The organism is Paracidovorax cattleyae (genome assembly GCF_900104515.1).
Taxonomy (GTDB): domain Bacteria; phylum Pseudomonadota; class Gammaproteobacteria; order Burkholderiales; family Burkholderiaceae_C; genus Paracidovorax; species Paracidovorax cattleyae.
Window position 1 is genome coordinate 1 of the sequence record NZ_FNJL01000024.1, and the last position, 42,105, is coordinate 42,105.

Consider the following 42,105-nt stretch of genomic DNA (forward strand, 5'->3'; position numbering starts at 1 on the left):
ATGGCCGCCGCGATGGCCTCGCCCACCTGCGTGGTGCTGGCGGTGCCGCCCAGGTCCGGCGTCTTCGGCCCGCTTTTGATCACCTGCTCGATCGCCGACACGATCGCATCGTGCGCCTGCCGCCCCGCGCCCTGGCCCTGCGTCAGGAAGTCCAGCATCAGCGCCCCGGACCAGACCATCGCGATCGGGTTGGCGATGTTCTTGCCATGGATGTCCGGTGCCGAGCCGTGCACCGGCTCGAACAGGCTGGGGAACGTGCGCTCCGGGTTCAGGTTGGCCGACGGCGCCAGCCCGATCGTGCCGGTGGTCGCCGGCCCCAGGTCCGACAGAATGTCGCCGAACAGGTTCGTCGCCGCCACCACATCGAAGCGTCCCGGCTGCAGCACGAAGCGCGCCGTCAGGATGTCGATGTGCTGCTTGTCCAGCGTGATGCCCGGATAGCCCTTGGCCACGTCGTCGGCCCGCTGGTCCCACCACGGCATGCTGATGGCGATGCCGTTGCTCTTGGTGGCCAGCGTCACGTGCTTCTTCGGGCGGCTCTGCGCGAGGTCGAACGCGAACCTCAGCAGCCGCTCGGCGCCCTTGCGCGAATAGACCGACTCCTGGATCACGATCTCGCGGTCCGTGCCTTCGTACATGATGCCGCCCAGCGAGGTGTATTCGCCCTCGGTGTTCTCGCGCACCACGTAGTAGTCGATGTCGCCGGGCTTGCGGCCCGCCAGTGGGCAGGGCACGCCCTCGAACAGGCGCACGGGCCGCAGGTTGATGTACTGGTCGAATTCGCGGCGGAACTTCAGCAGCGAGCCCCACAGCGAGACATGGTCCGGCACGGTGGCCGGCCAGCCCACGGCGCCGAAGAAGAGCGCATCCATGCCCTTGAGCTGTTCCTTCCAGTCGTCGGGCATCATCTGGCCGTGCGCGAGGTAGTAGTCGCAGCTGGCCCACTCGAAGGTGTGCAGCTCCAGCGCGAAGCCGAAGCGCCCGGCCGCCGCCTGGATCGCCCGCAGCCCCTCGGGCATGACCTCCTTGCCGATGCCGTCGCCGGGCAGCACCGCGATCTTGAACGTTTGGGTAGGGCTGGACATGTGCGAGGTCTCCTGGAATGGCTGTGAAAATTGGAACGGAAGGCGGGGCGACGAAGGGGCCGGTCCGCCAGCATGCCGCCGATTTTTAGGCAAACCGCAGCGCAATACAATCCGATGTCTGTGGTTCCATTGTTCACACATCGTGCATAAAACGCCCGCCACCGACGACCTGCGCGTCTTCACCGCCGTGGTCCGCAAGGCCAGCTTCGCCGAGGCGGCCACCGAACTGGGCGCTTCGCCGGCCTACGTCAGCAAGCGCATCCGCCTGCTCGAGGAGGAACTGGCCGTGAAACTGCTGCACCGCACGACGCGCCGCGTGGCGGTGACGGAGGAGGGCGAGCGCGTCTTCCACTGGGCGCAGCGCATCCTGGACGATTGGGACCAGCTGCTGCAGGAGGTGGCCGTGACGCGGCGCGAGCCGCGCGGCCTGCTCAGGCTGAGCTGCAGTTTCGGCTTCGGGCGGCGCATCGTGGCGCCCGCGGTGTCGCGACTGGTGGAGCGCCATCCGGGCCTGCAGGTGCGGCTGGAAGTGTTCGACCGGCTGGTGGACGTGGCGGGCGAAGGGTTCGACCTGGATGTCCGCGTGGGCGACGAGATCGCGCCGCACCTGATCGCCCGCCGGCTGGCGGGCAACCACCGCGTGCTGTGCGCGGCGCCGGCCTATCTGGCGCGCAAGGGCATTCCCCGGGCGGTGGACGATCTGGCCAGCCACGATTGCCTGGTGATCAAGGAGCGCGACCACCCCTTCGGCGTCTGGCGGCTGCGCAGCGGCGCAGTGGACTGCACGGTGAAGGTGCGCGGGCCGCTGTCGGCCAACCACGGCGAGATGGCCGTGCAATGGGCGGTGGATGGGCGCGGCATCGTGCTGCGGTCTCTCTGGGACGTCGGTCCCGAACTGGCTGCGGGCCGGCTGGTGCGCGTGCTGCCCGAATGGCAGCAGGAGGCCAACGTCTGGGCCGTGTACCCCACGCGGCTGGAGCGCTCGGCCAAGGTGCGCGTGTGCGTGGAGTTCCTGCAGGCCCATTTCTCGCGCGAGACGTGGGGCAGCGGGGCCGCATGAACCGTTCCGTGCGCTCCGCCCGGCTCCTGCAGCTGCTCGACGAACTGCGACGCTGCCGCCGCCCCGTCTCCGGCACCCGACTGGCCGAGCGCCTGGGGGTGAGCCTGCGCACCCTGTACCGCGACATCGGGGTGCTGCGGGCGCAGGGGGCCGACGTGGCGGGCGATGCGGGCGTCGGCTACCAGCTGCGTCCCGGCTTCCTGCTGCCGCCGATGATGTTTCCGCCCGAGGAACTGGAGGCGCTGCTGCTGGGCGCGCGCTGGGTGGCGGCGCACGCCGATCCGGTGCTGGCCCGCGCCGCGGCGCAGGGCATGGAGCGGATCACCAGTATCCTGCCCGCCCTGCTGCGCCTCGAAGTGGAGACCAGCGGGCTGTTCGCGCCCCAGTGGTCGGGCCCGCCGCCCGAGCCGTGGCTGGGGGCCCTGCGCAATGCGATCCGGGTGGGCCACACGGTGCGCATGCGCTACACGGATGCGGACGGCGCCGTGACCGAGCGGGTGGTGTGGCCCTTCGCCATGGCATTCCTCGACCAGATGCGGCTGCTCGCGGGCTGGTGCGAGCTGCGCCAGGACTTCCGCCATTTCCGGGCCGACCGGGTGCTGGCGCTGGAGGATACCGGCGTGCGCTACCCGGCACAGCGCCACGACCTCCTGCGGCGGTGGCGCAAGGAGCGCCTGCCGGCCGGCAATGACGTGCGGGACCTGACCTGACTGCTGACAGGATCTGACAGCGGCGGCGCGCAGACTGCGGGCTCTTTCCACCCTGGAGCGTTCGATGAGCACTGAATCCCTGACCTTCTACACCCATCCCATGTCCCGCGGCCGGGTCAGCCGCTGGATGCTGGAGGAAACCGGCCTGCCGTACGAGGAGGTCATCCTGGACTACGGCAGCACGATGAAGTCGCCGGATTACCTCGCCATCAACCCCATGGGCAAGGTGCCGGCCCTGCGCCATGGCGGCGTGACGATCACGGAAGGAGCCGCCATCTGCACGCACCTGGCGGACCTGGTGCCGGAGAGTTCGCTGCTCCCCCCGCCCGGCTCGCCCCAGCGCGGCCTGTGCTACCGCTGGCTGTTCTTCGCCGCCGGACCGCTGGAGTCCTTCCTCACGGCGCGCAAGTACGGCGCCCTGGCCCCGACCTCCGAGGCGGGCTACGGCAACGAGGCCGACCTGCTGCGCACCCTGGAGCAGGCGGTGGCCGGCAAGGCGTACCTGGTGGGCGACGGCTTCACCGTGGCCGACCTGTACCTGGCCTCGGTGATGGGCTTCTACATGCGCTTCGGGATGCTGGAGCGCCGGGCCGCGTTCGAGGACTATGTGCGGCCACACCAACAGCGTCCCGCAGCGCTGCGCGCCGCCGCCCGTGACGAAGCCCTGATGGCCGCCCATCCGCATCCCGCGGCGGCAGCGGCTGCGGCAGCCGCGACGGCCAGAACGACGGCAACGGCAGCCCCATGAAAAACTGCCAGCGCTCCATGGCGGAGCGCTGGCAGCGAGGGGTGCGTTGTATGGCGGTGCTCCCCGGCAGGGCAGGGAGCCGTCAGCCGGCCAGGGCCGCCTTCACGGCGGCCGACACCTGGCCCATGTCGGCCTTGCCGGCCAGGCGGGTCTTCACCACGCCCATGACCTTGCCCATGTCGCCGGGGCCCGCGGCACCCAGCTCGGCCACGATGGCCTGCACGGCCGCCGTCACTTCATCGGCCGACATGCGCTCGGGCAGGTAGGCCTGCAGCACGGCCATCTCCGACTTCTCCTTGTCCGCCAGGTCCTGGCGGCCCGCGCCCTCGAAAGCGGCGATCGAGTCCTTGCGCTGCTTGATGAGCTTGTCCACGATCGCGACGATGGCTGCGTCGTCCAGCGTGACGCGCTCGTCCACTTCCTTCTGCTTCATCGCGGCCTGCAGCAGGCGGATGGTGCCCAGGCGCTCGGAGTCCTTGGCGCGCATGGCGGTCTTCATGTCTTCGGTGATCTGTTCCTTGAGTCCCATGGCAGATTTCCTTGTATTGATTGGATGGATCAGGCAGAGCTGGAGGGTTTGCACAAAGCCCCTCCGGCGAGGCGCAACGCCGCAGACAGTAGTGTCGCTACGGCAAGGCGTTGCAACGACGCTGGAGGGGCTTTTTGCAGACCCGTAAAACGACAAAACCCGCGCTTGGCGTCCCTAGCGCGGGTTTCTCGGCGGCGAGGCCGGCCGTATGAATCGTCGATACGGCGACCGACAAGCCGATCAGTACAGCTTCTTGGGCAGCTGCATGCTGCGAACGCGCTTGTAGTGGCGCTTCACGGCGGCAGCCTTCTTGCGCTTGCGCTCGGCCGTCGGCTTTTCGTAGAACTCACGGGCGCGCAGGTCGGTCAGCAGGCCCAGCTTTTCGATGGTGCGCTTGAAGCGGCGCAGTGCCACGTCGAAGGGTTCGTTCTCTTTTACACGGATGGTGGTCATTCAGTGATGTTTCCAAAATGGGTGCTGCCAGCGGGTTGCGGGGAAGATCGGGCCCTGCAGCCATTCGCAGCGGTTTTCCCCGTCTCTAACTAGTATTGGCCGACGGGGTTTTGCCAGCAAAGCCGGGGATTGTAGCGTTTTCTGGCAAACGCGTGTCATGCCGCTGTCCCGGCGCGTGCAATGGCCGTCTCCTGGTGCCCCGGCAAGCCCGGCCGCAGCCCGCCATGGTGCGGAAATTGCTAATAGTTGTAACAGCCTGGATTCGCCAGGCTTTTCCGGGGACGGGCGGGCGGGACGGTGCCTGCCTTTCCCCGCTGCAATTTCATGTCGATCATGCACCGCATCACGGGCCGGCTGGGCCGCTGGCTGGGCCGTCTCAGCGTGGGCCGCAAGCTCATGCTCATCTACCTGCTGGACCTCACGGCAGTCATCTACGTCTCGGGAATCCTGATCCACGAGAAATTCCTCGCCATCGATTTCGCCCGCAAGGAGATCGTCGGCACGGCCTACGCGGCGGTGGTGCGCGACGGCCTGATGGGTTCTTTCCTGCCCGGCGATCCGGTGGCGCGCGTCCTCCTGCAGGACCGCCTGCGGGACGTGCGCGGGGAGCACGACGCCGCCCTGCGCACCGGCGACATGGCCGAGCGTTTCGCGCAGTCGCTGCAGGCCGCTGGCGGCACGGCCGCGGCGGACGCCGGCTCCGGGCCCGCGCGCCCGCAGGAGCGGGGCGCGCTGCTGCGGCAGGGGCGCGAACTCCTGACCACCGTGGCCAATCAGTCGAACCTGATCCTGGACCCGGACCTGGACAGCTACTACGTCATGTCGCTCACCATGCTGCGCTACCCCGAGCTGCTGCAGGTAGTGCACGACACGCTGGGATTTCTCTCCGCAAGGCCCGCGCCGCGCCAGCAGCAGGCCGTCCCGGGAACGCACCGCGCCGCGGAGCTGCTGACGCTGGTGGGCCGGCTCGATGCCGTGCTGGTGGGCATCGATTCGGATTTCGACCAGGCTTTCATCGCCGGCCAGCCGGCGCTGCGCGAACGTCTGGGCGCGACGCGCGAGGGCCTGCAGGCATCGGGGCAGGCCCTGCAGGCGCTGCTGCAGCGTGTGGCCCAGGGCGAAGTGGGGCCCGTCACTGCGGCGCAGGAACTGTATGACCGCCAGCAGTCGCTGCTGGCTTCGCTGGGGAGCGCCTGGGTGGCTGGCACGGAGGCCATGGACGACCTGCTGCATGCGCGGGTGCACGACCTGTTCGCGCGCATGTGGCTGCACCTGGGCACGGCCGTGCTGCTGCTGGGCTGCATCCTGAGCATGGTCACCCTCGTGGCCCGGCAGATCGCCAAGCCGCTGCAGCAGCTCGCGCGGGTGGCGGACGAGGTGCGGCGCACCGGCGACCACACGCTGCGTGCGCGCTGGAACAGCGGCGACGAGATCGGCCGGCTGGTGACCGCGTTCAACGACATGCTCGCGCAGCTGGACCGCGAGCGGCTGCTGCAGCAGGAACTGGCCGCCAGCGCGCGCGCCGCGGAAGCCCAGCGCGAACTGGTGGAGGCGCTCCCCATCCCGATGGTGGTGACATCGGTGCCCGAGCACGAGGTGCTGCATTCCAATGCGCCCGCGGGCCACTGGCTGGATGGCGTCACCCACGATCCCTGGCGCGCCGGGCTGGAGCCGGGCGTGCGGGCGCGGTTTTTCCAGCGCCTGGCGGACTATGGCGTGGTGGATGAGTTCGAGGTGCGCTGGAAGGGCGGCAAGGAACCCGCATGGGCGGTGCTGTCCGCGCGGCGGCTGCGCTTCCAGGGCCGCGACGCGATGCTGACCGCGTTCGCGCCGATCAATGTGCTCAAGGTGATGGAGCAGCGGCTGGAGCTGTGGGCGAAGGTGTTCGAGGCCTCGTCCGAGGGCATCATCATCATGAACGCCGCGCAGCGCATCGTGAGCGTGAACCAGGCGTTCTGCCGCAGCACGCACTACGACTTCTACGAGGTGATCGGCGAGCAGCTGGGCATGCTGCTCGATGCGCCCGGCGAATCCGCACCGGGCGAGTCCATCGCGCGCGCACTGGCGGACAAGGAGTCCTGGCAGGGCGAGGTGCGCTTCCGCCGGCGTTCGGGCGAGAGCTACCCGGCCTGGCTCATGGTGTCGGCCGTGCGCGAAGGCGGCAAGGGCGGAGCAGTGACCAACCACATCGGCATCGCGATCGACATCACCGACCGCAAGCGCAACGAGGAACGCATCCGCTTCCTGGCGCACCACGACGTGCTGACCGAACTTCCCAACCGCTCGCTGTGCGTGCAGCGCCTCCAGGCAGGACTGGAGCAGGCCGCCCGGACCGGCGAGCAACTGGCGGTGCTGTTCATCGACCTGGACCGCTTCAAGGCGATCAACGATACGCTGGGCCACCACATCGGCGACGGCCTGCTGCGCTCGGTGGCGGCCCGGCTGGTGCAGTCCGTGCGCGACGGCGATACGGTCAGCCGCCTGGGCGGCGACGAGTTCGTGATCGTCATGCGCCAGGTGGACGGCGCTCAGCAGGTGCTGCGCGTGGTGGAGGAGCGCCTCATCCCGCTCATCCGGCAGAGCCATCCGGTGGAGGTGCACGAACTGAGCGTGTCGTGCAGCGTGGGCATCGCGGTCTATCCCGAGGACGGCGCGGACCTGGACGAGCTGATGCGCCGGGCCGACGCGGCCATGTACGAGGCCAAGACCGCAGGGCGCGACATGGCGCGCCTGTATTCGCTGGAGACGGACCGCCGCGTGCAGGCCCGGCAGGCCATGGAGCAGTCGCTGCGGCGGGCTCTGGAGCGCCGGGAGTTCGCGCTGCACTACCAGCCGCGCATGTCCGCCCGCACCGGCATGCCCACGGGCGTGGAGGCGCTGCTGCGCTGGCGGCATCCCTCCCTCGGGGAAGTGCTGCCGGGCGAGTTCATCCCCATCGCGGAAGAGGCCGGCCTCATCCGCGCCATCGGGGCCTGGGTGCTGGACCAGGCCTGCGCTCAGTGGGCGGCCTGGCGGGCGTCGGAAGCGGGCGGCGGCCTCGCTGGCCTGCCGGTGTCGGTGAACCTGTCGGCCGCGCAACTGGCCGATCCGCTGCTGGTGCCGGACATTGCCGCGCTGCTGGCGCGCCACGCCATGCCCGCGCGCTGCCTGGAGCTGGAGATCACCGAATCGCAGCTGATGGACAACGCCGGCGTGGCGCAGGGGCAGCTCGCGGCGCTCAAGCAGCTGGGCGTGCAATTGTCCATCGACGATTTCGGGACGGGATATTCGAGCCTGGCCTACCTCAAGCGCTTCGCGATCGACAAGCTGAAGGTGGACAAATCCTTCATCCGCGACATGCTGGCGAGCCCGGCCGACATGGCGATCACGCGCGCCATCATCGGCCTGGGCCGCACGCTCGGGCTGCAGGTGGTGGCCGAGGGCGTGGAGGATCTGGCCACCCTGCGCATGCTGGAGTCGCTGCACTGCGACGAGGTGCAGGGCTACCTGTTCAGCCGGGCGCTGCCACCCGAGGCACTGCAGCGGTGGGTCGCAGACGCGGCGGCGCGGCCACCGCGCCTCCCGCGGTCCGAGGCCGCGGTGGAGGGTTGACGTTCAGGGGCTGCCGGGCGAGAGGCCGCCGGTGCCGTCCGGTGCCTCGGCGCGGTCGTGCAGGCCGTAGTCCCGCAGCACGCGGGCCACGCGCAGCCGGTAGTCCTCGAAGACCCCGCCGCGACCGGCCGCCTGCGCGCCCCGGTGGGCCCCATGGCCGCGCCAGCGCGCAACTGCGGCTTCGTCGTGCCAGAAGGACAGCGATAGCAGCTTGCCGGGCGTGGACAGGCTCTCGAAGCGCTCCAGCCCCAGGAAGCCGTCCATGTCCTGCAGCGCCACGTGCAGGGCCGCGGCGCGCGAGAGGTATTCCTCGCGGCCTGCGGCGGAAGGCAGGGCCTCGAAGATCACGGCGATCATGGTGCGGCCCCTTCGGCCGGCGGGACTTCGCAGCCGGCGTCCACGGGCCGGGCCGGTTTTCCGAAAGTGCCCGGCACCGCCATGGCGAAGCTGCGCTCCTCGCGCAGGATGAAGCGCTGGCGCTGCGCCCGTTCGAAGTTGGCGCGGCCTTCGGGGTCGGCGCGCAGTCGCGCGCGGTAGGCCTCGTAGGCTGCAAGACTGTCGAAGGCGATCAGGCCCCAGGCCTCGAAGTTGCTGCCCTCGTGCGGCAGGAAATAGCCCACGAGGTGGCCGCCGCAGCGCGGAATGATGCGGCCCCAGTGCTCGGCGTAGTCGCGGAAGGCGTCGATCTGGAAGGGATCGATCTCGTAGCGGATGAAGCAGGTGATGGACATGGTGTGCGTTCTTCGTGGTGGTGTACCGGTTGCGTGGTCGGTGGGGCGCTGCGCGTGCGGGACACACGCCGTTCGCCCTGTCGCCCATTGGATGGCCCGCGAAGGCCGGCATGCTTCGCCCGGGAGCGAAGCGTGCCGGCCGCTGCTGGGGCACACTGCGGCGTGTGAACACCAACCAGATCGCCCGCGTGGCCGGGCTCATCGGCGAACCCGCCCGCGCGGCCATGCTGCTGGCCCTCATGGACGGCCGGGCGCTCACCGCGCGCGAACTCGCGGGCGCTGCGCGGATTTCCCCGGCCACCGCCAGCCGGCATCTGGCGCTGCTGGTGGATGCCGGCCTGCTGGTCGTGCGCAGCCAGGGACGCCACCGCTACCACGCACTGGCCGGCGCAGAGGTGGCGCAGCTGCTCGAGGGGCTGATGCAGTTCGCCGTGCGTCCCGCGGCCGTGCCGCCGACCGCCGTGGCGGCGGGGCCGCGCGATGCGGCGCTGCGCATGGCGCGCACCTGCTACGACCATCTGGCAGGCCGCCTGGGCGTGGCGGTCGCGGACCATCTGCTGGAGGAGGGTGCCGTCGTGTTCGACAGCGAAGAGGGTGGCCGCGCCACGGACCGGGCGGCCGCCGTGCTGGCGCGCCTGGGCATCGAGGCCGCGGCGGCGCTGGACGGCGGGGGCTCGCGCCGGCCCGTGTGCCGTCCCTGCCTGGACTGGAGCGAGCGCCGTCCCCACCTGGCCGGCCGGATTGGTGCCCTGGTCTGCGCCTATTGCCTGGACAGCGGCTGGCTGGCGCGCAGCTCCGGCTCCCGCGCGCTGGCCGTCACGCCGCGCGGCGCCGTGGCGCTGCGGGATGCACTGGGCATGGCCCGCTGGGCCGGGGTGGTGGGATCTGCGGAAAGGGGCTGAGGGGCGGCAGGCCGCCGGGATCGCCTGGGTGGCCGGCTATCGCCCGGTGCAGCCCTGTGCCGCCGGCAGTGCCTGCGCACAGGCATGCGCGCTCGCCCAGGCCCACTGGAAGTTGTAGCCGCCCAGCCAGCCGGTGATGTCCACCACCTCGCCGATGAAGTACAGGCCGGGCTGCGCGGTCGCCTCCATGGTCTGCTGCGACAGCGCGCGCGTGTCGATGCCGCCCAGCGTCACCTCGGCCTTCTTGTAGCCTTCGGTGCCGGTGGGCGTCAGTTCCCAGCGCGCCAACTGGTTGGCCAGCCGGGCCAGCGCCTTGTCGGAGGCCTCGGTGATCGGGCGCTGCCAGTCGGGGCTCTGCTGCGCCCAGGCATCGGCCAGGCGCCCGGGCACCAGCGTGGCGAGCTCGTTGGCGATCAGCTTCTTCGACCGCGCCTTGCCCTGCGCCAGCGCACCGGGCAGGTCGGTGCCGGGCGCCAGGTCGATGGCCAGCGGCGTGCCGGGCTGCCAGTAGCTGGAGATCTGCAGCACGGCCGGCCCCGAGAGGCCGCGGTGCGTGAACAGCAGGTCTTCCAGGAAGGCCGTGCGCTGCTTCTTCGAGCCCGTGGCGATCTCGACGGGCAGTGCCAGCCCGGCCAGCTGCGCGTACGGCGCCCAGGCGTCGCCGTCGAAGGTGAGCGGCACGAGGCCCGGGCGGCGCTCCACCAGCGGAATGCCGAACTGCTGCGCCAGGCGGTAGCCGAAGTCGGTCGCGCCGATCTTGGGGATGGAGAGCCCGCCCGTGGCCACCACCAGGCTGCGGGCCTGCACCGGGCCGCGGTCGGTATCGACGTGGTAGGTGGCAGCATCGGCTCCATCGTCGCCTGCCGGCTGGAAGCGCACTTTCTTCACGGTGCCGGGCTGCCAGCGCTCGACCTGGCCGGCCTCGCATTCGGCCAGCAGCATCCGGATCAGGTCTTCGGCCGACCGGTCGGCGAAGAGCTGGCCCTTGTGCTTCTCGTGGTAGGCGATGCCGTGGCGTTCGACCAGCGCGACGAAGTCCGCAGGGGTATAGCGCGACAGCGCCGAGCGCGCGAACTGCGGGTTCTGCCCCACGAAGTGCCGGTGGGGGGCACGCACGTCCAGGTCGCGGTTGGTGAAGTTGCAGCGCCCCCCGCCGGAGATCCGGATCTTCTCGGCCACCTTGTCGGCATGGTCGATCAGCAGCACCTTCAGGCCGCGCTGCCCGGCCTGCGCGGCGCAGAAAAGGCCGGCGGCGCCGGCACCGATGATGACGGCGTCGAACCGCGGAGGCGGATGCATCAGCCTTTCCAGGTGAACGGGAACTTCAGCTGCCTGATGAACCCGTTGGGCACGTAGTCGCCCAGTACGCCGTATTGCTCGGGCCAGAGGCGGTCGCTGCGCACCGCGGTGCCGAAGAGGTAGTCGATGAAGGCGAAGTGCGCGGCGTAGTTGCGGTCCAGCGCTTCCTGGTCCTGACTGTGGTGCCAGTGGTGGAAGTTGGGCGTGACCAGCACGTAGCGCAGCGGGCCCAGGCGCACGCTCACATTGGCATGGTTGAACACCGCCTGGAATCCGACGATGACGATGTAGGCGTCGATCACCTCCTTCGAGAAACCCAGCACGTAGATGGGAGCCAGCACCAGCGTGCGGGTGATGAGCAGCTCCAGGATGTGCTGGCGCGAGCCCGCCATCCAGTCCATGCTCTTGACGCTGTGGTGCACGGCGTGCAGGCGCCAGAGCACGGGCACCTCGTGGTAGGCGCGGTGGGTCCAGTACTGCACGAGGTCGGCCACCAGGATGATGAGGAAGAGCGCCACCCAGAAGTCGAGGCCTTGCACCCAGCCCCGGATGCCGTCGCTGGCGGCCCATCCGAACAGCTTGTGCACCAGCAGGTTGGTTGCCAGCAGCACGAAGCCCACCACCATGTGGTTCACGATGAAGTGGTGGAAGTCGCACTGCCACTCGGGGCGGAAGATGGGCTGGTCGCGCCGCAGCGCAAAGAGCTTCTCGATGAAGATGAAGATCAACGCGCTGCCCAGCAGGTCGAGGATGAACCAGTCGAGACCGATGTAGGGCGTGTTGTCCGCGAAATCGTGCACCGGCACCTTGTGGCCGCCGAGCAGCGCGGCCGAGGTCATGAGCAGGAAGGCCGCGGACGAGAGCCAGCGCGAACGGTTGAACACGATGTTGACGAGCGAGAGCCCTCCGGCCACCACCAGCGAGGCGAACAGCACCATGCGCAGCACATCGACGTTGTAGGCCTTGCGCAGCTGGGGCGTAGTGAGGTATTCAGGGAAATGGAAGGCGAGCACGCCCAGGAAGCTCAGGATGCCGAGCGAGAGCGCGATGACGCCGGAGATGTGGCCGCGGCCCGGACGCAATTCGCCATGGCTGGCGGTGAAATCGTTGAGTTTGTCGAGCATGGGACTGCCGCTGTGGGCTGTGGGCGAGGCGCGAGTGTAGCCAACCCGCGCCCCGACCGGCAGCCCCACCGGGGTGGGGTGCCCGCGCGCCCGCGGCTCAGCCCGCGGCTGCGCGCGGGCGCAGCACGGCCGCGAGGCCGGCGATGCCCACGGCGCCCGCGATCCCGGTGTCCGGCGTGGCGGCCGGCAGCGACCGGCATTCCACCTGGATGCCGCGTTCTTCGGCATGCGCGAGGAAGTCCTGCAGCGTCTCGCGGATGTCCCGGTCCAGGAAGCGGCAGTCGCAGCCGTCGATCACCAGCGTCTGCCCTTCGTGGACCCGCGACAGGTAGCCGCGCAGGCTGGCGCGGCTGAAGAAGGAGATGTCCTTGTTGAGCCGCAGCAGGTGCATGTCGCCGTCCGACACCATCGACAGCGCGCCGCGCGTGTTGGACTCGATGACGAACAGCATGCTGCTCGCCAGGCCGATGAGGATGCCCATGAGCAGGTCGGTGGCGAGGATGGCGCCGACGGTGACCGCGAACGGGATGAACACGCCCCAGCCCTCGCGCCAGACGGCCGCCACCAGCGAGGGCTTGGCGAGCTTGTAGCCGGTGTGCAGCAGCACGGCGGCCAGCGCCGCGAGCGGAATCCACTCCAGGAACTCGGCCAGGAACAGCAGGCTGGCGAGCAGCAGGAGGCCGTGCAGGATGGCCGACAGCCGGGTGCGCGCCCCGGCCTGCACGTTGGCCGAGCTGCGCACGATCACCGCGGTGATCGGCAGGCCGCCGAGCAGGCCCGCGACGATGTTGCCGATGCCCTGGGCGCGCAGCTCCCGGTTGGGCGATGCCACGCGCTTCATGGGATCGAGCCGGTCGGTGGCTTCCAGGCTCAGCAGCGTCTCCAGGCTGGCGACGAAGGCCAGGGTCAGCGCCACGGTATAGACCTGCGGGTTCGCGAGCGCCGACCAGTCGGGCGTGGTGAACTGGGCCCAGAGCCCGGCGAGGCTGTTGACGTCCGGCAGTGCCACGCGCTGCGCCTCGGTCAGTGCGGCCGAGGGCCGGGCGGCGAGCGCGGCGGCATGGCACCCCACGCCCCAGACCACCGCGACCAGCGGCCCGGGCAACCGCCCGAGCACCGGCAGCCGCTTGACGAAGGCGGTGTCCCAGGCGAAAAGGATGGCCAGGGCACCGGCCGCGATCACCGTGGCGCCCACGCTGACGGCACCGAAGAGATGGCGCGCGGTATCGAGCGTGTCCGCCGCCGAGGGCACGGCGCGCATCGCGTGCTCGGTGGACTGGAAGCCAAAGGCCACGGGCAACTGCTTGATGATCAGCAGCAGGCCGATGGCTGCAAGCATGCCCTTGATGACGGCGGCGGGAAAACAGGCACCGATCTTGCCGGCGTGCAGCCGGCCCAGCACCCACTGCAGCATGCCGGCCAGAACCACGGCGGTGAGGAAGGCCGGGTAGCTGCCCAGGCTGGCGATGGAGCCCACGACGATCACCACCAGCCCGGCGGCGGGTCCGCTGACGCTCAGGTGGGAGCCCGAGAGCGCGCCCACGACGAGGCCGCCCAAGATGCCGGACACCAGCCCGGCCATGAGGGGGACCCCGCTCGCGAGCGCGATGCCCAGGCACAGCGGCAGCGCCACGAGGAAGACGACGATGCTCGCGGGTGCATCCTGCCGCACGTGGGCGAACAGGCCGTGCGGGGCGTGCGCCGCGTGGGAGGCGGAAGGCGTTGAGGCGGCAGCGTGGGCCGCCCTGGGGTGGGGCGTGGACATGGCGTGTCTCCTGGCTGTGTCAGGCCGCTTCGGCCCAGTGGCGGCTTTCGGCGTCGAGGGCGATCACCTGGCGCAGGCGCCCGTCGCGCAGCGCATAGACCCAGCCCAGCAGGGCGAGCGGCTGGCTCCGTTCCCAGGCCTGGCGCACCGGTGCGGTGGCGGACAGCACATGCACCTGCTCGGCCACGTTGAGCGCGACGAAGCGGTCCACGCGCGAGCTGAGGTCCTGCTCGGCGTCCGGCAGGCTCTCGCCCGCTTCGATCTCCTGCACGCGGCGGCGGTAGAGCGAGCGCAGCGGGCGGATGTGGCGGCCCAGGTAGTCGCCTTCGCCGGGTTCGCCTACCCGTTCGCGCGACTGCAGGAGCGCGGCCCGCACGCCGCCGCAGCCTTCGTGGCCGCAGACGATGATGGCCGGCACGCGCAGCACGTCGATGGCGTACTGGAGGGCGCTCATGATGTTGGTATCGTCCGGCCGCACGAGGTTGGCGACGCTGCGGTGGACGAACAGTTCACCCGGCAGGGCATTGGTGATGCGCTCGGCGGGCACGCGGCTGTCGGCGCATCCGATCCAGAGGGCCCGGGGCTGCTGTCCGCTCACGAGGTTCTCGAAGAAGGCGGGATCGCGGGAAGTCATCTCGTCGGCCCAGGCGCGGTTCTGGAGCAGCAGGCGGGTGGTGAGGTCCATGGGTTTCCTCCTTTCGGTGGGCGGTTTTCGGGAATATTGCAATGCAGCATTCAAGACTACCGGCAGACGGAATTCCTGTGTACGGAATTTCGGTTGCTTACATGGATGTTTCTTTGCATGCGCCGCATAACAGCTGGTTGCAGTTCACCCGCGGCCCCTCCACTGGACATTGGCGCGGCCAACCCCAGGGGGCTCAGGGGTTTTCAGAGGCCTCGGTCCCGCGGGCCGAGCCCGGTCAGGCGGTCGCCGTACCCCTAGAATCGCCGCCATGACCATGCCCCACAGCCCCGCCCACCAGCTCAGCATGACGGTGCTCATGTCGCCCGACATGGCCAACTTCTCCGGCAACGTGCACGGGGGGGCGGTCCTCAAGCTGCTGGACCAGGTCGCCTACTCCTGCGCCGCCCGGTATTCGGGCAGCTACGTGGTGACGCTGAGCGTGGACCAGGTGACCTTCCTGCAGCCCATCCACGTGGGCGAACTGGTCACCTTCCTGGCAAGCGTGAACTACACCGGCACCTCGTCGATGGAGGTCGGCATCAAGGTGGTCGCCGAGGAGATACGCACCCAGGTCGTGCGGCACGTGAACAGCTGCTTCTTCACGATGGTTGCGGTGGACGAGGCCCGCAAGCCGACCCAGGTGCCGCCGCTGTCGCCCTCCACGGCGGACGAGCGGCGGCGCTGGGAGGCGGCGCTGCTGCGCAAGAGCCTGCGCAAGGAGCAGGCGCAGCGCTTCGCGCAGATCCAGCGCGAGGCGGCGCTGGCGCACGGCTGACAGCCACCGGTCCGCCGCAGGCGCCGTGGCCGCAGCGTCAGGCGCAGGCGGCCGTCAGCGTGCCGCGCAGAAGCCGAATTCCGCCATGCTCCCGGGCGCGAGCGTGCGGTTCCACGAGACGCCGGAGGCCTGCAGCGTGCTGCCCGACTGTGTCCAGACCGCATTCCAGAGGTTGTTGACCGTGCCCTGCACGCCGATGGACACCGTCCAGTCACCTGCGGCGGCGCCGCTGTTGGTCACCTGCACGCGCTGGCAGTAGCCTGAGCCCCAGTCGTTGTCGGTGATCTGCTGCACGCCGAAGCTCGCCCCCGGATTCGGATTCGGATTCGGATTCGGATTCGGATTCGGGTTCGGGTTCGGATTCGGGTTCGGATTCGGATTGGGGTTGGGATTGGCCCCGCCCGTGCCCCAGAGCCGGTTCAGGAGTTGCACCTTGTCCGTGCGCACCGTGTTCCAGTCGTCGTCCAGGATGCCGCCGGTGTCGCCGCTGTTGGGGTTCCAGGACCAGTAGAAGCCGCTGCGGATGCCCTTGCCGACGAGGTAGTCCACCAGCGCGTTCTGCCACTGTACGTCGCGCGGGTCGCCGCGGCCGTACTTGCCGCCGAATTCGCCCGGCAGCACGGCGTGGCCGGCCTGCACGAAGCGGCCGAAGTGCTGCTCCCAGATGGCGGGCATGTTGGCGGGGAAGTCCGCTGCGTTGAAATACGACTGCATGGCCACGTCCGGCCCGTAGGTGTGCGGCGCCAGCAGCAGGCGGTCGGCGGGGATGTCCAGCGGCGTGCAGGCCAGCGGCTCCAGGTTGCCTCCCCAGAAGTGGCCGCTGCTGGTGGAGCATGACGGGTTCTCGCCGATGCCTTCCACCGCGACGATCCAGCGCGGCGCGGCCTGCACGACCGCGGCTGCGGCGCGCTCGGCGGCTCGGTTCCAGTCGGTGGCGGCGTTGCCGGTGCCCCAGGTGGCGGCGCCATGGGGCTCGTTCTTCAGGTCGATGCCGATCACACCGGGCACACCCTTGTAGCGGTTGGCGGCGAAGACCAGGTCTGCGATCCACTGCTGCTCGCTGTAGGCCTGGGTGTACCAGAGCTCGCTGATCGCCTGGCAGTCCGGCGTGTGGTGATCCAGCAGCACGAACATGCCGCGGTCGCTGATTTCCTGCACGACCTTGTCGAGGATCTGCTGCGAGTTCAGTCCCTGCAGGTCGGGGTTGCGGCTGTAGTCGATGCTGCCGGGGCCGGTGCCGCGCAGGCTTTGCGGGCAGAAGGGCAGGCGCACGGCGTTGACGCCCTGCTGCTGCATCTGGCCGATCATGTCCTTCCAGTTGCGCGCCCAGAGGCCGTGCACAACGTGCTCTCCGGTCTCGAAGCCGAACCAGTTCACGCCGCGCAGCTGCACGGCCTGGCCGGCGTCGTCCACCACCTGCCCGTTGCTGATGGCGTAGCTCCACGCCGTGCTGCTGCAGGCGAGCAGACTGGCGGCCAGTGCAAAGGCCCTCCCCACGGATCCAAGATGTGCCATGGTTTCTCTCCCTCCCGGTCTTGCCGGATCAATTCGAGTGTGATGGCCGGGCAAAGCGCACGGCCGGGCCGGATCATAGGAGAAGGGAATGCGGCGGGAGTGTTTCCATTCCGCGCCGTTGTAAGGACGTGTATGGCGCCCGGCGAACTGTCAACGCAGACGCGGCCTCCGGTGCCTGCTTCGGGCACCGGGCAGGACGTCGCCCCCGTGCGCGTCACCAGCCATAGCGTGCCGTCAGGTACACGCTGCGGCGCTCGCCGTAGTAGCAGCCCGCGGATGCCAGGCACGACGCCACGTAGCGCTTGTTGCCCAGGTTGGCGATGTTGAGCGCCAGCCGCACGCCTTTGAGCGAGGGTTGCAGGCGCCCCAGGTCCCAGGGTGCGGCCCGTGGTTGCGGTGAGGGTGCGGGTGGCCGTCTCGGCGCGGTCGTAGCGGCCGGTCAGCACGGTGTGCGCCAGCGGACCGGCGCGGAAGTCCATCTGCGCCTGCGTATCCACGGTCAGCAGGTCGGCCTGTTCCGGGAATGTCCAGGCGTAGCGCGAAAGCGCCGCGGGGTTGCAGGTGCTCAGGCAGAAGGCCTGGATGCGGCGGGTCTCCGCCGTCACCTTGCCGTAGCGCAGGTTCTGCCGCAGCACGACGCTGTCGTTGACGGGGTGCTCCGCCTCGTAGCCGATGTAAGCGCTGGCGGTTCTGGTAGCGGTCGAAGCCCGGCTCGCCGACGAAGGCACTGGTCGGCAGCGCGGCGTAGCGGCTGGTGTCCAGCGTGCCGGCGGCAGTGCCGGCGCACCTCCGCCGCCGGGTGAATCCAGCGACTGCCAGTGGCCCAGTACGGTGATCTGCGTGGCATCACTGGGGCGGAACGTGAGCGACGGCGCGATGAAGGTTTTTTTCTCCGAGACGTGGTCGTACGAGATGTCGGCCTCGCGGCGCAGCCCCACGAGGCGGTAGCTCGGCACCCCGTCGGCGTCCAGCGCGCCGCCGAAGTCGAATGCAGCCTGCCTGCGATCGTGGCTGCCCACCTGCACCTCGACCTCGCGCACCGGCGCGACCGTGGGCCGCTTGCTGACCATGTTGACCAGTCCGCCCGGCGTGGCCTGTCCGTAGAGTACCGACGACGGGCCTTGACCACCTTGGTGCGCTCCAGCCCCCAGGGCTCGATGCGCGGCTGGGAATAGCCGCGCGCGCCGAACGGCAGGTGCAGGTTGTCGAGGTAGCGCGCCGGCGGCGTGAAGCCGCGCAGCGTGGGCCAGTCGTAGCGCAGGTCGGTGTTGCCTTATTGGGCCACGATGCCCGGCGTGTAGCGCAGGCTCTCGACCAGCGTGGTGGCGCCCTGCGCGTCCGTCTGGCCGCGCGCGACGGCCGAGACCGACTGCGGGGTCTCCAGCAGCGGCGTGTCGGTCTTGGCGCCCCCGGTGGCGCTGCGCGCGACGAAGCCGGTGCCCGGTCCCTTGCCCGATTCCCCGGCCGCGCCGCCTGCAGGCCCGTGCCCGACAGCGCGGCGGTGAGGCCTTCCTCCACGCCGGCCACCTCCGGCGTGCAACCCAGGTGCCCTCGGCGGTAGCGCGCCAGCTCGGCGATGAAGTCGCCCAGCCGCATGCCGTCCGCCACCAGCATGCCGCGCTGCCAGTCCGCCGCGTAGCCGGCGGCGCTGGCCGGTGGCTCGACATGGTCGCGCAGCAGCCGCGCCTGCTGGCCGGCAGCAAGTACCGGCCCGTCTCCGCCATCCCCGGGGCGCAATTGCACGGCGCCCTCGAAAACGGTGACGCGCACGGCTCCATCGTGCCCGTAGCGCACGGCGAAGCGGGTCCCCAGCGCCGTGATGCGGCCATGGGCCACGTCCACCACGAGCGGCCGCAGCGGCGAGGCCGGGTCGTGGCGCGAGGCGATGGGCAGTTCTTCCCGGTGCAGCACGATGCGCCGCAGGACCGTGGAGTAGTTCAGGTCCGCGGCGCTCGCGGTATTCAGCACGAGTTCGCTGCCGTCGGCCAGCGCCCAGGAGCGCTGCTCGCCGGTATCGGTGCGCAAGGCCGCGGTCCATTCGTGCCATGGCATCTGCCGCGATGCCATCCAGGCGGCCACGCCCGTCACCGGCACGGCCACCAGCGTGCGCAGCACGGTGCGCCGGCGGCGCGAGACGGCCGGCCGGTGCTCCAGCACCTGGCGCGCCATCGGATGCACCGCCCCGACCTGGCTCCAGGCAGCGCGTTGCCGCGGTCCGGTCTCCAGCCAGCGCTGCCAGTTGCACCGATCGGCTTCGCTCACGCGATCGCTATGCAGCACGGCGAACCAGTCGGCCGCCTGCTGCAGATCCTCGAACGCGGGCTGGTCGGCAAGCACCTCGCTCATCGCTGCGCCAGCAGAAGGCATTGCAGCATCGCCTGGGCCATGTATTTCTTGACCATGCGCTCCGACACGCCCAGATGCCGTCCGATCTGCGCATAGGTCAGCCCGTCGAGCTGCGACAGCAGGAACGCGCTGCGTGCCCGGGGATTGAGCCGGTCCGGCATGGCGTCGATCTGGCACAGGGTCTCCAGCACCAGCGCCCGCTCTTCCGGCGACGGCGCCAGCGGCCCGGGTTGCGTGGTCAGCACGTCGAGCCAGGCGCGTTCGATATCGAGCCTTCGCCACTGGTTGACCACCACCCCGTGCGCGAGGGTGCGCAGAGAGGCCTGCGGCTCGCGCAGCGCCATGACGTCTCGCGACGCCATGAGCCGCAGAAGGTGTCATGGGCCAGGTCGGCCGGCTGCGATGCGTTGCCCAACCGGCGCTGGAACCAGCCCAGCAGCCAGCCATGGTGAGAGCGGTAGATCGTTTCGACGGCCGTGGCGGCGGACGGTTGCAGGGCGGCAGGCATGTGCGCGGCAGCGATAGCGGCGATAGTCAAAGATGGGAATTGTTCTCAATCCAGGCCTTTGCATGGATCGATGAGTCGGCAGGGGCACGGTCCCCTGCTGCCTGCCGCCGTCTCAGGATCGCTGCCCGCGCCCGGCGAGCGAGACGGCCTGCAGCGACAGCCGGTCGATTTCGGCGGTGATGCCGGAGAGCACGTTGGCCACGACGGCGAATTCGCGCCCATGCGCGGCGGCGCGGGCGGCCATGACCTGGGCGTTGAAGCTCACCACCTTGGCTTCGCGCGCGACGGTCTGGATGGAGGCGACGATGCCCGACAGCTCGCTCATCATCGCGTCGGACTGCCGCCGCTGGACCTGGTCGAAGACGGTGGTGGCGGCATTCAGCGCTTCGAGCACGCCGTCCGTGGCCGCCACCAGCGGCGCCAGGGCGCTGGCTGCGCGGGCGCTGCCCTGTTCGGCAAGGTCCAGCGCGGCGCGGGCCTGGCGCGCGAATCCATCGATGGTGGCGCCGACGCCGCGCGGCCCGTGGTAGATGGCCTTCACTTCGCGGGCGGATTCAGCGTCCAGCTGGCGCGGCGTCTGCAGGAGGCGGGCCTGGGCCGATTCGAAGGTCTGCAGGGTCTGCCGTGCCGCCCGGGCCTGGGCAGCCTCGCCCTGCACGGCCAGCACGGTCTGCAGGACGATGCGCTGCGATAGCATGCGCTGGCGCGCGGCAAGGTTCACCAGGGAGATGTCCGCCTCGCCGCCGCCGGCCCTGCCGGGCCCGCGGGCCGCCCCGGGCCTGGAGGGCTGGAGCGTCTGCGCTGCGGGGATCGGGAGGGCGGCCATGGGAACCTCATCGGATGCTGCGATGGAAAACTCTCGTGCCGGCCGCGGGCGTCTTCAGCCGGCGTGCCGCAGCGGCGGCGCCGCCGCCAGGGGCTGGCCCAGGCCGTCCCCAGACGCGGCCACCCCGGCGGCCACGTCGCCCACCACGATGACCGAAGGGCTGCCGAGCTGTTCGCGCTCGATGGTGGCGTGCAGCTCGCCCAGCGTGGTGAGCGCGTGGCGCTGGCAGGGCAGGCTCACGTGCTGGATGATGACCACGGGTGTGCAGGCCGGCAGGCCGGTGAGCAGCTCCTCCTGGATGTGCGCGGCGCTGCTCACCCCCATGTAGATCACCAGCGTCAGGCGGGCGGCGCGGGCCGTGGCGGCGAGCTGGCGCCAGTCGATGCCGCTGTCTCCGGGCTTGGCGTGGCCGGTGACGAAGACCACGCCGTGGGCGTGCTCGCGGTGCGTGAGCGGCGTGCCGAGCAGGGTCATGCCCGCGAGCCCGGCGGTGATGCCGTTGACCACGGTGACCTCGATGCCGGCCGCGCGCAGGTGCTCGACCTCTTCGCCGCCGCGCCCGAAGATGAACGGATCGCCGCCCTTGAGCCGCACCACGTTCTCGCCTTCGTTCACGGCCATGACCATGAGCTTCTCGATGAAGGCCTGCGGCGTGCTCTTGCAGCCGCCGCGCTTGCCGACATGCACCACCCGCGCGCCGGGCGCGGCGAGCGCGACGATCTCGTCGCTGACGAGGTCGTCCACCAGCAGCACCGTGGCCGCCTGGATGGCCTTGAGGGCCTTCAGGGTGAGCAGTTCGGGGTCGCCCGGTCCCGCGCCGACGAGGGTGCAGGTGCCGCGCGGCGCGGCGCCATAGGGGCGGGCCGGTGCGGTGGGGCCGGTCTGCGAGGGAGGGGCGGAACGGTTCATGGGGCTGTCTCCGTGGGATTCTGGCGGGCAAGACGCAAGATGTGTTCCACCTGCCGGGAGAGCGGGGCGGGCACGGGCAGCTCGCCCGCGAGCACCTGTTGCGTGTAGCGTGCGGTGGTCTCCACATCGATGTCCGCGGGCAGGCCGGGCACCTCGGTCGCGGTGCCGGGCTGCTGCTCGTCCCATACATGGTGCGCGCCGTGCACGAAGGCGTCGTAACGGGGCGTGCGGCGCGGGTCGGCGACGACCTCGCCCTCCAGGCCGCGCGAGAGCAGCACGTCCATGCCGCGCGCGGCGAAGGTGGCGTGCAGCATGTCCAGGTATTCGGGGTGGGTGTAGGCGGTGACGAGCAGCGACGGGCCGCGCACCGGGTTCATGAGCTTGACCACGCTGTGCCCCGGGTTGCGCAGGCCGACGACCTCGCGCACCGCCAGCAGCCGCGCGAGACCCGGGCAGAGCAGGCCCGTGCGGACATGCGCGACGCTGCCGGGGGCGACCGCCTCGGGCGATTCCATGGGCGCGACGCCCAGGGCCTGCAGCACGTCGCTGGCGAGCACGCGGCGCGCCTCGGTGCGCATGCCGTGCAGCAGCACCGGCAGGCCCTCGCGGGCGAGCAGCAGGGCGAGCAGCGGCGTGAGCACGGGCAGCCGGCGCGCGCCGTTGTAGCTGGGCAGCACGACGGTGGGTGCATCGCCTGCGGGAACGGGCGCGAGGCGGGCGTGGGTGGCGTCGAGGAAGCCGCACATCTCGTCGGCGGTTTCGCCCTTGATGCGCATGGCGATGCAGAAGGCGCCCACTTCGTAGTCGGTGACCTGCCCGTCGAGCACCTGCCCGAAGAGATCGGCGGCCTGTTCGCGGCCGATGGCGCGGGCGCCGCGCGCGCCGCGGCCGAGGTCCTTGAGATAGTGGCTGATGCTGCCCATGAAAGCGGAAATTGGTTGTGCGTGGAGCGGATGCCGCGGGGACGCGCATTCTCCCGTAATTCAGAGAACTTCCTGTTATATGGAGGACTCCGCGGCCGGCAAGGCCGCGATGTCGCGCACCATGCGGCGGAGTTCGGGCAGGCAGGAGCCGCACTGCGTGCCGCAGCCCAGCGCCGTCTGCAGCTGGCCCAGCCGCTCGGCATCGCCGCCGTGGCACCGGCCGAGCTGCGCGGCGATCGCCGCATCGCTTACGTTCATGCAGCTGCACACGGGGCGGCTGCGCGGCGGGGCGGGCGCGGCGCCGTCCGGGGCCTGCAGGCCGGGCGACAGCAACTGGCGGCCATAGCCCTGCACGGGCCGCTCTTCCTGCAGCAGGCCGCGCAGCCAGGCCTCTGCGCTGGTGTCTCCGGCCAGCAGCAGGGCGCCCAGCCGCAGTTCACGGCCACCGGGGGTATTGGTGCCGGGCCCTCCGTTATTACCGGGAGCGGTGTCGAGCCGCAGGGCCCGCCGCTGGCCACGCCGGGCGTCGGCATAGCGGAGCGTGTCGGCGCCACCCAGGCCGAGCAGGGCCTCGATGCGTGCCATCAGGGCATCGGGTGCGGGAGCGGTGCCGGCGGCCCGCAGCAGGACCCCGTGGCGCTCGCGTGCGGGCTCCGACAGGGGCGCGTTGTTGCCGAACGGCACGCAGACCGCGAAGGGGAAGCCGGCCAGCAGGCCTGCCAGGCGCGCGTGCACGCCCAGGGCCTCGTCCGCCGGCAGCCAGGCCATGCCGTAGAGCCGCCAGGGCAGGGCGGCCCGCTCGATGTGCACGGCCGCATGCTTGAGTTCGGGCTGCTTCGATGCCGGACAGAAGGCCGGCGAGGTGACGGCGTTCACGCCCAGGGCGGGAGGCCGCGCATCCATGCCGTCCGCGTTGCCATCCTGCGCGCCGGCGTGGCCGCAGAGCATCTCGCCGCCCCAGTGCATGGCAATGAAGGCCTGCGAGACACCCACGTCGGTGCTGGCCTGCACGGGCACGATGACCGCGCCCCGCCGGCTTTCCACCCGCACCAGCTCGCCTTCGGCGAGCCGGCGGCGCTCCATGTCCTGCGGGTGCAGCTGTACGCAGGGTTCGGGCGCGTGGCCGAAGAGGCGGCCCAGGGTGCCGGTGCGGCTCATGCCGTGCCACTGGTCGCGCAGGCGGCCGGTCGTGAGGCTGAACGGATAGCGGGCGCTGCGCGGCTCGGCGACGGGTTTCCAGGCGGCGGCAGCGAAGCGCGCGCGGCCGTCCGGCGTGGGGAAGATCCCGTCCTCGTAGAGGCGGGCGCGGCCCTGTGCGGCCCCTTCCGGAAACGGCCAGTGCTGTGGCCCCTGCAGGTCGATCAGCGCCCACGACAGACCGGTGATGTCCAGGTCGCGCCCGCGTGTGGTCTCGCGGTGCTCGTTCCAGATCGCCTCGGCCCCGGCCTCGGCGCAGCCGGTGTCGTAGGGGAACAGGCCGGCGCCTTCCGGGCGCAGCCGGGCCTGCAGCCTGCGCGCGAATTCCACTGCGATCGCCCAGTCGTGCCGGGCCTGCCCGGGAGGTGGCACGGCCGGCCGCACCCGCGAAATGCGGCGCTCGCTGTTGGTGACGGTGCCCGTCTTCTCGCCCCAGGTGGTGGCGGGCAGCAGCAGGTCGGCGTAGGCGCAGGTGGCCGTCGTGGAGAAGGCCTCCTGCACCACGACGAACTCCGCGCGTTCCAGTGCGCGGCGCACCGTGGCCTGGTCCGGCAGGCTCTGTGCGGGGTTGGTACAGGCGATCCACAGCGCGCGGATCTCCCCGTCGGCTGCGGCCTGGAACATCTCCACCGCCGTCCTGCCCGGCGTGGCGGGCACCTGGGGCACGCCCCAGAGCGCGGCCACCTCGGCGCGGTGCGCAGGGTTCGCCAGGTCGCGGTGGGCGGAGAGCAGGTTGGCCAGCCCCCCGACCTCCCGCCCGCCCATGGCATTGGGCTGGCCGGTGAGCGAGAAGGGGCCCGCGCCGGGCCGTCCGATCTGGCCGCAGGCGAGATGCAGGTTGACGAGGGCCGCGTTCTTGTCCGTGCCGTTGCTGCTCTGGTTGAGGCCCTGGCAGTAGAGGCTCAGCGTCGGGGCGCGTCCCCCGGCGTTGCCGGCGGGCGCATCGGCGCCGCCGAGCGCGAACCAGTGCGCGGCCGTGGCGAGCTGCGCCTCGGTGATGCCGCAGACCTCGGCCACGCGCGCGGGCGTGCAGTCGCGCACGGTGGCCTTGAGCGTCTCGAAGCCCGTGGTGTGGGCCGTGATATAGCTGGCATCCACCCAGCCCTCCCAGAGCATGAGGTGCAGCATGCCGTGGCAGAGCATGACGTCGGTGCCGGGCAGGATGGGCAGGTGCAGGTCGGCCATCGCCGCCGTTTCGGTGCGGCGCGGGTCGGCCACGATGATCTTCAGGCCCGGGTTCGCGGTCCGCGCGTCCTCGATCCGCCGGAAGAGGATGGGGTGCGCCCAGGCCGTGTTGCTGCCGGTGATGAACAGGCACTGCGCCAGCGCCAGGTCGTCATAGCAGGCCGGCGGCGCGTCCGCGCCCAGCGTGGCCTTGTAGCCCGCCACGGCGCTGCTCATGCACAGGCGCGAGTTGGTGTCGATGTTGTTGGTGCCGATCAGTCCCTTGGCCAGCTTGTTGAAGACATAGTAGTCCTCGGTGAGCAACTGGCCCGATACGTAGAACCCGACCGCATCGGGGCCATGGGCCTGGATGATGTCCGCGAACTTCCCGGCTGCCATGTCCAGTGCGGCATCCCAGCCGATGGGGCCCGGCGCCTGGCCGCGCCGTGTGCGGTGCAGCGGCGTGAGCAGGCGGGTCTGCAGGGTGACGGGCTGCGTGGCGGTGAGGTGCAGCGTGGAGCCCTTGGTGCAGAGGCGGCCGAAATTGGCGGGGTGGGTGGGGTCGCCGCGCACGCCGGTGATGCGGCCGCCGGCGGATTCGATGATGACGCCGCAGCCGGTGCCGCAGTAGGGGCAGGTGGAGTGGGTTTCTTTGTGCATGGCGGGGCGGCTGGAGTTTTTTTTGGGGGGCGGGGGCCGGGATGTGCGCCCGGCGGCGCACCTACTTTCTTTTGCTGCGCCAAAAGAAAGTAGGCAAAGAAAAGGCGAGCCCTGGTGTCTGCGTCCCCCTTCGCCCCGTGGGGGCGAAGGGGGCAGCCTGCGGTGCTCGGAGGCAAGGCGCGGCTGCGGAACTCGCTGCGCGCTGGCGCGCTCCGCTCGGACAACCGCAGCCAGTCAGATCACGAAGCAGGCGTGTCCTTCGGCACGCCTGCGCGCCTTGCCTCCTGCGCTCCTCGGCGCAGCCACGAGGGCGGGGTGCCGCATACGGGCCATTGCTTCGCTCGGCCCGGGGTGCGCGAGTGCGTTGCACCGCGCACCGTTTTTCCTGGGGCGGAGCGCTGGGGCTTTGGCCGAGCGCAGCGACGGCCTTGGGGCCGAGCAACGCGAAGGCCCGGGTCACCCCTTCTGGATGCGCCTGGGGCGCGCAGGGGGTGGGGTGGCGGGCGTGCCGCAGGACACGTCCGCTTCGTGAACTGACTTGCCGTGGTTGTCCGAGCGTAGCGCGCAAGCGCGCAGCGAGTTCCACGGCACACCCCACCCCCGAGCACCCCAGGTTGCCCCGTTCGCCCCTCGGGCGAACGGGGTCGCATCCAGCAGGGTCGCCCTTTCTTTGGTTACTTTCTTTCGGCGAAGCGAAAGAAAGTGACTCGCCCGCCGGGGCGAAATCCCGGCTCCGGAAAGAAGATCCACAGCACGGTGTCATGACGTCCAGAGCGTTGAGGGCAGATGCAGGCTGAAGCCTCATCCCACCGTCGCCACACCCCGCCTCACCGGCCCCGCCACCGGCCGCGTCTCCCCCACCGCATGCCCCGCGAGCTCGCCCGCATCCAGGAACACTTCCCCATCCTCCACCTTCACCGCGAACCGCGGCGTGCAGCCTTCGTCCGGCGCGGCGGCCTGTCCGTCGCACAGGCCGATGCTCCAGTTGTGCAGGGGGCAGGCGACGCTGCGGCCGAAGACGATGCCCTGCGAGAGCGGGCCGCCCTTGTGCGGGCAGCGGTCGAGGAGGGCGAAGACTTCTCCGGCGTCGTTGCGGAACACCGCGACGTCGAGCCCGTGCGGCCGGGCGACGCGGCGCGCGCCGAGCACGGGGATGTCGTCCACGCGGCAGATGGGGGTCCATTGGGTCATCGGGGGCCTCTCGCGGGTCTCGTGGGAATGGGGGGAAGGATCGGGACGGTCACGAAATCAACGGACCGTTGCGGCTGCATCTGCAGTTGCGGCGAGGGCCAGCGGGACGAACTGCCGCGTATCCACCGCGGCCTTGTCGAACTCGAACCAGGGGTCGGGCTCGCCGTCGAGCGCGAACTGCAGCTGGGCCCAGAGCGCCTTGCGGCCTGCGTGGTCTTCGAGGATGCGCTTCTTCACGTAGTCCAGGCCCACGCGGTTCACGTAGTGCACGGTGCGCTCCAGGTACCAGCCCTCCTGGCGGTAGAGCTCGCAGAAGGCGCCGGTGTATTCGAGCACTTCCTCGGCGGTCTTGAGCTTGGTGAAGAAGTGGGCCACCTCGGTCTTGATGCCGCCGTTGCCGGCGATGTACATCTCCCAGCCGGAATCCACGCCGATGATGCCCACGTCCTTGATGCCGGCCTCGGCGCAGTTGCGCGGGCAGCCGCTCACGGCGAACTTGACCTTGTGCGGGGCGTACATGCGCCACATCGCGCGCTCCAGGTCCTTGCCCATCCGGGTGCTGTCCTGCGTGCCCATGCGGCACCATTCGCTGCCCACGCAGGTCTTCACCGTGCGCAGCGCCTTGGCGTAGGCGTGGCCGCTGGGCATGCCGATGTCCTTCCAGACGTTGACGAGATCTTCCTTCTTCACGCCGAGCAGGTCGATGCGCTGGCCGCCCGTGACCTTCACGGTGGGGATGTTGTATTTGTCCACGGCATCGGCGATGCGGCGCAGTTCGTCGGCGGTGGTCTCGCCGCCCCACATGCGCGGAATCACGCTGTAGGTGCCATCCTTCTGGATGTTGGCGTGCGAGCGTTCGTTGATGGCGCGGCTCTGCGGGTCGTCCTTCGCCTCCTTGGGCCAGGTGCTGATCAGGTAGTAGTTCACCGCGGGCCGGCAGGTGGGGCAGCCGTCGGGTGTCTTCCACTCCAGAAATTTGAACACGTCCTGGATGGTGAGCAGGCGGTGCGTGCGGATCGCGTCGCGCACGGCCTGGTGGCCGTGGTCGGTGCAACTGCAGACGGCCTTGGTCCGGGGCGTGGCGGAGTAGTCGCCGCCCGCGGTGAACATGATGATCTGCTCCACCAGTCCGGTGCAGGAGCCGCAGCTCGCGCTGGCCTTGGTGTGCTTGCGCACGTCCTCCAGCGTGAACAGGCCCTTGTCCTTGATCGCCTTGCAGATGGCGCCCTTGGTCACGCCGTTGCAGCCGCAGACCTCGTCGGCGTCCTGCATGGCGGCGGCCTTGCTCTGGCCCTGGTGGCCGGTGTCGCCGAGGTGGGATTCGCCGAACATCAGCTTGTCGCGGATGTCGCCGATGGAGCGGCCCTCGCGCAGCAGCTTGAAGTACCAGCTGCCGTCCACGGTGTCGCCGTAGAGGCAGGCGCCCACCAGCTGGTCGCCGCGGATCACCAGCTTCTTGTACACGCCGCCGAAGGGATCGCTCATCACGATGTCCTCGGTGCCCTCGCCGCCCTGGAAGTTGCCGGCGGAGAACAGGTCGATGCCCGTCACCTTGAGCTTGGTGGAGGTGAGCGAGCCCTGGTAGCGCGCGATGCCGTACTCGGCCAGGTGGTTGGCCAGCACCTTGCCCTGCTCGAAGAGCGGCGCCACGAGGCCGTAGGCGATGCCGCGGTGCGCGGCGCATTCGCCCACCGCGTAGATGCGCGCGTCGGTCACCGTCTGCAGCGTGTCGCTGACCACGATGCCGCGGTTCACGTGCAGGCGCATGCTTTCGGCGAGCTGCGTGTTCGGGCGGATGCCCACGGCCATGACGACGAGCTGCGCGGGCACCTCCGTGCCGTCCTTGAAGCGCACGGCGGCCACGCGCCCCGAGGCATCGCCCACCAGTTCCTGGGTCTGCGCCTTCATGAGGAAGCCCATGCCGCGTTCCTCGAGGGATTTCTGCAGCATGCGGCCGGCCACGTCGTCGAGCTGGCGCTCCATGAGCCATTCGCTCGCGTGCACCACGGTAACGCGCATGCCGCGCTTCATGAGCCCGTTGGCGGCCTCCAGGCCGAGCAGCCCGCCGCCGATCACGACCGCGTCGCGGTAGATGGTGGCCGCGTCGATCATGGCCTGCGTGTCGGCGATGTCGCGGTAGGCCAGCACCCCCGAAAGTTGATTGCCGGGGATGGGCAGGATGAAGGGGTTGGAGCCGGTGGCGAGGATCAGCCGGTCGTAGGGCGCCTCGATGGCGCGGCCCCGGGCATCCGTGCCGCGCACGATGCGCCGGGTGCGGTCCACCTCCCGCACGGCGCAACCCGTGTGCAGGGTGATGCCGTTGTCCTCATACCAGGACCAGTCGTTGAGGACGATTTCCTCCAGCGTCTGCTCGCCGGCCAGCACGGGCGACAGCAGGATGCGGTTGTAGTTGGGGTGCGGCTCGGCGCCGAAGACGGTGATCTCGTACAGATCGGGCGCGATCTTCAGCAGTTCCTCGAGCGTGCGCACGCCGGCCATGCCGTTGCCCACCATCACCAATCTGGATTTCTTCATCGTGACCCCCAATGGGTGTTCGTGCCAAAAACAAAAAAGGCGTCCGCACAGAGCACAGGCCGTTGATTGTCAGCCTGCACCATCTGTGGGGACGCCTTCGTCCTGGCCGCCCCGTTTCCGCCATTGGAGGGGGCCAGCCATGTGACCGGCATTGGTCACGGGAACGCTTTAGCAATGTGCGTGCCAGGTCGGGGCAGGGGCCGAGGGTTGATGTGAAATCGGCCACAGGGAACATCAAACCAAGGAAATTTGCTATTGTTTTTGTAGTGAATTGCGGCTGGTACTGTGCGGTGGTGGGGCGGGCGCGAACCGCCCTGGTGCGTGGTGCCCAGCCCGGTGCATCACGACGGCAACGCGCGGATCGTGCCACGGCTGCTTCGGCTACCTGGCCAACGCATCGCCTTTTTTATTCCAGTAGATGGAGCGCGCGACACACTGGTGGTATCTACTTTCTAAAGGAACCTATATGGGATGTATCAACAGCACACAGCGCCACTCCAGCCCGATTTACACCCCCGCAGCGCACACCCCCGCCGCCACCCCGGAGAACCGAACGCCGGCGCGACACGATTCGCCGTATGGAGGCCCCAGGGGGGGGCGGGTGAGTGCGGGGGGATCATCAGCCCCTCGTAGCCCGCTGCAGGTGAGGGATGGAACCGTGCGAGGCGCTGCACAAACCCTTCGGCAGCAGCGGACTAACATAGAGGCCCTGCTGGAACACGCGCGTCAGTATCCTAGTGACAGAGGGATGCAGACAGTTGTAAGGCGAGGCGAGCGATTGAGTAACAGAATCCAGAGCTATCTCTCCGGTGTAGGACGCCCAGTGGGGCCTGACGATGTGAGAGAAACATTGCAGCAACTGACCCAAACCGTGAGCGCGCACCGTTCCGAGGTCGCTGCGGCCATGGTTGCCAATGATAGCGAGAGCGAGAGCGAGAGCGGCGCGGCCTACGGGGCTTCGTCTTCGCATTACCAGCCCTCCGGACTCCAGGACCAGTCGACCGTTTTCTATCCGGGGTACGGCCATGGATACGGGGGATTGCTTCGTTAGAGCGTTTGCCATCCGCAGAGCCGGTGGTGGCGGGTCGCCACCTGCTTCGGGATGAAGGTCCCGGGCCGCCCCTCCATGATTCACGCCATGCAGAGGGGATGCCAGGCCCGGCCTGGCTATGACCCGCGGACCATCCTGTTCCGCACCGAGTCCACCTGCACGGTGCCGCCCGCCAACCCCAACGGTCCGGCGCCGCTCGCCCCTTCGGCCGCAGGCGAATCGCCTCGCGGCCACGCCCCGATCATCCGGGCGTGCCACGGAGCCTTCCTGATCGGCCTGTCATGCGGCCGGGACCACGCTGGTCCCGGGGCATCGCCGAGCGGGCGCGAAGCGCCTGAATGCGTGAGGAAACATGCCGGACGCATCTGGATTTCGCATACCGGCGCTCTCGTTCACCGGGCGGCCGGTGGTCGCGCCGATGTGCATGCACCCTCCACGGCATCGATATTTCCCGGAGAGGAGCCTGAGATGAGCCTGCAGAACGCCGCTGCCCAGATGGGCACGCTGCCCGCCCCACCCGCCGCGCTTCGATACCGATTGCTTCGTCGTCGTGCCCCTGCAGCCCGGTAAGGTGCGCCAACTGCTGGAGGTGCTGCGGTGCGATCCACCGCTGGCAGAGCAATTGCTCTGGCTGCCGGCACGGCCATCGTCCGGGGCCTCGTGGAGCGGGCGCGTGCCGCCTGCATCGGCGCGGTGATCGCCCGGCACAGCCTGGAGGGCATCGACGTGGAGGTGCTCTGCGCGTCGCAGTTCTTCGGGCAGGGGGTGGCCGACGAGGCCGGCGAGCCCACGATGGCGTGGCTGGATGACGCGATGGAGGTGACGCTCCTGCCCCTGGACATCTGAACGCCGTACGTGCTGGCGACGGGCAGTGGCCCTGTCGCGGGGTGTAGGACAAACCCCCAAGCTGTAATCACTTGTAGCAATTTGTGAGATATTACCGGTTGATCCCGTTCGGGATGCATGCCATGCAGGTAAATGTCGCAAAAATGACAAGTCATTGCATGGGAATTTGTCAATACCAAATTATGGAAATTCCATGTCCGATCTGCCCACGACCGCCGCCACCCCCTCGCAGCAGCCTTCCACGCTCGAGCAGGAATTGGCGGAAGCCCTCACCCGTTTCGATCTGGTGAACAAGAGCGCCAGCGAGGGCCTCTGGGACATGCGCTATCCGGCCGATGGCAACGTGGAGCCGGGCACGCCGTTCTGGTGGTCCGATCAATTCCGCAAGCTGCTGGGCTACCAGGACGAGAGCGACTTCCCGAACGTGCTCGACAGCTGGGGTTCGCTGCTGCATCCCGAGGACAGCGGCCCGACCTTCGACGCGTTCGCCGCCCACCTGACCGACAGGACGGGCAAGACACCGTACGACCGCGAGTACCGCTGCAAGGTGCGCTCGGGCGAGTACCGCTGGTTCCGCGCGCGCGGCACCACGCTGCGCGATGCGGAGGGCAACCCGCTGCGCGTGGCCGGTTCGCTCAAGGACATCACGGACGAAAAGAAGCAGAAGGAAGAACTGGATGGCGCGCTGATCCGCTTCGACCTGGTGAACCAGAGCGCCAGCGAGGGCCTGTGGGACATGGCATACCCGGCCGACGGCAACGTGCAGCCGCAGACGCCGTTCTGGTGGTCCGACCGGTTCCGCATGCTGCTGGGCTACCAGGACGAGAGCGACTTCCCGAACGTGCTCGACAGCTGGGGCTCGCTGCTGCACCCCGAGGACAAGGATCCGACGTTCGAGGCCTTTGCCGCGCACCTGATGGACAAGACGGGCAAGACGCCCTACGACCTCGAGTACCGCTGCAAGGTGCGCTCGGGCGAGTACCGATGGTTCCGGGCGCGCGGCACGACGCTGCGTGATGTGCAAGGCAGTCCGCTGCGCGTGGCCGGTTCGCTCAAGGACATCCATGAGGAGAAGCGGCGGGCCGAGGACCTCGACAAGTCCATCGGCTCCCTCGTCGGGAGCCTGTCGGAGCAGACCCGCGGCATCCTCGGCAAGTCGGGCGCGGTGGCGACCGGTGCCCAGGCCCTGTGCGCGACCACCGAGGAAATGAACGCCTCGATCGAGGAGCTCACGGCGTCGATCCACTCCATCGCCCAGAATGCGAAGGGCACGGACGCCGTCGCGCGCCACACGCAGGAAGAGGCGGAGCAGGGCGCCCAGGCGATCAACAAGGCGATCGAGTCGATGGAAGTGCTCGGCCGCTCGTCGGAAGACATGTCGGAGATCGTCAAGGTCATCAGCGAGATCGCGAGCCAGACGAACATGCTGGCGTTCAACGCGGCCATCGAGGCTGCCCGCGCGGGCGAGCACGGCCTGGGCTTTTCCGTGGTGGCCGACGAGGTGCGCAAGCTGGCCGAGCGCTCGTCGCAGGCAACGAAGGAAATCTCCAAGCTGATCAACGGCTCGGTGAAGCTCATCGTCCAGGGCAGCGACGTGTCCAGGCAGGCCGGCGATGCCTTCACGAAGATCGTCAAGAGCATCCGCCAGACCGGCCAGGCGATTTCCGAAGTGTCGAGCGCCGCGGAAGAACAGCTCGGCGCGGTCAAGATGATCGGCGACGCCATCCAGCACATCGCCGAGGAAACCGAGAAGTCGGCCTCCGCCTCCGAGGGCATCGACATGGCGTGCCGCGATCTCGACGGCGGGGCGCAGCGCCTGGCCGCGGCCTTCGCCGGTTTCAAGGCCAAGGGCTGATCCGCCCGGCAGAGGAGAGCCACCTTGAGCCATCCGCAAGACACCGCGCCTGTTCTCCCGGCCCCAGCCGGGCAGGCTGCGGTCTATGCCTCCTTCACGCTGGGCGACGAGGAGTTCGCCATCGACGTCCGGCACGTGCAGGAAGCCGTCAACCTGCCCGGCAGGATCGTTTCCATGCCGCTGGCGCCCGACTTCGTGGTGGGCGTGTTCAACCTGCGCGGCACCATCGTGCCCATGCTCGACATGCGGCGCCTGCTGGGGCTGGGCGCCGCCGACGACCCCGCAGGCGCCAAGGTGGTGATCGTCCAGCACCTCGGCGTCCGCCTGGGGCTGATGTTCGACGACACCCGGCGCGTGATGCGCCCGCGCGGCGACGAGCAGGCATTGTTCGGCTACCAGGACCATTCCACCCACCGCGTGGTGGCCGGCGTGCTCAAGGTCGGGGGCGAGCTCGTGCGCGTGCTCGATCTCGACCGGCTGGTGGCGATCGAGAACGTGCCCCGGGCCGGCACCGCCACGGGGGAGGGCGTTGCCTCCCGGGCCAAGCGCAACCGCACGCGCTGCATCACCTTTCGGGTGGGCGACCTGCTGCTGGGCTTCGCCATCCACGGGGTGCACGAGATCGTGCAGGCCCGGGGCATCGAACGCTCGCCGGTGCAGGACGCGCTGTGCGCGGGCGTGATGCACATCCGGGACGACGTGGTTCCGGTGGTGCGCTTCGGGGACCTGCTGCAGACCGGTGCCGGCACGGACGGCGACGATTCCGGCGGACAGCGAGTCGTCGTGCTCCAGGCCGGAGCGATGCACGTCGGCCTGCTGGTGGACAGCGTGGAGGCGATCGTCGCCTATTCCGAGGACGACGTGATGCATGTGCCCGTGCTGACGCGCCACCGCGCCAGCATGTTCGCGGGCTGTCTGGACCTGGGCGAACGGGGCCACGTGTTCCTGCTCGACAGCCAGGGGGTGCTGGACCACGGCGAGATCGGCCGCATCTCCGGCCAGCACAGCAGCCTGTTCGCTTCACGGGACCGGACGGCCCGCGCCGCGGAGCGGCACGCGGGCGTGCGCCAGTCCTTCCTGTGGTTCGACTCCCGGCAGGCCTTCGGCCTGCCGATGCAGGACGTGCGTGAAATCATCGATTGCGGCGACGGTCTGATCCCGGTGCCGGGCGCACCCGGCTTCGTCTCGGGCATGTACAACCTGCGCGGCAAACTGGTGACGGTGGTGGATGTCCGCCGCTACTACCAGCTGGGCGAGCCCGGGCCCCAGGACGTGCTCGAGCCGAAGGTGGTGGTGCTGCAGCAGGGCGACACCCTGCTGGGGCTGCAGGTGGACCGGGTGCGCAGCATCGTGCACATCGATGCCGCGGGCAAATACCCCATTCCCTCGCTGATGCGCAATGCACTGACCCCCCGCACGCGCCACCACGTCTCCGAGGTGCTGGAAACGCAGGGCGAGGGCGGCACGCCCACCCATGTGCTGACGCTGGATGCCGCCCGCATTTTCGCGTCCATCGGCGAGCTGGAGGCCGAGATGGCCGATGCCTGAGTTCGGGGACATGGACGGCGCGACCCTGCTGCGGCTGCTGCAGCGGGTGCGCGGGCACACCGGCATCCACATGGTCGAGGCCAAGAAGACCATGCTGCAGGCCCGGCTGCGCCCGCGCATGCGCCACCTGGGCATCGATTCCTACGCCGGATACGTGGAGCACCTGGACCGCAACGAGGACGAGCGCCAGCCCTTCGTCGATGCGGTGACGACCCACCAGACCTCCTTTTTTCGCACGCCCAAGGTCTGGCAGTACTTCCGCGACGTATTCCTGCCCAAGTGGGTCGAAGAGGGATGGGGACGGCCGCTGCGCGTATGGTCGGCCGCGGCCTCCACGGGCGAGGAGGCCTGCACGATCGCGATCTGCTGCGAGGAGGTGCGCCGCCGGCAACCCGGGTTCTCCTACGAAATCCTGGGGACGGACATCAGCACCGACGTGCTGGCGCATGCGCGCGCGGGCCGGTACGCGGGGGCGTCCGTGGCGGCGTTCCGGGCGGGCCACCCCGAGATCTTCGAGCGCTACGACGCCGCACGGCGGCCCGGGCAGTTCATGCTGGATGACGCCGTGCGGCGCTGCATCGCCTTCGAGCCGCACAACCTGATGGAGCCGGCGCCGTGGCAGGAGCGTTTCGACGTGGTGTTCCTGCGCAATGTGCTGATCTACTTCACCGCCGACGACATCCGCGGCGCCGTCCGCCACCTCGCGCCGTCGCTGCGCCGGCACGGCAAACTGGTGATCGGCGAGTCGGAATCGCTGACGTCCATGGACGTGCCCTTCCAGTTCGTGCAGCCGCAGATCTACGAAAGCGTGGCGGCATGACGGAGCGCGCCGAGCAGGTCCACGTGCGCATGGGCGAACTGGCCCTGGGGCGCAGCCCCGAGTTGCTCAAGGCCACGCTGGGCTCGTGCGTCGGCATCGCGCTGCTCTGGAAATCCCGCGGCCTCTATGCCCTGGCGCACTGCCTGCTGCCCTGCGCCCCCGTGGCGTACCCGCCGGCCGGGGCGCGCTACGTGGACCAGGCCGTGGATGCGATGCTGCAGCGCCTGCAGGCCGGGCCGGGGGATTGCGCGCAGATCGAGGCCCATCTGGCGGGGGGCGCCAGCATGCGGGAGGGCGCCGCCGGTGCCGGGCGCGTGCCGCTGGTCGGGGCGCTCAATGCCGAGGCCGCTCTGCGGCTGCTGCAGGCCCGGAACATCGCCGTGCATTCGAGCGACACCGGCGGCACGTGCGCGCGCCAGATGCGCCTGGACTGCGCCGCTGCGACGGTCAGCGTCATCCGCGTCGCGGCGCCGCAAGGGGGGCCGCAGGGGCGCCATCACGGCCTGCCGGCGTCCGGCTCCTCGCCCCATCCGCCGAGCACCTTGTAGAGCGTGACCCGGTTGGACTGGTCGGCCAGCTGTACGCCGATCAGCCCCTGCTGCGCGGTGTAGAGCGAGCGCTGCGCATCCAGCACGGCCAGGTAGCTGTCGGCGCCCAGCCGCCACCGGGCGAGGGTCAGGTCGAGCGCGCGCTGGCTGGAATCCACGAGGGATTGCTGCGCCTGCAGGCGCTCCTGCAGCGTGGCGCGCTCGGCCAGTGCGTCCGCCGCTTCGCGGAAGGCCGTCTGCACGGTCTTTTCGTACTGGGCGACGGCGGTTTCCTGTGCGACCTCGGCCACGCGCAGGTTGGCCCGGTTGCGTCCACCGTCGAAGATCGGCAGGCGGATCTGGGGCGCGAAGCTCCAGGTGCCGTTGCCCGCGCCGAAGAGGCCCGACAGTTCGTTGCTCGCCGTGCCCACGCTGGTGGTGAGCGTGAGCGAAGGGAAGAACGCCGCGCGCGCCGCGCCGATATTGGCGAACGAGCCCCGCAGCGAGCGCTCGGCCGCCTGCACGTCCGGGCGGCGCAGCAGCGTCGAGGACGGCAGCGAGCCCGCGGGCACCGCCAGGGCCTGCGCCACGGACACCGTGGGCCGCTGCCAGCGCGCCGGATCGGGGCTGCCGGCGCGGGCGCCGCCCGGTGTGGCGGCCTCGGCCTCCGCGGGCGGCGGCGCCAGCGCCTCCAAGGCCGCCGGCGGCAGCAGGGCATCGTCCACGGGGCGTCCCACCAGCAGGTGGAGCGCGTTGCGATCCTTGGCGAGCTGGGTGGCGGCACTGGCGAGGTCGGCGCGCGCCGTATCGACCGTCGCCTGTGTCTGCGTGAGCGTGAGGCCCGAGGTGGCCCCCTGTTCATAGCTGCGCCGCGCCAGGGCGAGCGACTGCGACCGGGTGCGCAGCGTCTCGCGCGCGAGCAGCAGGCGGCGCGCGTCGGCGTCGAGCGCGAGCCAGGCGCCGGCCACGTCGGACACCAGGCTCAGGCGCACGCTGCGCGCGTTATCGCCCACGCGCAGGAATTCCTGCAGCGCGGCATCGTTGAGGTTGCGGATCCGGCCGAAGAAGTCGATCTCGTAGCTCGTGAACCCGATCTGGGCGCTGTACTGGGCGGTGGTATTGGCGCGGCCGGCGGCGGTGAGGTCGTCGGCCGTGCGCGCACGCGTTCCCGCACCCGTGGCGGCCACGGTGGGGAAGAGGTCCGCGCGGCTCACGCCGTACTGGGCCCGGGCGCGCTCGATGGCCAGCACCGCCACGCGCAGGTCGCGGTTGGCTTCCAGCGATTGCGTGATCACGCTGCGCAGCCGCGGCTCCGTGATGAACGATTCCCAGGGGCCCAGGCCGATGTCCGGCGCGTCTGTCAACGCCACGCTGTCGGTGCCGCGGTCGGACGGGGTGCCGACCGCCTCCGGCACGGGGAGCGCGGGCTTCCAGAAGGGCGGCGCGAGGTTGGTGCAGCCCGCCGCGAGCAGCGCGGCGGCCAGGGCCGCCCCGGCAGGGAGGCGCGGGCATAGAGGGGCCAGGGAGAAGTGCGCGCGCGTCATGCGGAGGCTCCGGGAGCAGGGCTGGAGGGCGGGGTGCCGTCGTTGCCCGCGGGCGGGTGCGCCGCGGCGGGCTCGGCACGCGCACCGCGCCGGGCGAAGAAGCTGCGGATCAGCACGAAGAACACGGGCACGAAGAACACGCCCAGCACGGTGGCCGCCACCATGCCGCCCAGCACCGCGGTGCCGATCGCCTGCCGTCCCCCCGCGCCCGCGCCGGTGCCGATGGCCAGCGGCAGCACGCCGAAGCCGAAGGCCAGCGAGGTCATGAGGATGGGCCGCAGCCGCAGCCGCACGGCTTCGAGCGTGGCGTCGATCACGCGGCGCCCGGCCGCCTGCAGCTGGGTGGCGAATTCCACGATCAGGATGGCGTTCTTGGAGGCCAGCCCCACGGTGGTCAGCAGGCCCACCTGGAAATACACGTCATTCGACATCCCGCGGATGCCGATGCCCAGCAGCGCCCCGACGATGCCCAGGGGCACCACCAGGATCACCGAGAACGGCACCGACCAGCTCTCGTAGAGCGCAGCCAGGCACAGGAACACGAACAGGATGGAGATCGCGTACAGCAGCGGCGCCTGCGAGCCCGAGAGCCGCTCCTGGTAGGAGGCTCCCGTCCATTCGTAGCCGATGCCCGGGGGCATCTGCTTCATGATTTCGTCGATCGCGCCCATGGCCGCGCCGGAACTGACGCCCGGGGCCGCATCGCCCACGAACTCGTAGCTGGGGCTGCCGTTGTAGCGCTGCAGCTGGGGCGAGCCGTAGGTCCAGTAGGTGCTGGAGAAGGCCGAGAACGGCACCATCTGGCCCTGGTTGTTGCGCACCGTCCAGGGGCCGATGTCCTGCGGCAGCATCCGGAAGGGCGCATCGCCCTGCATGTACACGCGCTTGACCCGGCCCTTGTTCAGGAAGTCGTTCACGTAGGTGCCGCCGATGGCGCTGGATAGCGTGCTGTTGATGTCCGCGGTGGCCAGGCCCAGGGCGCCGGCCTTGGCATCGTCGATGGTCACGCCCAGCTGGGAGGTGTCGTCGGGGTTGTTGGCGCGCAGGTTGGAGACCTCGTGGCGGTCGCGCGCGAGCTGCAGCACCTTGTCGCGCGCCGCCACCAGCGCCTCGTGCCCCAGGCCGTTCAGGTCCTTGAGCTGGAAGTTGAAGCCTGCATTGGCCCCCAGGCCGCGCACGGCCGGCGGCAGCACCACGAAGATGCGCGCATCGCGGATCTGGCGCAGGTCGCGGGTGGCCTTGCGGGCGATCGCGTCGGCGCTCTGCTCGGGCCGCGGGCGCTCGCTCCAGTCCTTCAGCCGCACGAAGCCGCGCGCGGAACTCTGGTCGCCGTTGGCGCCGGTGATGGAGTTGAAGCTCACCACGTCGGGCTGCGCCGCGAAGTACTTCTGCACCTCGGCCATCACGGCCTGCAGGCGCGTGTTGGAGGAGCCCGCGGGCAGCGTGATCTGCACCTGCACCGCGCCCTGGTCTTCGTTGGGCAGGAACGAGGTGGGCAGGCGCATGAACAGCACGGCCATGCCGCCCACGATCAGCGCGTAGATCAGCATCATGCGGCCGCCCCGGCGAACTATGCGGCCCACGCCGCGCTGGTAGCTGTCGGCCGTGCGGTCGAAGCGGTGGTTGAAGCCCGCGAAGAAGCGGTCCACCCAGCCCAGCGGCCCGCGCCGCGGCGCGCCGGCGTGCGGGCTGTGCGTGCCCTTCGGGATCGGTTTGAGCAGCGTCGCGCAGAGCGCGGGCGTGAGCGTCAGGGCCACCAGCACCGACAGCACCATGGCCGAGACGATGGTGATGGAGAACTGCCGGTAGATCACGCCCGTGGAGCCGCCGAAGAAGGCCATGGGAATGAACACCGCCGACAGCGTGAGCGCGATGCCCACCAGGGCCGGCGTGATCTCGGCCATGGACTTGCGCGTGGCCTCCTTCGGCGGCAGGCCCTCCTCGCTCATCACGCGCTCGACGTTCTCCACCACCACGATGGCGTCGTCCACCAGCAGGCCGATGGCCAGCACCATGCCGAACATGGTCAGGGTGTTGATGGAGTAGCCCGCGGCCGACAGCACGCCGAAGGTGCCCAGCAGCACCACCGGCACGGCGATGGCCGGGATCAGCGTGGCGCGGAAGTTCTGCAGGAAGAGGTACATCACCAGCACCACGAGGGCCATGGCTTCCACCAGCGCCTTGATGACCTCCTCGATGGAGGCTTCCACGAAGGGGGTGGTGTCGTAGCTCGTGAAGGGCTTGAGCTGGTAGGGGAAGAAGGGACGCAGCTCGGCGACCTTGGCGTTCACCGCCTCGGCCACCGCCATGGCGTTGGCGCCGTCGGCCAGCACCACGCCCATGCCCGCGCCGGGCTGGCCGTTCAGCCGCGAGGTGATGGTGAGGTTGTCCGCGCCCAGCTCGATGCGCGCCACGTCCTTCAGGCGCACGATCGAGCCGTCGGTCGCGACCTTCAGGACGATGTTCTCGAACTCCTCGCGGCTCTGCAGCTTGCTGCGCGCGGTGATGGTGGCGTTGAGCTGCTGCTGGCCCACGGCGGGCAGGGCGCCCAGCTGCCCGGCCGAGACCTGCGCGTTCTGCGCATTGAGCGCGCTGCCCACGTCGGAGGGCATGAGCGCGTATTTCTCGAGCCTGGCCGGGTCCATCCACACGCGCATGGCGTAGCCCGTGCCCAGGGTGGCCACGTCGCCCACGCCGTCGATGCGGCTGATCACGTCCACCAGGTTGCTGGAGATGTAGTCGCCGATGTCCACCTGCGTGACCGACGGGTCGGGCGAGGTGAAGGTGACGATCATCAGGTAGTCGTTGCCGCCCTTGGTGACGGTGACGCCGCGGCTCTGCACGGCCGGGGGCAGGCGCGACATGGCCTGCTGCAGCTTGTTCTGCACCTGCACCTGGGCCACGTCGATGTTGGTGCCGGCATTGAAGGTGAGCGTGGTGCGCGAATTGCCCGAGGCGTCGCTGGTCGAGCCCATGTAGATGAGGTTGTCCAGCCCCTTGAGCTGCTGCTCGATCACCTGCGTGACCGATTCCTCCACCGTCTTGGCGGAGGCGCCGGTGTAGGTGGCGCTGATGGACACCCGTGGCGGCGCGATGTCGGGGTACTGCTCCAGCGGCAGGTTGCGGATCGACATCGCGCCCGCGAGCATGATGACGATGGCGATGACCCACGCGAAGATGGGCCGGTTGATGAAGAACTGGGCCATGGGGCGCGCTCCTGCGTCAGCGCGAGGCCGCCGGGGCCTGGGCAGAGGCCGGGGCCGCTGGCGATGAGGCCCTGGCCGACGCGGGCGCCGCGCCCTGCGGCGGGATCTTCACCTCCACGGCCTTGACGGCGTCGCCCGGCTGGATGCGCTGCAGCCCGTCCACGACGATGCGGTCGCCGGCCGCGAGGCCCGCCGTGGCCGCCCAGCGGTTGCCCACGGCCGCGCCCACCTGGATGGCGCGGCGCTCCACCTTGTCCTGCGCGTTGGCCACCAGCACGCTGGCATTGCCGGCCGCGTCGCGCGTCACGCCCTGCTGGGGCACGAGCAGGGCCTGCTCGTTCACGCCGGTCTCCAGCACCGCCCGCACGTACATGCCGGGCATCAGCAGGCCGTCCGGATTGGGCACCACGCCGCGCAGCGTGACCGCGCCGGTCGTGGGGTTCACCGTGATGCCGCTGAACTGCAGCCGGCCGGCGTGGGCATAGGTGCTGCCGTCCTCGAGCTTGAGCCGCATGCGCGCCTGGCCCTCGCCGGCGCGCTGCAGCCGGCCCTGGGCCAGCTCGGTCTTCCAGCGCAGCACGTCGGTGCTCGACTGGGTGACGTCCACGTAGAGCGGATCGACCTGCGAGACGGTGGTGAGGGCCGTGGTCTGGTTGGCCGTGACCAGCGCGCCGGGCGTGACGCTCGACGTGGTCGTGCGGCCGGAGATGGGCGACTGGATGCGCGCATAGCCCAGGTTGATGCGCGCGGTGGCCACCGCGGCGCGGGCCACGGACACGTCCGAGCGCGACTGCTGTGCCGCGGCCTGGCTGTCGTCCGCCACCTGCCGGCTCACGGCCTCGATCTTCGCCAGCTCGGCGTTGCGGCGCGCGTTCGATTCCGCCGATGCGGCCGTGGCCTGGGCCCGGCTGAGCGAGGCCTCGGCACTGGCGAGCGCCGCCTCCAGCGGCGCCGGATCCAGCTGGTAGAGCGCCTGACCCGCCTTCACCTCCGCGCCTTCCGTGAACAGGCGCTTCTGCACGATCCCGCCCACCTGCGGCCGGATCTCGGCCACGAGGTAGGCATTGGTACGCCCGGGCAACTCGGTGGTGACCGACTGGCGCTCGGGCTGCAGGGTGACCACGCCCACTTCCACGGGGCCGCGCGGCGCGGGCGCGGGGGCCTTGTCGGAGCAGCCGGCCAGGGCCAGGCCGATGCCCAGCACCAGCCACAGCGCGCGGCCCCCGCGGTCCCCGGAGCCGCGGCCGCTTTCCGGCGCGGCGGCGCCGGGGCAGGGCGGCCTTGCGGGCGGAAAAGGGAAGGCGGAAGCGGAGGGAGCGGAAAAGCGGCGGGCGGAGCAGGAGGGCGAGGAATTCATGGCGGGCGCTGCTGGGAGAACCATGCATTCTCACCGCCGAATGAAAACGGCTTGTGAAGCGTGGCCGTCCAAGCGACGGCATTCCGTTACTGCGGCCCCGGGGGGGGGGGGGGGGGGGGG

Annotated in this window: 33 protein-coding genes and 1 pseudogene; 11 read left to right on the top strand and 23 right to left on the bottom strand. The window is 70.1% G+C overall.

Features of this window, described 5'->3' with window-relative positions:
* A partial coding sequence (locus BLR05_RS18010; protein ID WP_143015952.1) for a tartrate dehydrogenase occupies nucleotides 1-1,085 on the bottom strand: 1,085 nt, incomplete at its 3' end.
* 142 nt (nucleotides 1,086-1,227) lie between these two features.
* Here BLR05_RS18010 and BLR05_RS18015 point away from each other — a divergent pair.
* The 3 genes from BLR05_RS18015 to BLR05_RS18025 all read left to right on the top strand — a co-directional run bounded on the left by BLR05_RS18015 (nucleotide 1,228) and on the right by BLR05_RS18025 (nucleotide 3,603).
* Entirely contained in the window at nucleotides 1,228-2,145 is a 918-nt protein-coding gene (locus BLR05_RS18015; protein WP_196289384.1) for a LysR substrate-binding domain-containing protein, read from the top strand.
* Nucleotides 2,142-2,855 carry a helix-turn-helix transcriptional regulator gene (locus BLR05_RS18020; protein WP_092837042.1) on the top strand — a complete coding sequence of 238 codons (714 nt, stop codon included), beginning with the start codon at nucleotides 2,142-2,144 and terminating at the stop codon, nucleotides 2,853-2,855. Before BLR05_RS18015 ends, BLR05_RS18020 begins: the two co-directional genes overlap by 4 nt.
* 64 nt (nucleotides 2,856-2,919) lie before the next feature.
* Nucleotides 2,920-3,603 carry a glutathione S-transferase family protein gene (locus BLR05_RS18025; RefSeq protein WP_092836859.1) on the top strand — a complete coding sequence of 228 codons (684 nt, stop codon included), beginning with the start codon at nucleotides 2,920-2,922 and terminating at the stop codon, nucleotides 3,601-3,603.
* Between the two features lie 82 nt (nucleotides 3,604-3,685).
* Here the strand turns inward: BLR05_RS18025 and BLR05_RS18030 are convergent, their stop codons facing one another.
* Both BLR05_RS18030 and rpsU read right to left on the bottom strand, forming a co-directional pair.
* Nucleotides 3,686-4,132, bottom strand: coding sequence for a GatB/YqeY domain-containing protein (locus BLR05_RS18030; protein WP_092836862.1), 447 nt, complete (start codon nucleotides 4,130-4,132; stop codon nucleotides 3,686-3,688).
* 240 nt (nucleotides 4,133-4,372) lie between these two features.
* Entirely contained in the window at nucleotides 4,373-4,585 is a 213-nt protein-coding gene (gene rpsU, locus BLR05_RS18035) for a 30S ribosomal protein S21 (protein WP_007833691.1), read from the bottom strand.
* A 324-nt stretch (nucleotides 4,586-4,909) separates the two neighbouring features.
* Between rpsU and BLR05_RS18040 the strand changes: the two genes are divergently transcribed.
* A complete protein-coding gene (locus BLR05_RS18040) occupies nucleotides 4,910-8,176 on the top strand; it encodes an EAL domain-containing protein (protein WP_092836865.1) in 3,267 nt (1,088 codons plus the stop codon).
* A gap of 3 nt (nucleotides 8,177-8,179) precedes the next feature.
* On the opposite strand, the gene BLR05_RS18045 is transcribed toward BLR05_RS18040, so the two are convergent.
* Both BLR05_RS18045 and BLR05_RS18050 read right to left on the bottom strand, forming a co-directional pair.
* Nucleotides 8,180-8,533 (bottom strand): antibiotic biosynthesis monooxygenase family protein, encoded by a 354-nt coding sequence (locus tag BLR05_RS18045; protein ID WP_092836868.1) that lies wholly within the window; start codon nucleotides 8,531-8,533, stop codon nucleotides 8,180-8,182.
* Nucleotides 8,530-8,907, bottom strand: a complete 378-nt coding sequence (locus BLR05_RS18050) for an NIPSNAP family protein (protein ID WP_092836871.1) — start codon at nucleotides 8,905-8,907, stop codon at nucleotides 8,530-8,532. Before BLR05_RS18050 ends, BLR05_RS18045 begins: the two co-directional genes overlap by 4 nt.
* A gap of 110 nt (nucleotides 8,908-9,017) precedes the next feature.
* Here BLR05_RS18050 and BLR05_RS18055 point away from each other — a divergent pair, with 110 nt between their 5' ends.
* The gene (locus BLR05_RS18055; RefSeq protein ID WP_092836874.1) at nucleotides 9,018-9,809 is read left to right on the top strand and encodes a winged helix-turn-helix domain-containing protein; all 792 of its coding nucleotides are present in this window, start codon (nucleotides 9,018-9,020) and stop codon (nucleotides 9,807-9,809) included.
* A gap of 36 nt (nucleotides 9,810-9,845) precedes the next feature.
* Here the strand turns inward: BLR05_RS18055 and BLR05_RS18060 are convergent, their stop codons facing one another.
* The 4 genes from BLR05_RS18060 to BLR05_RS18075 all read right to left on the bottom strand — a co-directional run bounded on the left by BLR05_RS18060 (nucleotide 9,846) and on the right by BLR05_RS18075 (nucleotide 14,682).
* Nucleotides 9,846-11,108: a BaiN/RdsA family NAD(P)/FAD-dependent oxidoreductase gene (locus tag BLR05_RS18060; protein ID WP_092836877.1), complete on the bottom strand. Its 1,263-nt coding sequence runs from the start codon at nucleotides 11,106-11,108 to the stop codon at nucleotides 9,846-9,848.
* Nucleotides 11,108-12,232 (bottom strand): sterol desaturase family protein, encoded by a 1,125-nt coding sequence (locus BLR05_RS18065; RefSeq protein ID WP_092836880.1) that lies wholly within the window; start codon nucleotides 12,230-12,232, stop codon nucleotides 11,108-11,110. The genes BLR05_RS18060 and BLR05_RS18065 overlap by 1 nt, the downstream gene beginning before the upstream one ends.
* A gap of 97 nt (nucleotides 12,233-12,329) precedes the next feature.
* A complete protein-coding gene (locus BLR05_RS18070; RefSeq protein ID WP_092836883.1) occupies nucleotides 12,330-13,997 on the bottom strand; it encodes a SulP family inorganic anion transporter in 1,668 nt (555 codons plus the stop codon).
* 19 nt (nucleotides 13,998-14,016) lie between these two features.
* The gene (locus tag BLR05_RS18075) at nucleotides 14,017-14,682 is read right to left on the bottom strand and encodes a carbonic anhydrase (RefSeq protein ID WP_092836886.1); all 666 of its coding nucleotides are present in this window, start codon (nucleotides 14,680-14,682) and stop codon (nucleotides 14,017-14,019) included.
* A gap of 268 nt (nucleotides 14,683-14,950) precedes the next feature.
* Between BLR05_RS18075 and BLR05_RS18080 the strand changes: the two genes are divergently transcribed.
* Nucleotides 14,951-15,457: an acyl-CoA thioesterase gene (locus BLR05_RS18080; protein WP_092836889.1), complete on the top strand. Its 507-nt coding sequence runs from the start codon at nucleotides 14,951-14,953 to the stop codon at nucleotides 15,455-15,457.
* Nucleotides 15,458-15,511: 54 nt separating this feature from the next.
* Here the strand turns inward: BLR05_RS18080 and BLR05_RS18085 are convergent, their stop codons facing one another.
* From BLR05_RS18085 to nirB, 11 genes and pseudogenes are all read right to left on the bottom strand, one after another.
* Nucleotides 15,512-16,936, bottom strand: coding sequence for a cellulase family glycosylhydrolase (locus BLR05_RS18085; protein WP_244160133.1), 1,425 nt, complete (start codon nucleotides 16,934-16,936; stop codon nucleotides 15,512-15,514).
* Complete coding sequence (locus BLR05_RS27265) at nucleotides 16,831-18,042, bottom strand: TonB-dependent siderophore receptor (protein ID WP_244160131.1); 1,212 nt, start codon at nucleotides 18,040-18,042, stop codon at nucleotides 16,831-16,833. The genes BLR05_RS18085 and BLR05_RS27265 overlap by 106 nt, the downstream gene beginning before the upstream one ends.
* Before the next feature lie 203 nt (nucleotides 18,043-18,245).
* On the bottom strand, nucleotides 18,246-18,512 hold the full coding sequence (locus tag BLR05_RS27270; protein WP_225979396.1) for a hypothetical protein: 267 nt from the start codon (nucleotides 18,510-18,512) through the stop codon (nucleotides 18,246-18,248).
* Between the two features lie 209 nt (nucleotides 18,513-18,721).
* Nucleotides 18,722-19,339, bottom strand: a pseudogene (locus tag BLR05_RS27655) (FecR domain-containing protein); the annotation flags it as partial.
* On the bottom strand, nucleotides 19,315-19,680 hold the full coding sequence (locus BLR05_RS18095; RefSeq protein WP_353615683.1) for a sigma factor-like helix-turn-helix DNA-binding protein: 366 nt from the start codon (nucleotides 19,678-19,680) through the stop codon (nucleotides 19,315-19,317). The gene BLR05_RS18095 and the pseudogene BLR05_RS27655, both read right to left, overlap by 25 nt.
* 258 nt (nucleotides 19,681-19,938) lie before the next feature.
* Nucleotides 19,939-20,652 carry a type IV pili methyl-accepting chemotaxis transducer N-terminal domain-containing protein gene (locus tag BLR05_RS18100; RefSeq protein WP_092836898.1) on the bottom strand — a complete coding sequence of 238 codons (714 nt, stop codon included), beginning with the start codon at nucleotides 20,650-20,652 and terminating at the stop codon, nucleotides 19,939-19,941.
* A gap of 54 nt (nucleotides 20,653-20,706) precedes the next feature.
* Nucleotides 20,707-21,561, bottom strand: a complete 855-nt coding sequence (gene cobA / locus BLR05_RS18105) for a uroporphyrinogen-III C-methyltransferase (protein ID WP_092836901.1) — start codon at nucleotides 21,559-21,561, stop codon at nucleotides 20,707-20,709.
* On the bottom strand, nucleotides 21,558-22,484 hold the full coding sequence (ybiB, locus tag BLR05_RS18110; RefSeq protein WP_092836904.1) for a DNA-binding protein YbiB: 927 nt from the start codon (nucleotides 22,482-22,484) through the stop codon (nucleotides 21,558-21,560). The genes cobA and ybiB overlap by 4 nt, the downstream gene beginning before the upstream one ends.
* A gap of 75 nt (nucleotides 22,485-22,559) precedes the next feature.
* Complete coding sequence (locus tag BLR05_RS18115) at nucleotides 22,560-25,505, bottom strand: nitrate reductase (protein ID WP_092836907.1); 2,946 nt, start codon at nucleotides 25,503-25,505, stop codon at nucleotides 22,560-22,562.
* 801 nt (nucleotides 25,506-26,306) lie between these two features.
* On the bottom strand, nucleotides 26,307-26,696 hold the full coding sequence (gene nirD, locus BLR05_RS18120) for a nitrite reductase small subunit NirD (protein ID WP_092836909.1): 390 nt from the start codon (nucleotides 26,694-26,696) through the stop codon (nucleotides 26,307-26,309).
* Between the two features lie 57 nt (nucleotides 26,697-26,753).
* The gene (nirB, locus tag BLR05_RS18125) at nucleotides 26,754-29,231 is read right to left on the bottom strand and encodes a nitrite reductase large subunit NirB (protein WP_092836912.1); all 2,478 of its coding nucleotides are present in this window, start codon (nucleotides 29,229-29,231) and stop codon (nucleotides 26,754-26,756) included.
* A gap of 1,648 nt (nucleotides 29,232-30,879) precedes the next feature.
* Between nirB and BLR05_RS18130 the strand changes: the two genes are divergently transcribed.
* The 5 genes from BLR05_RS18130 (at nucleotide 30,880) to BLR05_RS18155 (ending at nucleotide 35,899) form a co-directional block, all read left to right on the top strand.
* A complete protein-coding gene (locus tag BLR05_RS18130; protein ID WP_225978915.1) occupies nucleotides 30,880-31,128 on the top strand; it encodes a hypothetical protein in 249 nt (82 codons plus the stop codon).
* Between the two features lie 193 nt (nucleotides 31,129-31,321).
* Nucleotides 31,322-32,983, top strand: coding sequence for a methyl-accepting chemotaxis protein (locus tag BLR05_RS26805; protein WP_208606029.1), 1,662 nt, complete (start codon nucleotides 31,322-31,324; stop codon nucleotides 32,981-32,983).
* A gap of 24 nt (nucleotides 32,984-33,007) precedes the next feature.
* Nucleotides 33,008-34,531, top strand: a complete 1,524-nt coding sequence (locus BLR05_RS18145; RefSeq protein WP_092836915.1) for a chemotaxis protein CheW — start codon at nucleotides 33,008-33,010, stop codon at nucleotides 34,529-34,531.
* On the top strand, nucleotides 34,524-35,351 hold the full coding sequence (locus BLR05_RS18150; protein WP_167361293.1) for a CheR family methyltransferase: 828 nt from the start codon (nucleotides 34,524-34,526) through the stop codon (nucleotides 35,349-35,351). The genes BLR05_RS18145 and BLR05_RS18150 overlap by 8 nt, the downstream gene beginning before the upstream one ends.
* Nucleotides 35,348-35,899, top strand: a complete 552-nt coding sequence (locus BLR05_RS18155) for a chemotaxis protein CheD (RefSeq protein WP_092836922.1) — start codon at nucleotides 35,348-35,350, stop codon at nucleotides 35,897-35,899. Before BLR05_RS18150 ends, BLR05_RS18155 begins: the two co-directional genes overlap by 4 nt.
* On the opposite strand, the gene BLR05_RS18160 is transcribed toward BLR05_RS18155, so the two are convergent.
* From BLR05_RS18160 to BLR05_RS18170, 3 genes are read right to left on the bottom strand one after another with little or no spacing between them, the layout of a single operon-like run.
* Nucleotides 35,848-37,422 carry a TolC family protein gene (locus BLR05_RS18160; protein WP_092836925.1) on the bottom strand — a complete coding sequence of 525 codons (1,575 nt, stop codon included), beginning with the start codon at nucleotides 37,420-37,422 and terminating at the stop codon, nucleotides 35,848-35,850. The genes BLR05_RS18155 and BLR05_RS18160 overlap by 52 nt on opposite strands.
* Nucleotides 37,419-40,628: an efflux RND transporter permease subunit gene (locus BLR05_RS18165; protein ID WP_092836928.1), complete on the bottom strand. Its 3,210-nt coding sequence runs from the start codon at nucleotides 40,626-40,628 to the stop codon at nucleotides 37,419-37,421. The genes BLR05_RS18160 and BLR05_RS18165 overlap by 4 nt, the downstream gene beginning before the upstream one ends.
* A gap of 16 nt (nucleotides 40,629-40,644) precedes the next feature.
* Complete coding sequence (locus tag BLR05_RS18170) at nucleotides 40,645-41,985, bottom strand: efflux RND transporter periplasmic adaptor subunit (RefSeq protein WP_092836931.1); 1,341 nt, start codon at nucleotides 41,983-41,985, stop codon at nucleotides 40,645-40,647.
* Nucleotides 41,986-42,105 lie beyond the last annotated feature (120 nt).

Bases quoted from the DNA above. Each gene is read 5' to 3' on its own strand.
- BLR05_RS18020 (WP_092837042.1), top strand. From the start codon at position 2,142: ATGAACCGTTCCGTGCGCTCCGCCCGGCTCCTGCAGCTGCTCGACGAA.
- BLR05_RS18025 (WP_092836859.1), top strand. From the start codon at position 2,920: ATGAGCACTGAATCCCTGACCTTCTACACCCATCCCATGTCCCGCGGC.
- BLR05_RS18030 (WP_092836862.1), bottom strand. From the start codon at position 4,132: ATGGGACTCAAGGAACAGATCACCGAAGACATGAAGACCGCCATGCGC.
- rpsU (WP_007833691.1), bottom strand. From the start codon at position 4,585: ATGACCACCATCCGTGTAAAAGAGAACGAACCCTTCGACGTGGCACTG.
- BLR05_RS18040 (WP_092836865.1), top strand. From the start codon at position 4,910: ATGTCGATCATGCACCGCATCACGGGCCGGCTGGGCCGCTGGCTGGGC.
- BLR05_RS18045 (WP_092836868.1), bottom strand. From the start codon at position 8,533: ATGATCGCCGTGATCTTCGAGGCCCTGCCTTCCGCCGCAGGCCGCGAG.
- BLR05_RS18050 (WP_092836871.1), bottom strand. From the start codon at position 8,907: ATGTCCATCACCTGCTTCATCCGCTACGAGATCGATCCCTTCCAGATC.
- BLR05_RS18055 (WP_092836874.1), top strand. From the start codon at position 9,018: ATGCTTCGCCCGGGAGCGAAGCGTGCCGGCCGCTGCTGGGGCACACTG.
- BLR05_RS18060 (WP_092836877.1), bottom strand. From the start codon at position 11,108: ATGCATCCGCCTCCGCGGTTCGACGCCGTCATCATCGGTGCCGGCGCC.
- BLR05_RS18065 (WP_092836880.1), bottom strand. From the start codon at position 12,232: ATGCTCGACAAACTCAACGATTTCACCGCCAGCCATGGCGAATTGCGT.
- BLR05_RS18070 (WP_092836883.1), bottom strand. From the start codon at position 13,997: ATGTCCACGCCCCACCCCAGGGCGGCCCACGCTGCCGCCTCAACGCCT.
- BLR05_RS18075 (WP_092836886.1), bottom strand. From the start codon at position 14,682: ATGGACCTCACCACCCGCCTGCTGCTCCAGAACCGCGCCTGGGCCGAC.
- BLR05_RS18080 (WP_092836889.1), top strand. From the start codon at position 14,951: ATGACCATGCCCCACAGCCCCGCCCACCAGCTCAGCATGACGGTGCTC.
- BLR05_RS27265 (WP_244160131.1), bottom strand. From the start codon at position 18,042: ATGGTCAGCAAGCGGCCCACGGTCGCGCCGGTGCGCGAGGTCGAGGTG.
- BLR05_RS18095 (WP_353615683.1), bottom strand. From the start codon at position 19,680: ATGGCGTCGCGAGACGTCATGGCGCTGCGCGAGCCGCAGGCCTCTCTG.
- BLR05_RS18100 (WP_092836898.1), bottom strand. From the start codon at position 20,652: ATGGCCGCCCTCCCGATCCCCGCAGCGCAGACGCTCCAGCCCTCCAGG.
- cobA (WP_092836901.1), bottom strand. From the start codon at position 21,561: ATGAACCGTTCCGCCCCTCCCTCGCAGACCGGCCCCACCGCACCGGCC.
- ybiB (WP_092836904.1), bottom strand. From the start codon at position 22,484: ATGGGCAGCATCAGCCACTATCTCAAGGACCTCGGCCGCGGCGCGCGC.
- BLR05_RS18115 (WP_092836907.1), bottom strand. From the start codon at position 25,505: ATGCACAAAGAAACCCACTCCACCTGCCCCTACTGCGGCACCGGCTGC.
- nirD (WP_092836909.1), bottom strand. From the start codon at position 26,696: ATGACCCAATGGACCCCCATCTGCCGCGTGGACGACATCCCCGTGCTC.
- nirB (WP_092836912.1), bottom strand. From the start codon at position 29,231: ATGAAGAAATCCAGATTGGTGATGGTGGGCAACGGCATGGCCGGCGTG.
- BLR05_RS26805 (WP_208606029.1), top strand. From the start codon at position 31,322: ATGTCCGATCTGCCCACGACCGCCGCCACCCCCTCGCAGCAGCCTTCC.
- BLR05_RS18150 (WP_167361293.1), top strand. From the start codon at position 34,524: ATGCCTGAGTTCGGGGACATGGACGGCGCGACCCTGCTGCGGCTGCTG.
- BLR05_RS18155 (WP_092836922.1), top strand. From the start codon at position 35,348: ATGACGGAGCGCGCCGAGCAGGTCCACGTGCGCATGGGCGAACTGGCC.
- BLR05_RS18160 (WP_092836925.1), bottom strand. From the start codon at position 37,422: ATGACGCGCGCGCACTTCTCCCTGGCCCCTCTATGCCCGCGCCTCCCT.
- BLR05_RS18165 (WP_092836928.1), bottom strand. From the start codon at position 40,628: ATGGCCCAGTTCTTCATCAACCGGCCCATCTTCGCGTGGGTCATCGCC.
- BLR05_RS18170 (WP_092836931.1), bottom strand. From the start codon at position 41,985: ATGAATTCCTCGCCCTCCTGCTCCGCCCGCCGCTTTTCCGCTCCCTCC.